Source organism: Mycobacterium parascrofulaceum ATCC BAA-614, assembly GCF_000164135.1.
Lineage (GTDB): Bacteria > Actinomycetota > Actinomycetes > Mycobacteriales > Mycobacteriaceae > Mycobacterium > Mycobacterium parascrofulaceum.
This window is the reverse complement of sequence record NZ_GG770553.1, coordinates 2,051,628-2,107,029: the sequence shown is the minus strand read 5'-3', so window position 1 is coordinate 2,107,029 and position 55,402 is coordinate 2,051,628. Positions and strand designations below refer to the sequence as shown.

The 55,402-nt window shown below is 68.8% G+C and carries 59 protein-coding genes, 1 other RNA gene and 2 pseudogenes (1 of these 62 running past the window's edge); 36 read left to right on the top strand and 26 right to left on the bottom strand.

The annotated features are described in order from the left end of the window. The coding region annotated (locus tag HMPREF0591_RS09925) for an HNH endonuclease (protein ID WP_007168369.1) crosses the window boundary (this coding region is incomplete at its 5' end): on the top strand, positions 1-213 show 213 of its 1,078 nt. Its footprint begins 865 nt before the window's first position. Positions 214-220: 7 nt separating this feature from the next. Here the strand turns inward: HMPREF0591_RS09925 and HMPREF0591_RS09920 are convergent. From HMPREF0591_RS09920 to HMPREF0591_RS09910, 3 genes are all read right to left on the bottom strand, one after another. Continuing rightward, a complete protein-coding gene (locus HMPREF0591_RS09920; RefSeq protein ID WP_007168368.1) occupies positions 221-916 on the bottom strand; it encodes a mycothiol-dependent nitroreductase Rv2466c family protein in 696 nt (231 codons plus the stop codon). Positions 917-938: 22 nt separating this feature from the next. Beyond that, entirely contained in the window at positions 939-1,862 is a 924-nt protein-coding gene (locus HMPREF0591_RS09915; protein WP_007168367.1) for an HpcH/HpaI aldolase/citrate lyase family protein, read from the bottom strand. Between the two features lie 151 nt (positions 1,863-2,013). Beyond that, positions 2,014-2,976, bottom strand: coding sequence for a hypothetical protein (locus HMPREF0591_RS09910; protein ID WP_007168366.1), 963 nt, complete (start codon positions 2,974-2,976; stop codon positions 2,014-2,016). A 324-nt stretch (positions 2,977-3,300) separates the two neighbouring features. Between HMPREF0591_RS09910 and HMPREF0591_RS09905 the strand changes: the two genes are divergently transcribed. Together HMPREF0591_RS09905 and HMPREF0591_RS09900 are read left to right on the top strand one after the other, a co-directional pair. After that, positions 3,301-3,870 (top strand): hemerythrin domain-containing protein, encoded by a 570-nt coding sequence (locus HMPREF0591_RS09905; protein ID WP_007168365.1) that lies wholly within the window; start codon positions 3,301-3,303, stop codon positions 3,868-3,870. A gap of 21 nt (positions 3,871-3,891) precedes the next feature. After that, positions 3,892-5,355: a protein adenylyltransferase SelO gene (locus tag HMPREF0591_RS09900; RefSeq protein ID WP_007168364.1), complete on the top strand. Its 1,464-nt coding sequence runs from the start codon at positions 3,892-3,894 to the stop codon at positions 5,353-5,355. Positions 5,356-5,357: 2 nt separating this feature from the next. Here HMPREF0591_RS09900 and HMPREF0591_RS09895 read toward each other — a convergent pair whose 3' ends face one another. The 5 genes from HMPREF0591_RS09895 to HMPREF0591_RS09875 are packed head-to-tail and all read right to left on the bottom strand — an operon-like array spanning position 5,358 to position 7,772. Continuing rightward, the gene (locus HMPREF0591_RS09895; protein WP_007168363.1) at positions 5,358-6,185 is read right to left on the bottom strand and encodes an LLM class F420-dependent oxidoreductase; all 828 of its coding nucleotides are present in this window, start codon (positions 6,183-6,185) and stop codon (positions 5,358-5,360) included. Positions 6,186-6,190: 5 nt separating this feature from the next. Continuing rightward, on the bottom strand, positions 6,191-6,595 hold the full coding sequence (locus HMPREF0591_RS09890; protein ID WP_007168362.1) for a DUF4267 domain-containing protein: 405 nt from the start codon (positions 6,593-6,595) through the stop codon (positions 6,191-6,193). 57 nt (positions 6,596-6,652) lie between these two features. Continuing rightward, positions 6,653-6,883: a hypothetical protein gene (locus tag HMPREF0591_RS09885; RefSeq protein WP_050789994.1), complete on the bottom strand. Its 231-nt coding sequence runs from the start codon at positions 6,881-6,883 to the stop codon at positions 6,653-6,655. Between the two features lie 30 nt (positions 6,884-6,913). Next, complete coding sequence (locus tag HMPREF0591_RS09880; protein ID WP_244268808.1) at positions 6,914-7,357, bottom strand: YkvA family protein; 444 nt, start codon at positions 7,355-7,357, stop codon at positions 6,914-6,916. A 31-nt stretch (positions 7,358-7,388) separates the two neighbouring features. Then, a complete protein-coding gene (locus HMPREF0591_RS09875) occupies positions 7,389-7,772 on the bottom strand; it encodes a DUF732 domain-containing protein (RefSeq protein WP_050789993.1) in 384 nt (127 codons plus the stop codon). 121 nt (positions 7,773-7,893) lie between these two features. Between HMPREF0591_RS09875 and HMPREF0591_RS09870 the strand changes: the two genes are divergently transcribed. Beyond that, the gene (locus HMPREF0591_RS09870) at positions 7,894-8,757 is read left to right on the top strand and encodes a phytanoyl-CoA dioxygenase family protein (RefSeq protein ID WP_007168358.1); all 864 of its coding nucleotides are present in this window, start codon (positions 7,894-7,896) and stop codon (positions 8,755-8,757) included. Positions 8,758-8,760: 3 nt separating this feature from the next. Here HMPREF0591_RS09870 and HMPREF0591_RS09865 read toward each other — a convergent pair whose 3' ends face one another. Next, entirely contained in the window at positions 8,761-9,693 is a 933-nt protein-coding gene (locus HMPREF0591_RS09865) for a DMT family transporter (protein WP_007168357.1), read from the bottom strand. A gap of 118 nt (positions 9,694-9,811) precedes the next feature. On the opposite strand from HMPREF0591_RS09865, the gene HMPREF0591_RS09860 reads away from it, so the two are divergent. Further along, on the top strand, positions 9,812-10,027 hold the full coding sequence (locus HMPREF0591_RS09860) for a hypothetical protein (RefSeq protein ID WP_040621534.1): 216 nt from the start codon (positions 9,812-9,814) through the stop codon (positions 10,025-10,027). A gap of 28 nt (positions 10,028-10,055) precedes the next feature. Here HMPREF0591_RS09860 and HMPREF0591_RS09855 read toward each other — a convergent pair whose 3' ends face one another. Both HMPREF0591_RS09855 and HMPREF0591_RS09850 read right to left on the bottom strand, forming a co-directional pair. Further along, positions 10,056-11,486: a C45 family autoproteolytic acyltransferase/hydrolase gene (locus HMPREF0591_RS09855; RefSeq protein WP_007168355.1), complete on the bottom strand. Its 1,431-nt coding sequence runs from the start codon at positions 11,484-11,486 to the stop codon at positions 10,056-10,058. Between the two features lie 107 nt (positions 11,487-11,593). Further along, on the bottom strand, positions 11,594-11,938 hold the full coding sequence (locus HMPREF0591_RS09850) for a hypothetical protein (protein WP_007168354.1): 345 nt from the start codon (positions 11,936-11,938) through the stop codon (positions 11,594-11,596). 239 nt (positions 11,939-12,177) lie between these two features. Here HMPREF0591_RS09850 and HMPREF0591_RS09845 point away from each other — a divergent pair, with 239 nt between their 5' ends. Together HMPREF0591_RS09845 and HMPREF0591_RS09840 are read left to right on the top strand one after the other, a co-directional pair. Then, positions 12,178-13,146 carry an NAD-dependent epimerase/dehydratase family protein gene (locus HMPREF0591_RS09845; protein ID WP_007168353.1) on the top strand — a complete coding sequence of 323 codons (969 nt, stop codon included), beginning with the start codon at positions 12,178-12,180 and terminating at the stop codon, positions 13,144-13,146. Positions 13,147-13,180: 34 nt separating this feature from the next. Further along, positions 13,181-14,351: pseudogene (locus HMPREF0591_RS09840) on the top strand (glycosyltransferase). Here the strand turns inward: HMPREF0591_RS09840 and HMPREF0591_RS09835 are convergent. Further along, positions 14,348-15,073, bottom strand: coding sequence for a class I SAM-dependent methyltransferase (locus HMPREF0591_RS09835; protein ID WP_007168349.1), 726 nt, complete (start codon positions 15,071-15,073; stop codon positions 14,348-14,350). The pseudogene HMPREF0591_RS09840 and the gene HMPREF0591_RS09835 sit on opposite strands and share 4 nt — an antisense overlap. 260 nt (positions 15,074-15,333) lie before the next feature. Between HMPREF0591_RS09835 and HMPREF0591_RS09830 the strand changes: the two genes are divergently transcribed. Further along, the gene (locus HMPREF0591_RS09830; RefSeq protein WP_007168348.1) at positions 15,334-16,251 is read left to right on the top strand and encodes a universal stress protein; all 918 of its coding nucleotides are present in this window, start codon (positions 15,334-15,336) and stop codon (positions 16,249-16,251) included. 124 nt (positions 16,252-16,375) lie between these two features. Next, positions 16,376-17,050 carry a M15 family metallopeptidase gene (locus HMPREF0591_RS09825; RefSeq protein WP_083212268.1) on the top strand — a complete coding sequence of 225 codons (675 nt, stop codon included), beginning with the start codon at positions 16,376-16,378 and terminating at the stop codon, positions 17,048-17,050. Here the strand turns inward: HMPREF0591_RS09825 and HMPREF0591_RS09820 are convergent. From HMPREF0591_RS09820 to prfB, 11 genes are all read right to left on the bottom strand, one after another. Then, entirely contained in the window at positions 17,047-18,450 is a 1,404-nt protein-coding gene (locus HMPREF0591_RS09820) for a serine hydrolase domain-containing protein (protein ID WP_085981536.1), read from the bottom strand. The genes HMPREF0591_RS09825 and HMPREF0591_RS09820 overlap by 4 nt on opposite strands. A gap of 169 nt (positions 18,451-18,619) precedes the next feature. Next, positions 18,620-19,063: a hypothetical protein gene (locus HMPREF0591_RS33775; protein ID WP_007168344.1), complete on the bottom strand. Its 444-nt coding sequence runs from the start codon at positions 19,061-19,063 to the stop codon at positions 18,620-18,622. A gap of 197 nt (positions 19,064-19,260) precedes the next feature. Then, positions 19,261-19,628, bottom strand: a transfer-messenger RNA (tmRNA) gene (gene ssrA / locus HMPREF0591_RS30810). A gap of 90 nt (positions 19,629-19,718) precedes the next feature. After that, positions 19,719-20,564 (bottom strand): maleylpyruvate isomerase family mycothiol-dependent enzyme, encoded by an 846-nt coding sequence (locus HMPREF0591_RS09810; protein WP_007168343.1) that lies wholly within the window; start codon positions 20,562-20,564, stop codon positions 19,719-19,721. 46 nt (positions 20,565-20,610) lie between these two features. Next, positions 20,611-21,456 (bottom strand): EamA family transporter, encoded by an 846-nt coding sequence (locus HMPREF0591_RS09805; protein WP_007168342.1) that lies wholly within the window; start codon positions 21,454-21,456, stop codon positions 20,611-20,613. A 1-nt stretch (position 21,457) separates the two neighbouring features. Next, the gene (smpB, locus tag HMPREF0591_RS09800; protein ID WP_007168341.1) at positions 21,458-21,967 is read right to left on the bottom strand and encodes an SsrA-binding protein SmpB; all 510 of its coding nucleotides are present in this window, start codon (positions 21,965-21,967) and stop codon (positions 21,458-21,460) included. A 2-nt stretch (positions 21,968-21,969) separates the two neighbouring features. Next, positions 21,970-22,863, bottom strand: coding sequence for a permease-like cell division protein FtsX (gene ftsX, locus HMPREF0591_RS09795; RefSeq protein WP_007168340.1), 894 nt, complete (start codon positions 22,861-22,863; stop codon positions 21,970-21,972). Continuing rightward, a complete protein-coding gene (gene ftsE, locus HMPREF0591_RS09790) occupies positions 22,864-23,553 on the bottom strand; it encodes a cell division ATP-binding protein FtsE (protein ID WP_040621527.1) in 690 nt (229 codons plus the stop codon). A gap of 43 nt (positions 23,554-23,596) precedes the next feature. Then, positions 23,597-24,079 (bottom strand): Rv3103c family proline-rich protein, encoded by a 483-nt coding sequence (locus HMPREF0591_RS09785; protein WP_007168338.1) that lies wholly within the window; start codon positions 24,077-24,079, stop codon positions 23,597-23,599. After that, on the bottom strand, positions 24,076-25,071 hold the full coding sequence (locus HMPREF0591_RS09780) for a mechanosensitive ion channel family protein (protein WP_007168337.1): 996 nt from the start codon (positions 25,069-25,071) through the stop codon (positions 24,076-24,078). Before HMPREF0591_RS09780 ends, HMPREF0591_RS09785 begins: the two co-directional genes overlap by 4 nt. Then, entirely contained in the window at positions 25,061-26,167 is a 1,107-nt protein-coding gene (gene prfB / locus HMPREF0591_RS09775) for a peptide chain release factor 2 (RefSeq protein WP_007168336.1), read from the bottom strand. Before prfB ends, HMPREF0591_RS09780 begins: the two co-directional genes overlap by 11 nt. Before the next feature lie 171 nt (positions 26,168-26,338). Here prfB and HMPREF0591_RS09770 point away from each other — a divergent pair, with 171 nt between their 5' ends. After that, entirely contained in the window at positions 26,339-27,703 is a 1,365-nt protein-coding gene (locus tag HMPREF0591_RS09770; RefSeq protein WP_007168335.1) for an FAD-dependent oxidoreductase, read from the top strand. Positions 27,704-27,744: 41 nt separating this feature from the next. Here the strand turns inward: HMPREF0591_RS09770 and HMPREF0591_RS09765 are convergent, their stop codons facing one another. Beyond that, complete coding sequence (locus HMPREF0591_RS09765) at positions 27,745-28,542, bottom strand: universal stress protein (RefSeq protein WP_040621525.1); 798 nt, start codon at positions 28,540-28,542, stop codon at positions 27,745-27,747. A gap of 232 nt (positions 28,543-28,774) precedes the next feature. Here HMPREF0591_RS09765 and HMPREF0591_RS09760 point away from each other — a divergent pair, with 232 nt between their 5' ends. Genes HMPREF0591_RS09760 through HMPREF0591_RS09750 form a run of 3 tightly spaced genes read left to right on the top strand, consistent with a single transcriptional unit; the run spans position 28,775 to position 32,523 of the window. Beyond that, entirely contained in the window at positions 28,775-31,099 is a 2,325-nt protein-coding gene (locus HMPREF0591_RS09760; protein ID WP_007168333.1) for a nitric-oxide reductase large subunit, read from the top strand. Between the two features lie 3 nt (positions 31,100-31,102). Next, positions 31,103-31,729, top strand: coding sequence for a hypothetical protein (locus tag HMPREF0591_RS09755; RefSeq protein WP_007168332.1), 627 nt, complete (start codon positions 31,103-31,105; stop codon positions 31,727-31,729). After that, the gene (locus tag HMPREF0591_RS09750) at positions 31,726-32,523 is read left to right on the top strand and encodes a slipin family protein (RefSeq protein ID WP_007168331.1); all 798 of its coding nucleotides are present in this window, start codon (positions 31,726-31,728) and stop codon (positions 32,521-32,523) included. The genes HMPREF0591_RS09755 and HMPREF0591_RS09750 overlap by 4 nt, the downstream gene beginning before the upstream one ends. A gap of 15 nt (positions 32,524-32,538) precedes the next feature. Here HMPREF0591_RS09750 and HMPREF0591_RS09745 read toward each other — a convergent pair whose 3' ends face one another. Beyond that, positions 32,539-32,868 carry a hypothetical protein gene (locus tag HMPREF0591_RS09745; RefSeq protein ID WP_040622203.1) on the bottom strand — a complete coding sequence of 110 codons (330 nt, stop codon included), beginning with the start codon at positions 32,866-32,868 and terminating at the stop codon, positions 32,539-32,541. A gap of 22 nt (positions 32,869-32,890) precedes the next feature. On the opposite strand from HMPREF0591_RS09745, the gene hisN reads away from it, so the two are divergent. The 3 genes from hisN (at position 32,891) to HMPREF0591_RS09730 (ending at position 36,402) form a co-directional block, all read left to right on the top strand. Continuing rightward, a complete protein-coding gene (gene hisN, locus HMPREF0591_RS09740) occupies positions 32,891-33,670 on the top strand; it encodes a histidinol-phosphatase (protein WP_007168329.1) in 780 nt (259 codons plus the stop codon). 84 nt (positions 33,671-33,754) lie between these two features. Beyond that, positions 33,755-35,164: an acyl-CoA dehydrogenase family protein gene (locus HMPREF0591_RS09735; protein ID WP_007168328.1), complete on the top strand. Its 1,410-nt coding sequence runs from the start codon at positions 33,755-33,757 to the stop codon at positions 35,162-35,164. Between the two features lie 32 nt (positions 35,165-35,196). Beyond that, positions 35,197-36,402, top strand: a complete 1,206-nt coding sequence (locus tag HMPREF0591_RS09730) for an acyl-CoA dehydrogenase family protein (RefSeq protein WP_007168327.1) — start codon at positions 35,197-35,199, stop codon at positions 36,400-36,402. Here HMPREF0591_RS09730 and HMPREF0591_RS09725 read toward each other — a convergent pair. Further along, positions 36,395-37,252 carry an oxidoreductase gene (locus tag HMPREF0591_RS09725; RefSeq protein WP_007168326.1) on the bottom strand — a complete coding sequence of 286 codons (858 nt, stop codon included), beginning with the start codon at positions 37,250-37,252 and terminating at the stop codon, positions 36,395-36,397. The two genes, HMPREF0591_RS09730 and HMPREF0591_RS09725, sit on opposite strands and share 8 nt — an antisense overlap. Before the next feature lie 22 nt (positions 37,253-37,274). Between HMPREF0591_RS09725 and HMPREF0591_RS30805 the strand changes: the two are divergent. From HMPREF0591_RS30805 to HMPREF0591_RS09630, 20 genes and pseudogenes are all read left to right on the top strand, one after another. After that, a pseudogene (locus tag HMPREF0591_RS30805) lies at positions 37,275-38,272 on the top strand (acrylyl-CoA reductase family protein). Between the two features lie 22 nt (positions 38,273-38,294). Beyond that, positions 38,295-39,266: an NADPH:quinone oxidoreductase family protein gene (locus tag HMPREF0591_RS09720; RefSeq protein WP_040622202.1), complete on the top strand. Its 972-nt coding sequence runs from the start codon at positions 38,295-38,297 to the stop codon at positions 39,264-39,266. A 180-nt stretch (positions 39,267-39,446) separates the two neighbouring features. Continuing rightward, positions 39,447-40,550, top strand: coding sequence for a homogentisate 1,2-dioxygenase (locus HMPREF0591_RS09715; RefSeq protein WP_007168324.1), 1,104 nt, complete (start codon positions 39,447-39,449; stop codon positions 40,548-40,550). A 2-nt stretch (positions 40,551-40,552) separates the two neighbouring features. Then, the gene (locus HMPREF0591_RS09710; protein WP_007168323.1) at positions 40,553-41,743 is read left to right on the top strand and encodes an alpha/beta hydrolase; all 1,191 of its coding nucleotides are present in this window, start codon (positions 40,553-40,555) and stop codon (positions 41,741-41,743) included. After that, positions 41,740-42,948, top strand: coding sequence for a CaiB/BaiF CoA transferase family protein (locus HMPREF0591_RS09705; RefSeq protein WP_007168322.1), 1,209 nt, complete (start codon positions 41,740-41,742; stop codon positions 42,946-42,948). Before HMPREF0591_RS09710 ends, HMPREF0591_RS09705 begins: the two co-directional genes overlap by 4 nt. Continuing rightward, positions 42,945-43,850 carry a hydroxymethylglutaryl-CoA lyase gene (locus tag HMPREF0591_RS09700; protein ID WP_007168321.1) on the top strand — a complete coding sequence of 302 codons (906 nt, stop codon included), beginning with the start codon at positions 42,945-42,947 and terminating at the stop codon, positions 43,848-43,850. Before HMPREF0591_RS09705 ends, HMPREF0591_RS09700 begins: the two co-directional genes overlap by 4 nt. Further along, on the top strand, positions 43,850-44,464 hold the full coding sequence (locus HMPREF0591_RS09695) for a TetR/AcrR family transcriptional regulator (protein WP_007168320.1): 615 nt from the start codon (positions 43,850-43,852) through the stop codon (positions 44,462-44,464). The genes HMPREF0591_RS09700 and HMPREF0591_RS09695 overlap by 1 nt, the downstream gene beginning before the upstream one ends. Positions 44,465-44,485: 21 nt before the next feature. After that, a complete protein-coding gene (locus HMPREF0591_RS09690) occupies positions 44,486-45,721 on the top strand; it encodes an acyl-CoA dehydrogenase family protein (protein ID WP_007168319.1) in 1,236 nt (411 codons plus the stop codon). Beyond that, complete coding sequence (locus HMPREF0591_RS09685) at positions 45,718-46,767, top strand: phosphotransferase family protein (protein WP_007168318.1); 1,050 nt, start codon at positions 45,718-45,720, stop codon at positions 46,765-46,767. The genes HMPREF0591_RS09690 and HMPREF0591_RS09685 overlap by 4 nt, the downstream gene beginning before the upstream one ends. Next, on the top strand, positions 46,764-47,111 hold the full coding sequence (locus tag HMPREF0591_RS33770) for a DUF6285 domain-containing protein (protein WP_007168317.1): 348 nt from the start codon (positions 46,764-46,766) through the stop codon (positions 47,109-47,111). The genes HMPREF0591_RS09685 and HMPREF0591_RS33770 overlap by 4 nt, the downstream gene beginning before the upstream one ends. Before the next feature lie 32 nt (positions 47,112-47,143). Then, positions 47,144-47,533, top strand: a complete 390-nt coding sequence (locus HMPREF0591_RS09675) for a nuclear transport factor 2 family protein (protein WP_007168316.1) — start codon at positions 47,144-47,146, stop codon at positions 47,531-47,533. 69 nt (positions 47,534-47,602) lie between these two features. Then, complete coding sequence (locus HMPREF0591_RS09670; protein ID WP_040622200.1) at positions 47,603-48,151, top strand: YceI family protein; 549 nt, start codon at positions 47,603-47,605, stop codon at positions 48,149-48,151. A 30-nt stretch (positions 48,152-48,181) separates the two neighbouring features. Beyond that, on the top strand, positions 48,182-48,595 hold the full coding sequence (locus HMPREF0591_RS09665; protein ID WP_007168314.1) for an Rv3143 family two-component system response regulator: 414 nt from the start codon (positions 48,182-48,184) through the stop codon (positions 48,593-48,595). A 237-nt stretch (positions 48,596-48,832) separates the two neighbouring features. Further along, positions 48,833-49,210 (top strand): NADH-quinone oxidoreductase subunit A, encoded by a 378-nt coding sequence (locus HMPREF0591_RS09660; protein WP_007168313.1) that lies wholly within the window; start codon positions 48,833-48,835, stop codon positions 49,208-49,210. A gap of 7 nt (positions 49,211-49,217) precedes the next feature. Then, positions 49,218-49,772 (top strand): NuoB/complex I 20 kDa subunit family protein, encoded by a 555-nt coding sequence (locus tag HMPREF0591_RS09655; RefSeq protein WP_003874821.1) that lies wholly within the window; start codon positions 49,218-49,220, stop codon positions 49,770-49,772. Then, positions 49,769-50,476 (top strand): NADH-quinone oxidoreductase subunit C, encoded by a 708-nt coding sequence (locus HMPREF0591_RS09650; protein ID WP_007168312.1) that lies wholly within the window; start codon positions 49,769-49,771, stop codon positions 50,474-50,476. Before HMPREF0591_RS09655 ends, HMPREF0591_RS09650 begins: the two co-directional genes overlap by 4 nt. Further along, positions 50,476-51,813 (top strand): NADH dehydrogenase (quinone) subunit D, encoded by a 1,338-nt coding sequence (nuoD, locus tag HMPREF0591_RS09645; protein ID WP_007168311.1) that lies wholly within the window; start codon positions 50,476-50,478, stop codon positions 51,811-51,813. The genes HMPREF0591_RS09650 and nuoD overlap by 1 nt, the downstream gene beginning before the upstream one ends. Further along, entirely contained in the window at positions 51,810-52,568 is a 759-nt protein-coding gene (nuoE, locus tag HMPREF0591_RS09640; protein ID WP_007168310.1) for an NADH-quinone oxidoreductase subunit NuoE, read from the top strand. The genes nuoD and nuoE overlap by 4 nt, the downstream gene beginning before the upstream one ends. Continuing rightward, on the top strand, positions 52,565-53,887 hold the full coding sequence (nuoF, locus tag HMPREF0591_RS09635) for an NADH-quinone oxidoreductase subunit NuoF (protein ID WP_007168309.1): 1,323 nt from the start codon (positions 52,565-52,567) through the stop codon (positions 53,885-53,887). Before nuoE ends, nuoF begins: the two co-directional genes overlap by 4 nt. 79 nt (positions 53,888-53,966) lie before the next feature. Beyond that, positions 53,967-55,402: NADH-quinone oxidoreductase subunit G (locus tag HMPREF0591_RS09630; RefSeq protein ID WP_157137493.1), on the top strand; the 1,436-nt coding region annotated here is incomplete at its 3' end.

Here is a 55,402-nt window from a genome sequence, read left to right as displayed (position 1 = left end):
GGTCTGGGCCTGTGCGAGAACTGCAATTACGTCAAGGAAAGCGCGGGGTGGCGGGTCACGACGACGGTCGACGAAAACCGCACCCACACAGCGCTATTCACGACACCAACGGGCAAGAGCTACCGGTCGGCCGCTCCGCCGCGCGCCCCGACGATCACTGTCAGCGAGCTGGAAATCCGGGTGGGGGTGTCGCTCGCGCGACATGCGGCCTAGGGGGCCGTCAAGCCTGGCCGGTGAGGCGCTCGACGTCGATGACCTCGCCACGATTGATGCTGACCCAGTCGCGGCCATCGAGGTAGGGGCGCAGCGTGCGGCCGATCAGCTCGGAATCGGCGGGCGACTTGGGCCGCTGCAGCTCGTACACGTGGGGCAGCTCCGCCATGCCGGTGACGACGTTCCACAGCGTCAGGGCCTTGGGCCCGGTCGGCGGGTCCACTAAGACCGGGCCAAACAGGCACTGACCCAACAGAAACAGGGTCGGCACCCCATAGCCGCCGGCGTCGATGACCCGTTGGTGCTCACGGCGGATCTCGTCGTGGGTCGTCGGATCGTCCAGCGCCGCGTCGAAAACCGCTGCCTCGACGCCGATGTCGCTCAGCAGGCGGCGGGCGACCGCCGGGTCGTGCGGCTTGCCGCCCAGCGTGTGCAGTTCATGCCCGATCGCTGCGTACCACCGATCGAGCAGCGACATGTCCGTGCGGCGCAGCAGCGCGCCGATGCGCATCAGCGACCAGCCATAGGACCACTCCCGCTCCCACGGGTGCTTCTGGCCCTCCGACCGGTTGACCTCCTCGAGGCTGAAGAATCGCCAGTCGACCGTGATGCCGAGTTGCTGGCGAACCTCGCGGATCCACAACGACGTCTGGTAGGCGAACGGGCACATCGGGTCGAAGTGAAAATCCACCACAACGCTCATTTCGGACCCCGCGTTCCGCCGCTCAGTAGTGATAGGTGTCCGACGGCGCGGGCGAATGGTCCCGTTCCTCGTCGTCGAAGTCCGACGATTCTATGTCGTAGGCGCGGGCCAACTCGAGGATCTTCGTGGCCCGCGCGATCCGGGGCAGGTCCGAGCCGTTGCGGATCTCTCCCCCGTCACGCTCAAACTCGGCGAAAAACTCTTTGGCCCAGGATATTTCGTCTTGCGATGGCGACAGGCCCTCGTTCACCACGGCGCACTGGTCCGGGGTCAGGCAGATCTTGCCGGTCATCCCGAATTCGACCGAGACCGCCGTGGCCTCGATCAGTTTCAGCGCGTTGGAGCCGATCGTGGGCCCGTCGATGGCGCTGGGCAGGCTGGCCGCCTTGGCGGCGATCGTGAAGCGCGACCGGGCGTAGGCCAGCGTGCCCGGGTCCTCGCCGAACCCGGTATCGCGGCGGAAGTCCCCGATGCCGAAGGCGAGCCGGAATGTGCCCTTCGCCGCGGCGATCTCGGTGATGCGCTCGAGGCCGCGGGCCGTTTCGACCAGCGCGACGATCGGCACGTTGGGCAGCCGTTGCGCGGTCTCGGTGACGTGGTCCACCGACTCGACCATCGCCAGCATCACCCCGCCGACCGGCGTGCCGGCCAGGGCGGCGAGGTCGTCCGCCCACCACGGGGTGCCGAAGCCGTTGACGCGGACCCAGTCGGTGTTGCCGGCGCCCAGCCAACTCACCACGTTGTCCCGGGCCGTGTGCTTGTCCTTGGGCGCGACGGCGTCCTCGATGTCGAATACGACGATGTCGGCCCGGGAGTGCACCGCGGACTGGAACCGGTCGGCGTGCGCACCATTGACCAGTAGCCAACTCCGCGCCAGAACGGGATCGATGCGATACCCGATGACGTCGTCGGGATCCGTCGCGCTGGTGTTGACCTGGTCGTACATTCGTCTCTCACGGTTGTCGCTGTCGGGCTGGTGCCTTAACCGTAGCGATGCCCCGAAGCAGGCGGTTCGGCGTGCCCCCTGGACACGAAAACGACTAGGCCGCCCGGGCGGATCGAGACCTCGCCCGGGCGGCCTGGCGTTTGATCTTCGGCTAGTTGATCCCGACGACCTCCTGCGCGATCGCGGCGACGCGCGTCTGCGCGGCCGACACGACCCGCTGGCGGTTCTTGTTCGCCTCTTCGTAGGCGATGATCGCCCGCACGTCGCTCGGGTTGGCCAGTTCCTTCACCTCGGCCACGGCCTCGCTGACGTTCAGCTCGTCGTAGTTGGCGATGGGCAGCTCGTCGGCGTCCAGCACTCCGACGGCGGCGCGGGCCGCGTGCAGCGCGTCGGCGGTCTGCCGGGCACCTTCGTTGCGGGTGACCTTTTCGGCCGCCTCGAGAGCGGCGTTGCGCGACGCGGCGAGCGCCCGGGTGGCCACGTCACCGGCGTGGGTGCTGCGGCTCACCAGCTCGTTGAACGTCGGCCGGGCGGAGCGCAGCGCGTCCGCGGCCCGGTCGACCCCCCGGACCGACCATTCGACCGGCAGGTTCACCAGTTTCACCGCGGTGCCGGCCGCCGCCTGCAGTGGCGTGCGACGCAGCGCCGCCGGGCCGCCGAGCGCGTCCTCGGCCAGCACGGTCGTCAGCCAATCGACGGTCGCCGAGTGAGCGGTGATCAGCCGGTTGGCCAGGCTCTCGACGTCGGGAAGTTCGGCGGCGACGGCCAGGGCCTTGAGGTAGCGGGCCCGGTCGAGCAGCTGGTCTTCCAGCGCGAGGTCACCGAGCAGTGCCTCGTCGAACGGTTGCGCCTGTTCCGTCAGGGCCTTGACCGCCGCGGCGGCGCGACCCAGGAAGGGGCCGACGATGTCCGGGACACCGCCGAGGCCGCGGATCGCCTTCTCGATCGCCTCGGAGCGATCGCGCGCATTCGACGCGTTCTGCGTCAGCTCACGCTGGACGGCCTCGGTGCGCGCCTGCGCGATGCGGGTCTCGGCCACCTGGATCTCGGTATTGGTCAGCTGGTGAAGCGCGCGCAACTGCGCCAGCACCGTCGTCTTGTCCGATGAAGTCATCGAAGAATTCGCCTCCTGCGTTGATTGTTTGGATCGGCACGAAAGCGCCTCTCTCACGGCTACCCGTTCGCCCGCCCGTAGATAACATCGCTGCCCGCCCTGTGACGCAGATCGCTTTCACTGGGCCGCGGAACGCAAATGACGTTGGCGGACAACGATAATGCGCCCGGCGCCGCAGGCAAGAACCGAGTTGTGCCCCAAACAAAGTCCCGGCCCGCGCGGGCACCCCGGCCCGTCGTTTAGGCGTCTGCGCAGGGGGTATGCCTCGGCAAGCCGCACACAGCCCGCAGTGCGTGCTTTCCCCGAAAACTGGAGGTATCGGCGATGGCCGACATGATTGTCCAATCGCCCGACGAAGTCGTCGCATTTTTGAAAGCACAGCACAACCTCATCGAGGACATGTTCGACGAGGTGCTGCACGCGACGGACCCCGAGGCGCGCGAAAAGCCGTTCGCAACGCTGCGCCAGCTGCTGGCCGTGCACGAGACGGCCGAAGAAATGGTGGTGCACCCCCGCGTGCGCCGCGAGGCCGACGCCGGCGACGCGATCGTCGACGCCCGGCTCAACGAGGAGCATGAGGCCAAGGAGCTGCTGTCGAGCATCGAAAAGCTCGACATCACCTCGCAGGAGTTCATCGACGAGGTCGCCAAACTGCGGCAAGCCGTGCTCGACCACGCCCACCAGGAGGAGAGCGAGGAGTTCCCGATCCTGCAGCGGGAGGTCGACGACGCCGACCTCAAGCGAATGGGCGCGGCGGTGCGGGCGGCTCAGGCCATCGCGCCCACGCACCCACATCCCGGCGTGGAATCGGCGAAGTTGAACTTCGCCCTCGGACCGTTCGCGTCGATGCTCGACCGCGCCCGCGACCTCATCGGGCAGGCGCTCGGCTCGTAACGCTTCCGTAGGCTTGTCGAGGTGAGTGTCGCCCCGGATAAGACCGTTGTGCTGCAAGACCGCTTCTTCCGGGCAGTGCCGGAAATGGCGGTCCGCTGGCGCGCGGAAGCGCCGGCGGACTTGCGGCTGCTCGCCCTCAACGAGCAACTCGCGGCCGAACTCGGGCTGGACGCCGGCTGGCTGCGCGGCCCCGACGGGCTGCGCTTTCTGGTGGGCGACTTGGTCCCCGACACCGCCGTACCGGTGGCGCAGGCCTACGCCGGGCATCAGTTCGGCGGCTTCGTGCCCCGGTTGGGCGACGGCCGCGCGTTGCTGCTCGGCGAGCTCGTCGGCGACGACGGGGGCCTGCGCGACATCCACCTGAAAGGCTCCGGGCCGACGCCGTTCGCGCGCGGCGGCGACGGGCTGGCCGCGGTGGGGCCGATGCTGCGCGAGTACATCGTCAGCGAGGCCATGCATGCGCTCGGCGTGCCGACGACCCGGTCATTGGCCGTCGTGGGTAACGGCCGGCCGGTGTTGCGCGAGGCGGAACTGCCGGGGGCCGTGCTGGCCCGCGTGGCCAGCAGCCACCTGCGGGTGGGCAGCTTCCAGTTCGCCGCGTCCACCGGCGACGTCGGCCTGCTGCGGCGGTTGGCGGACCACGCGATCGCGCGCCATCACCCCGCCGCCGCGGACGCCGAACGCCCCTACCTCGCGTTGTTCGAGGGGGTGGTGGCCGTCCAGGCGGCGCTGGTGGCGCGGTGGATGCTGATCGGGTTCATCCACGGGGTGATGAACACGGACAACGTGACGATCTCCGGCGAGACGATCGACTACGGACCGTGCGCCTTCATGGAGGCCTACGACCCCGAGACCGTCTTCAGTTCGATCGACTTCTGGGGCCGCTACGCGTACGGCAACCAGCCCGTCGTCGCCGGCTGGAACCTGGCGCGTTTCGCCGAGACGCTGCTTCCGCTGCTGTCCGACGACGTCGAGGAGGCGGTCGCGCTCGCGGAGCGATCGTTCGGGGTCTTCCAGCGCGAGTACGACGCGGTGTGGTCGTCCGGTATGCGCGCCAAACTGGGGCTGTCCGCGGACGTCGACGCCCAAAGCGTCAAGGCGCTCAGCGACGAGTTGCTCGCCCTGCTGAAGGACAGCCACGTCGACTACACCTCGTTCTTCCGCGGCCTGAGCCGAGCGGCGCGAGGCGACGCCGAACCCGCGCGCGGGCTGTTCGTCGACCTCGCCGGCTTCGACGCGTGGCTGTCGCGCTGGCGCGCGCTGCGCCCCGACGCCGACGTGATGGACCGGGCCAACCCCGTCTACATCCCGCGCAACCACCTGGTCGAGGAGGCCCTGGCGGCGGCCACGGCGGGCGATCTCGGCCCGCTTGAACAGCTCCTCGCCGCGGTGACCTCGCCCTATGACGAACGGCCGGGCCTGGAACGCTACGCCGACCCGGCCCCGGAGGACTTCGGCAACTACCAAACGTTCTGCGGCACTTAGCGTTACGTTAGCTTCGCGGACTCGGTGCGAAACTCGTCGAGGCGGCGCAGCGTCTCATCCCGCGGCTCCGTCGGCAGTTCCACCAACAGATGTTCCACCCCGAGGGCGAGGTAGCCCTGCAACTGTTGGGCCGTCGGCGCGCCACCATGGAAGCTGATCACCGGCACGTCGGGGCCGGCCACATCGCGCAGCTGCTCGAGTTGGGGAGCCAGCACCTTCGCCGAGGGCGTCATCGACAACCAGCCGGCATGCAACCGGGCGATGCGCGGGAAAGCCGCGGGGCCGCCGCCGAAATACATTGGCGGATAGGGTTTCTGCACCGGCTTGGGCCAGCTGTAGATGGGGTCGAAGTTCACGAACTCGCCGTGGAATTCGGCTTCTTCGCGCGTCCAGATCTGAACCATCGCGTCCAGCCGCTCGTCGGCCACCCGACCGCGGACCCTGGGGTCGACACCGTGGTTGGCGATCTCTTCGCGCAGCCAGCCCACCCCCACGCCGAACCGAAATCGCCCCTGCGACAGCAGGTCCAGCGACGCCACTTCCTTCGCCAAGTGGATGGGGTCGCGCTGCGGGACCAGCGCGATCCCGGTGCCCAGGACGAGCCGTTCGGTGACGGCGGCGGCGGCCGTCAGCGCGACGAACGGATCCAGGGTGCGGTAGTACTTCGGCGGGATCGGACCGCCCGCCGGATAGGGGGTTACGTCGCCGGCCGGAATGTGGGTGTGCTCAGCGAGAAACAGCGACTCGAAACCACGCTGCTCGAGCGCCCGCCCCAGGTCCGCCGGGCCGATGCCCTCGTCGGTTACAAACGTCAGTACGCCCAGGCCCATGGTGCTCAGTCAACCGCATCCGCCGTGTCCCGGCCACCGCTTCGCCGCGGTCGGGCCGCGCCCCAGAGCCCGACGCCGATGCCGACGACGGCGCCGCCCAGGCCGATGATCCGCTGCGACGGCTTCAGCTCGTTGTGGACGCTGATGCCGCCGAGCAGGTCGGCCGCGTCGGCGCCGCCCGACGCCAGGAACCAGCCGCGGGTGTTCTTGCCGCGCAACGCCGACGCCGCGAGCATCCCCCCGATCAACGCGTCGCGATATCCCATCGAGCGCAACAACAGTCGCGCCGTCGGGGTCGGCTCCCCCGGGTCGCCCCAGAATCGGTTCGCGGTCAGGGGGTCGACGAGAAACCAGACGCCGGAGGTGAGTCGGATGGTGCCCGCCAGTAGTGCCGCTCGGTCGATTGACATGCTCGGCAGCCTAGGAGCTCACCGCGCTCTCGCGCACGGCTTCACCCCAACAACCGGTCACGGGGCGGGGCACGCATGCGCGATCGGTATGGACGCCGGCCACAGGGCGGTGGTCAGGCCGAAGGCCACGGCATCGGCTGCCACCGGGAACACGGCTGCCACCCGCTCCTGAATTCGCGCGGCCTCTTCCGCGTGGAAAACCGTCCACACGAACCCGATGCACAAATAGGGAATCGCCAGCCACAGCGCCGACTCGACCAGGGCCCCGACCCTGACCCGGTATCGCATGGCGCGCCGAAGTAGGTCCACGACCGCGGCTCAGTCCAGTGCCGGATCGGGCAGGCCGCACAGCTTGCACAGGGTGGCGAGTCCCTCCGGCGTGCCGGGCCAGTGCTTGGCCAGCGGACCCGGTCCGGCCGTGCGGCTGATCCAGCGCAGCACCAGGCCGACGACGATCACGTCGTCGGCGAACCCGATCACCGGAATCGCGTCGGGTATCAAGTCGATGGGCGACACCACGAAGGCGATCAGCGCGACCAACGCGACCCGGATCCGCCGCGGCAGCTCCGGATCGGCGGCGAGGCGTTTCAGCAGCCGCAGCACGTCGGGAAGCAGGCGCACCAGGTCCTGCATGCTGGCCGTGGGCCTCATCAGCCATAACGTCGCGGCGAGGATCAGCCAGATCACGGCGAACGCGCTGACGATCCCGATCGGGATCATCCACCAGTCGGACCACATCCCGTCCATCTTGGCGGTCGGCACCGAAGCATGCCAGGGCCGGCGGGGTTTCTCCCTAGGCGGCGGGCGGCGCGGGCCACGGAAACTCGGGGCCGACCCAGGTGTTCGACGAAGGCGGCGGCGGCTCCGTCGTCGGTTCGCCGATGTGCTGGGGGCAGTAGACGCTGACCGCGCTGGTCGTGAACTTGGTCGCGTCCGAGACCGTGAAACCCGCATTCTCCGACGACACGCTCTGGATGACGTCGGCTTCGGAGTGGCCCTGGTCCATCAGTTGGCAGGCCTTCTTGCCGACCCGGATGGCGACAGCGGCGTTCTTGTAGGGAACGCCGGACCGGTCGAGCGCCGCCAGGAAGTCCGCGTCCGGGTTCCCGGACGGATCGGCGTGTGCGGGCGTGGCCGCGCCAATGATGGCGGCGAAGCTCGCGAGCACGAGAAACATCCGCACCGCTCCATCCTGGTACAGATCGTGTGCGCTGTCCTGTCGGCCGATGTCGCGGCGATTCGGTGGGAGACTGCGCGAACTCGGCTTAGTGTGGGAGCCGGACGAAAGACGAGTGCCAATGAACATCGACGACGAGTCCGTCACGACGCTGGAAGACCTCCGGGGCGACCTGGCGCAGCGGTACAAGCGCACCCCGAGCGGCGGAAGCGCGGTCGACGGCGCGATCGTCGAGGCCGACATGGCGGCCCTCGACCGCGACGGCTACGTCATCTGGGAGGGCCTGCTCACCCCCGAGGAGTGCGACCAGATCCGTGAGGTCGTGCGCCCGTGGCTCGGCCACACCGGCCGGAACTCGTTCGAGGGTCTGCGCACGCAGCGCATCTACAGCCTGTTGAGCAGGACGCGGGTGTGCGACGGGATCGTCGACAATCCCCGGGTGCTGGCGGTGCTCGATCGGCTGCTGATGCCCAACTACCTGCTCTCGGCGCTGCAGGCCATCAACATCCAGCCCGGCGAGGCCGCGCAGCTGGCCCACCATGACGACGGGTTCTACCCGGTTCCCCGCCCGCGAGACCCGTTGGCGGCGGCCACGATCTGGGCCATCGACGACTTCACCGCCGACAACGGCGCCACCGTCCTCTACCCCGGCAGCCACCGTTGGGGCAAGCGCCGCCCCGGCCCGGGCGATCAGGCCATGCCCGTCGTCATGCCGGCCGGCTCGTGCGTTTTCTTCGTGGGCACCCTGTGGCACGGTGGGGGCGCCAACAGCACCGACCGCGACCGCCTCGCGATCACCGCGCAGTACTGCCAGCCCTGGCTGCGGCCGATGGAAGCCTTCACGCTGTCGATTGCGCGCGACACCGCCCGCGCCGTCTCCGACGACATCCGCCGGATGCTCGGCTACAGCATCCACCCGCCGTTCGTCGGCGCGGTGGACGGTCTGCACCCGCTGCGGCTGTTGGAGACCACGCAGGATTCGTAGGCGCTAGTTCGGTTTGCCGCCGACGGCCACGAGGCCGGCCGCGTCGGCGGCCACGGCCTGTCGCTGGTTGCCCACCTCGATCGCCTGACTGCGGCTCAGCGCGACGGCGGCGGCCGCCATCGCGGCGACGGCGACGGCCAACTCCAGGGTCGTCGAGCCCCGCACCGCCAGGTGTTCGCCGAGCACCGCGACGCCCAGCGCGACCGCGACGACCGGCTCCCCGACCAACATGATCGGCACCGACGCCTGCAACGCCCCGGCGTGAAACGCCGAGTTCTGCACCAGCGTCGCCGCCACGGCCAGGGCGACAAGCAGGTACGGGGCGGGCACGGTCAGGACCGCGTGCCAACCGCCGACGGCATACCGGTGCGTGCAGATCTTCGTCAGCACGGCGATCATGCCGAGCAGGACCGCCACGGCGACGCCCAGCAGCATCGCCCGCGCACGACCGCCGGCGCGGCGGGCCGCGGCGACGCACCCGATCAGCAACGGCACCGATACCACCAACGCCAGCGTCCACGCGGGTACGGGAGGGCGGTGATGGCCCTCGCGGGGCTGGCCGACGAGCACGAACACCGCCAACGCCGCCGTCAACAGCGTGGCCCAGCCCCACTGGGAGGCGCTGATGCGCTGGTGGCAAAGCCTGGCGCTCAGCGGCAACGCGAACAGTAGCGAGGACACGAGCAGCGGCTGGATCAGCAGCAGCGACCCGTGCGCCAGCGCCACGGCCTGGAACACGTAACCGGCCACGGCGGCGATGGTGCCCGCCCACCACACGGGTCGGCGGGCCAGCGTCGTCACCATCGTTCCCGACATGCCCTCGCCGGCGGGGACCTCCTGAGCGGCTCGCTGCCGAACGACGATCCCGACCGCCGCCCACAGGGCGGACAGCAGCGCCGACACGATTGCGACCGCGTGCGATGCCACCCACCCCATGCCCGTCCGGGTACCCGGGGCTCCCGTGCGGACAACATCGCCGGCGTCGGGCTGGCTTGTGACGCACCGCACATTTATGCTGATCATGTATCGCAGGTCACAACTCGTAGGAGCGTGCATGGCCGCACCCCACGGATCGGGCAAACGCGTCGTTGTCGTGCCGCGTTCCGGCGGAGCGATCAACTCGCACCGGATGCTGCTGGCCGTGGCGGTGGTCATCGCCTTCATCGCCGCCGTCACGGGCATCGTCGTGGCCGCGTCGACGGGGCACACCACCGCCGCGCTCGCCATCGCCATCGTGGCCGGCGGGTGGTTTTCCGCCGCCCTCTGCTAGACCCCGCAGCCGCCCGATCGCGCGGGGCTCAGTCGTCGGGCGTGGCAGCGGGGCGGATGTGCGTCCACGGCTGCCGGGGCCGATCCTGCAGACAGTCGCGCTGCCAATTCCACTGCGGGTGCGTGCCGAGAAAGTCCCCGACGACGAACTCGACACCGTCGGCACGACCGAACCTTGCCCATAGGCTCATCGACTCGACATCGGCGGACGTGACGACCTTCCCGTCCACGGATCCGTGGGGACTGAACGCGGTGACGTCGTTGAACTGACAGGGATCGGCGTCGTAATGCGCGCAGATCGTCCGCGCCGACGGCTGGTCGCGGCCCAGGTACGGGTCGAACGTGTCAGCGAGCATCCGCCGGGCGGAATCGGTGTCGATGTGGCCGTCGTGCTCGGCGAGCAGTTGTTGCCAACGGACCTCCCGCGCTCCATTGGGCGACCGGACGTCGTCGAACCCCGTCGGCCCACACTCCAGGTTGCGGATCCTGGGATCCCTCGGGGCATTGTCGCCCCAGAAGTAGCCGTCGGTCTTCCGGGAAAGGCTCTGATACAGCAAACCCTGCTCGTGGCAAGCGATTTCGCCGGTCTTGATGTCCCCGATCAACCATGAGCAGGCGTAGCCGCCGTTGTTGTCGGTGTTGAGGATCTCGACCCAGTCGTCGATATCGCGGGCGTACTGAGCGGCCCTGCGGGCGCGAACGAACTCCGGTACCCGATTCTCGTCATAGCCCTTGGACCCGTCGTAGCCGCTGATGGTCGTCTCGCTGATGGCCAGGCCCGCGCCGGTGAGCCAGAAGTCGGTCATGCTGGCGATCCAGCCGGGTGTGGTCTGCATGACCATCCGATGGCCCTCGTCGGGCGTGACGTCCAAGATGACGTTTTCGAACTGGCCCTGCCAGAAGTCCGTGAAGCTGGTGTGCGCCATCACGATCGAGCCGTCCGCGGTCGCGTCGCCGGTCGCGACGAAGGCGCTGCAGTGGCTGCCTTGGCTGGCCGGCGACGCCAACGCGGCATACCGCCCGGCGTGTTTCGGCCACCAATAGCCGGTGAGTTCCATCCAGTCGTTCATGCCGAGCACGTCCTGAAACGTCGCCGGCGCTCCCGCGGCGGTCAGTCCCGCGGCGACGCCTTCCATCTCCTCGCGCAGCTCGTCAGGGACCTTGTCGGCATGCAGTTCGTTGGCCCTGTCGACGAAGAAGCCGTAGTCCATGCCGATCTTCTGGTAGGTCATCTGCTCGTAGGCGCGGACCGCCGCCGCATACTCGTCGGCGACGAGGTAGCCGTACTGGAACCCCCGCGCCATCGGCGGCCCCTTGACCGCGACGTGGATCCATCCGTCGACGTCGCGCCGCGACGCCTGGTCGAGCCACGCTCGTTGTTCGGGGCCGAGCTCGGCCCTCGACGACGGCTGGAGGTCCGGATTCCGTGCTGCACGCGCGCGCTCGTGTTTCCCGTTCATCGACTCTCTCACTGGGCTCGTCTGACAGAGCCAGGCTTACCCACCGGAGCCCGAGATTCACAGGCCGGACGGAATTGAGCCGATCGGCACAGCCCACCGCGCGCCGGTCAGCTGGCGACGGCGCCCGGGCAGTACTTGATTCGGCCCAGGTCGACCCACATGTTGGCACGCTTGGCGGCCTGATCCGGATTCAAACCGGTCACACCCTGGTTGTTCGCCTGTTGCATCGCGCCGACGATCTGCGCGCGCGACCAGCCCTCCGCCATGGCCCTGCACATGGTCTGTTCGGTTTGCATCTCGTAGAAGGGCCAGTCCGGCGGGAACCCGATCGGGTCGGCGTGGGCGGCCGCGAGCGTGGGCGGGACCAAGGCGGAAGCAGCAAACGCGATCACAAACGACAGGGCAAAAAGCAGCCTTCTCGTGACCGACAGGGGTGAAAGCGACTGGTGCACGGATACCTCTCCTCGATTCGGCGCCTCGACGACCTGGAGGGGTCCACCATCGACGGCCCCCGACCGTCAATGTTAGGGCCTTGGCCACCCCCGCTGTCCCGAGAACCGGGAGTCCACGTGCGACTTCGGCCGAACGCGCCTATAACCGCCCGGTGGGCACGAGCGTCTGTCATCCTGAGCGCCGGTGGGCCGCGGTCCTCGAGTGCCCCGGCGTGGACCCGAATTAAGGAGAACGAAAGGTGAGAGCGCTTGTCGCGGGCGCCGCCGGGTTCTTGGGGCTTCACCTCTGCGATCGGCTTCGCCGCGACGGCTTCGAGGTCGTCGGGCTGGACAACCTCTGTACGGGTAGGCGCGAGAACATCGCGCGCCTCGAGAGGGACCCCGGCTTTCGTTTCGTCGAACACGACGTCACTCGACCGGTGGGCGCGGCCGTGGCGGGGCCGCTGGACGTCATCTTCAATCTGGCCTGCCCCGGGGCGCCGCGCGCCTACCAGCGGGACCCCCTGTTCACACTCGACACGAACTACGTCGGCTGCAGGAACTTGCTGGACTTGGCACGCGATACGAAGGCGACCATCCTGCAGGCGTCCACCAGCGAGGTCTACGGCGATCCGACGGTCCATCCGCAGGCCGAGAGCTACTGGGGCAACGTCAACTGTTTCGGTCCCCGCGCCTGCTACGAGGAAGGCAAGCGAGTCGCCGAGACGCTGATGCTCGAGTACGCGCGGCGCTACGGCGTGCCGGTCAAAATCGTCCGCATCTTCAACACCTACGGTCCCGGCATGGACCCGGAGGACGGCCGGATCATCCCCACGTTCATCGCCCAGGCGCTGCGGGGGGAACCCATCACCGTCTTCGGGGACGGCAGTCAGACCCGATCCTTCTGTTACGTCGACGACCTCATCGACGGGCTGGTGCGGATGGCGGCGAGCGAGGCCTCGTTCACGGGACCGGTCAATCTCGGGGCCTCGGCCGAAGTCACCGTGCTCGAAACCGCGGGCACCATCAAAGAATTGACCCGCTCGAGCTCGGCGATCGTCTTCGCCCCGCTGCCGCCCGACGACCCGAGGCGGCGCAGGCCCGACATCGGCCTCGCCGAGTCCGGGCTCGGCTGGCACCCCCTTGTCCCCTTCGCGGACGGGGCCGCGCGGACGATCGAATATTTCCGCGGCGTCATCGGATCCCGGTTTCCGAAGGGGGCACAGTGATCGTCGACGCCTTATCGCGAGTTAGGTTGCGGCGATGAGGTTTGCGCTGGCGACCCTGGGAACAAGGGGCGATGTCGAGCCGTGCGCCGCCATCGCTCGGGAGCTGCAGCGCCGAGGCCACGATGTGCGCATGGCGGTCCCGCCCAATTATGTCGGCTTCATCGAGGCGGCGGGCCTGACCGCGATCCCCCACGGCCGGGACCAGGTTCAGCAGAACGCGGAAATCGCCCGCAAGTACGGGGCGACGCCGAACCCCGCCGTCATGGCGTGGGAGATAGTCCGGGATATCACCGAGCTCTGGCCGGCGCTGGGGTAGCGCGCTGACGTCGCTGGCCGATGGGGCCGACCTGATCCTGACGGATGCCAGCGAGCAAGGGCTGGCCGCGAATGTCGCCGAGTATTACGGCATTTCGCAGGCCGCGGTGCACATCTACCCGATCGCACCCGAGGACGCGCAGTCGTCCCTCACGCAAGACGCCGAAATCGCCCAGCGCCGTACGCTCGGCCTGGCGGTCGAGCCGGGACCCTCGGCGCCGCAACCGCTCGAGATCCAGGCCTACGACGAACTCTTCTTCCCGGGGCTGGCGGCCGAATGGGAGAAATGCGGTGTCCGAAGGCCTTTCGTCGGCGGGCTGACGCTGGAGTTGCCGACCCAGGTGGACGAGGAGGTCGCGTCGTGGATCGCCGCCGGGCCGCCGCCGATCTACTTCGGCTTCGGCAGCAGCGCGCGGGTCGCGTCTCCCGCCGACGTGATCGCGATGAGCGCGGCGTGCGCGGAACTCGGTGAGCGGGCGCTGATTTGCAGCGGCGTCAGCGACCTCACCGACCTCCCGCAATTCGAGCACGTCAAGGTCGTCGACTCGGTCAACCATGCCGCCGTGTTTCCCGCCTGCCGGGCGGTCGTCCACCACGGCGGTCCCGGCACCACGTTCGCGGGAATCCGGGCCGGGGTCCCCACGTTGGCGCTGGCCGTCTCCGTCGATCAGCCGATGTGGGCCGGGGCGGTCAACGAACTGGGCGTCGGCATCGGCCGGCGATTCGTCGAATGCACCCCGGATTCCCTGCTCGCGGACCTGCGAACGATCCTGACTCCCCCCTACGTCGCTCGAACCCGTGAGGTCGCTGCTTTGATGGCCACCCCGGCGCAAAGCGCTGCTCTCGCCGCCGATCTGCTGGAAGACGCGGTCCGTCGCAACGCCGGTTAACCGGCCGATCGCCGGATCTGTTCGGCCGAGACGTCCCGATACGACGGCAGCGCGAAGTCGGGCAGGGCGCAGATGTCGGCGGAGTCCCGGACCCGCTCCTGCCAGTAACGTTGATCCGCGGCCGACGTGCCGGCATAGAGCTTCATGTACGTCGCCGCGAAGGGGAACAGGACGCCGTTGCCGACGGCCTGCCAGACCGCCGCCGACACTCCCGGGGTTTCCACACCGCGGTAATCGTCCAACGCGATCACGCCCCGCTCGCCCGTGTGGGTGGCGGCGAGGTTGATGTCCTTGGCGACGCACTCGTAGCTGTGACATCCGTCGACGTGGGCGAAACGGAGCACCTTGTCGCCGAGGTCGAGGTCCGCGGATTCGCGGACCTCGAGGGTCGGCCGGCGGGTGTGGAAACGGTCCCAGTTGGCCAGGAACTGCTGCTGGTCCAGGCCCGAGTACTGCTGGCGGGGGATCGGCGACATGTGGGTGTGATCGAACACGGCATCGAACAGATCGCAGATCACCAGTTCCTCGTCGTCGCGCAGCCCGTAACCCATCAAGATGGCGGACTTGCCCTGATACGTGCCGATCTCCAGCATGTCGCCCGTGATCCGCTCGGCCGTCTGGCACGCGAGGATCTTGCTGAAGAGCGCGACGTCGGCCTCGAAGAACCAGCCGTCGACGTTGTCCATCTGCTCGGCGTAGAGGGTCCAGGCGGCGTCGGTCATCGCGCACTCCTGCGCATGAACCCCTCCAGGCGGTCGCGAGACCGCCGCGATCTTCGCGGCGGGCAGGCAGAGTCGGGTCGTTTGACGCCGGCACCATCAGATGTCGGCTGCAGGTTGCAGGCTATCAATTCTCCGCGTGCCGGCAACACGCTTGACCCGGTGCCTTTGGTCCTTCGGCTTGCATCTCTTCGGCCCTGACATTCTCGGTCGCGCTGAATGATTCTGCCGAAGGGTACGTCGCCGAGCAGAAGCGAGCCGAGATGTGGCAGCCACCGCGCAACGCGGTCCTGGTGGGCGTCGACGGCTCGAAAGCCGCGCTGGGTGCCGTCCGGTGGGCGGCCCGTAATGCGGCGCTGCGCAATGCGCCACTGGCCCTGGTCCATGTCGTCGACGCCCCGATGCCCGGTTGGTTTCAGGTGACCGCGCTGGCCGAGTTCAGCGAATGGCAGGACAGGCGGGCCCGCGAATTCGTCGAGTTGGCGGTCAGGGTCGCCGAAGAGAGCGCCGGCGAGGGCGGTCCGGGGCATATCGAAGGTGAGGTCGTCTATTCGGCGACCGTCCCGACGCTTGTCGACCTTTCCAAAGAGGTGGAGCTGGTCGTGGTGGGCCATCGCGGGCATGGCGGCGTGTCGGCCCGCGGCGTGCTCGGCTCGGTCAGTTCGGCATTGGTCTACCACGCGCATTGCCCGGTCGCCGTGATCCGGGACGGCCAAGAGCCGGCACGAAACGCGGCACGGGCGCCCGTGCTGGTGGGCATCGACGGGTCGCCGGCTTCGGAGTTGGCGACGGCCATCGCATTCGACGAGGCGTCGCGGCGAGGCGTCGGTGTGGTCGCCCTGCACGCCTGGATGGATTTGCGGGTGGCTGATGTGAAAGAGCCGTTCCAAGACGGCAATTGGGACGCTCAGCTGTCCGAGGAAGAGGAGACGCTTGCCGAGCGGCTGGCGGGTTGGCAGGGACGCTATCGCGACGTCGACATCCACCGCAGAATCGAAATCGGTGACCCGGCGCGGTGGCTGGTCGAGGCGTCCGAACGGGCGCAACTGGTGGTGGTCGGCAACCACGGCCGCGGCAGGCTCGCCGGCAGGTTGCTCGGGTCGGTCGGGGCGGCCGTGGTCAACAGGGCCGAGGTGCCGGTGATCGTGGCGCGTCCGTCACCCTCGCGCCACTCGGGGTAGCGTGACAGCGGGGCCCGTCCGGCGAAACCGCTTGTCGCAGCGGTCTTATACCGATGGAAGAGGCAAGGGTGAGGAGTCATCGCAGTTGACGCCCTTCGGTCGGCGGGGTGCGGCGGTGGCCGGGATGCTGACGGCGTGTCTCGTGCTGGTGCAGTGCGCCGCCGCGCCCCCACCCCGCGCGACGGGACCGGCACGGTCGACGACATCGTCGCCGCCGTCAGCCGCCCCGCCGTCGGCGCCGGCCGGTGCGGCCGTGGAACCGGTCACCGCCGCCGAACTCGGTGCGAGCTGGCGGCCGGGTTGCCCGGTCGAGCCGGGGCAGCTGCGGCGGGTCTACGTCGGCTACATCGGTTTGGACGGCCGGCCGCATCGCGGCGCGCTGATCGTCAATGAAGACCTGGCGCCGGAGGTCATCGCGATCTTCGAGCGGCTCGACCGACTTGGCTACCCGATCGAGAAAATCCGCACGGTCGACCACTACCCGGACGCCGACGACGAGTTGTCCATGGAGGACAACAACACGTCGGCGTTCAACTGCCGGCGCATCCCCGGAACCGACGAATGGTCCCCGCACGCGTACGGCCGGGCGATCGACCTCAATCCGCTTGTGAACCCGTGCCTTTACGCCAGCGGGTATTTCGAACCGCGGAACGCGGCGGCCTACTTGGACCGCAACCGCACCGATCCGGGACTCTTACACGTCGGCGACCCGGCGGTGCACGCGTTCACCGATCGCGGCTGGCGGTGGGGTGGGGAATGGACGGCGCCACTGGACTATCAACATTTCGAGCGGCCCTAAAGGCCCAGGGCCCGGGCGGCCGCCGTGGCGACCTCACCCCGCAGATCCGATATCGGTCTACTGCCGCGGACGTGGATCGAGTTCGAGAGCAGAACGACGTAGGTGTCGGAGCGGGGGTCCAGCCACACCGATGTTCCGGTAAAGCCGGTGTGTCCGAAGCTGCCGATCGGAAAGACCGCTCCGCGCGGTGCGGACTGGACCGTGTCGATATCCCAGCCGAGGCCGCGCAGGTTCTGCCCCGCGATCGCCGGATAGCGCGCGGCGAGCAGCGGATCGGGGCGATTCGGCCACTTTGCGGCGGCGGCCCGGGTGGCTTCGTTGGCGGCCCGGAGTTGCGCCGGCGTATGCCCCGGCTGCTGCGGACTGGTCATCAACTCGAGAGTTGTTTGCGCCAGCGGGAATTCGCTCGGACGTCCCGCGAGCCGGTCAAGCAGGGCCTGCGCGAAGATGCCGACATCGTGGGCCGTCGAGAACACGCCCGCGTGCCCGGCCACCCCGCCCATGCGCCGCGCCGTCGTGTCCTGCACGGTGCCCCGGAGCAGGCGGTCGAGGTCGGGATTCTTGCCCGGGTCGGCCCGGCCCTCTTCGTCTCGTGCGGTCGGGGCGATGCGCGGCAACAGGCCGGTGCTCCACGTGCCCGCGGGGCAGGTATCCGGTGCCCGGTCGGGCGGTGCGGGGGCCCAGGCGATCGCCGCCCCCAGCGTCGTATGCGGGCCACAGGCTGCGGCCGGCGGCAGGTAGTGGGTGTCTTGCAGGCCGAGCGGATCGAACACGTGCCGCTGAACGTAGGCGTCCAGGGCCTCGCCGGTGACCTTCTCGATCAGCGCGCCGAGGAGGATGAAGTTGATATCGGAGTAGCGGAAGCCCCCGGGGCCCGACTCCAGCGGCGTGGTGAGCGCGCGGTGGATCCCCTCTTCCTTGTCGGCTTTGTCCAGCCCCCACGGGTCACCCAGGTTGACGTCCCCCGTTTCGCCGGAGGTGTGGGTGAGGAGCATGCGAACGGTCACCGTCGCGCGGCGCGGATCGTTCGCGGTGTTGAAGCCGGGCAGGTACCGCTGCACGGTGTCGTCCAGCACGACCGCGCCCCGTTCGTAGAGCTGCATGACCGCCGTCGCCGTTCCAAGGCTCTTCGTCAACGACGCCAAGTCGAAGATCGTGTCCTCGGTCATCGGCTCCGCGGGCGCCGGTGACCCATCCAGCCCGGGTTCACCGGCGAGCTTGCGGGAGCCGTAGGCCTGGTGGAAGGCGACCTTGCCGCCTTGGCCGACGACCAGCACCGCGCCCGGCAGCCGGTGTGCCGCGACCGCGTCGTCGAGGAGCTTGGAGACCTTCGCGAACCGCGCCGCGGTCGCGGCGTCCGGCGGCTCGGGGCGCACCGCGGGCGCGGGAACCGCGGCCATCGGCCGCGGCGCCGCAGGGCTGTAGCTCGATTCCGGGTGCGCCGCGTTACTACGCGAGCACCCGGCGACCAGCGCGAGGGCGACGGCTCCCACGGCAGCGGCCCGGCGCGTCGGCCTGCCGGATGCGCGGCCCCTCGGCGAGCTGTCGTGGCTCACGTGGTTCCCCGCGTCACCGTGGATGGCCCGGGGCCGACGGGGTGGTCGGCGTGGTCGGGGTGGTCGGGCTCGTCGGGCTGGTCGGAGTGGTCGGGCTTGTGGGGCTCGTCGGTGTTGTCGCGCTCGTGGTGCTTGTCGTGCTCGTCGCGCTGGTGGGACTCGTCTGGCTCGTCGAGTTAGTCGGGCTGGTCGGACTCGCGGGCGTGGTGGTCGCCAGGCCCCGGCCTTCGCCACACCACTCGGCCACATCTTTCGGGTACTGCTCGATCGGTGGAGGACACCGCTGCCCCGGCGGGAAATTGGCGCCGGCGTTGAGCAGGTCGCAGGGCACGTAGACCTGCTTGCCCTTGGGGGTGTTGGTCAGGCACTTCGTCGGCGGCGCGCCGTGGGCCGTGGCGGGAATGACGGTCGCCGCCACCATCGCGCCGAGCGCCCAGGCAAGACGGCGATAGGTCACGGAAGCTCCTCGTTCTGGCCGCAAAGTTCAGCACCCAAGTTCACCGGTAATGATCCCGGCAACGCGACTCGTGATGCGGTGTCGGGCGTGCACAACGTGACATCGATTAAAGCCGCTCACCCCAGGAGTGATCCACCCACGGGTCTCGCGACGCGGTCGCGGCTCATGCCCAATAACCGCTTTGAACAGCACATTCTCTGTGGAGCTGCCGGGAATCGAACCCGGGTCCAACGGCATTCCCTCAAGACTTCTCCGTGCGCAGTCCGCTATGCCTCTGCTCGGATCTCCTGGTCACGCGGACTAGCCAGGATGACGATCCCAGTCGCTGTTGGTGTCCCGATGAGTCCCGCGACCGAACTCATCGGTTGATCCCTCTAGCTGACGCCAGGCTCCGGGTCGAGGGCTTTCCCGGTCTGACGGACTAGCTGTCGCTTAGGCAGCGAGAGCGTAGTCGCGCTGATGTGAATCGGCGCTTAATTGGTTGCAACGACGCTTACGGTGGTCTCTTGCCTGCACCGGCACGCTTCCCTTGATTCGATGCGCGATGTCGAAACCTTTCAGCCCCTCGCGCCCCCGCCGATTTTCGGCAGGACAATCAATGGTACGCCGCTATCAACGCCGGGCCACGCGGTTATGTTCCGGTTCGGGGCCGCGATCAGATCACGAAGTTCAGGTTCTCGACGATCCGCCCGGCGACGTCCCCGTCGCCGCCCAGGTCGACGTCCTGCGACCGCCTCGGGCACATCGGCCGCCCGCCGGCGAGCCGGGTGAACTGCAGCCCGTCCAACCGGATCGTCACCGTCGGGTCCAGCCCGCCGAAGTCCTCGACCAGCTGGGCCCGGCCGTCGACGCTGATGCGGATGCTGCGGCTGAGCGGGCCGGTCAGGTCGAACAAGACCCGCGACCCCTCGGGCGCCTTGGCCCGCTTGCCCACCACGTAGCCCATGGTGCCGGCGATCTCGTCGAGGGAGAGTTCCGACGGGGGCCCGGCCAGCTGGTCGTCGGCCGACGGGCGCCCCAGCGCAACGCGGATGTCCTGCTCGTGCATCCAGCAGTCGAACACCCGGACCCGCATGAACCGCCCGTAGCTCTCGGGGCCCACCGGCGTCATCGTCACGGCGTCCCACTCCTCGGCGGGCATCTGTGTGAGCGCCTTGCGCCGGTCGTCGGTGATGTCCCTGAACCGTTTGAGCACGTCGGCGCCGGATTCGGCGGCCAGGTAGCGCACCCAGCACTCGTTCATCACGCCGATGTCGTTGCGGACATGCTCGAGCGTCGAGACGTCGATGTCGGGCTGGGGAGCGGGGACCCCGGCGAGAAAGGATTCGGTGCCGATCATGTGCGCCACCAGCGCCTTGACGTCCCAGCCGGGCAGCGGGCTGGCCGCCTGCCACTCGGGCTCCGGCAACCCATCCAGCAGCGCGGCGATGTCGTCCCACACCGCGAACAGACCAGTGAGGACCTCGGACTTATCCAGCTTGGTTACGGGGCGATCGGCCATCTTCGGATAGTAGGCCGGTCACTTTTCCGCTCGGCAAGCACAGCCGTCAACTGGCGGCGATCATCGCCACGGATCCCATGGCCATCACCATGCCGAATCCCTGCCAGCGGGTCAGCCGCTCGCGCAGCACGACCATCGCCAGGACGACGGTGGCCGCGGGGTAGAGCGAGATCAGGATGCTGGCCAGCGAGAGCAGCCACGTGTGCAGCGCCAGGAGCATGGTGACGTTGGCGCAGATGTCCAGCACCGCCACAGCCCACGCCAGCTTCAGCGGCTTCCCGCGCGGCGCCCGCAGGTTGTTGCTGGCCGCCGCCATCACGAAGATCACCACGGTGGCCGCGAGGCGGGCGAAGACCAGCGGCCACAGCTTGCAGGCGTGCGGGGCCTGGTGCAGGAACACCAGGTTCAGCCCCATCGCCGAGCCCGCCAGCAGCGTCAGCCACGCCACCTTCGGCGTGAATCGGTAGGGCGTGACGCCTTGGGCGGTGGCCTCCCGGCTCACCAGCATGACCGCGATCAGGGCCAGCACGACGCCCACCGAGGCGCCCGGCCCCGGCCGCTCCCCCAGCGTCACGCCGACGGCCACCGGCACCGCCGCGTTGAGCACCGCCGCCAACGGCGAGACGACCGAGATCGGCCCGGCCCCCAGCGCGGCGAAGAACGCCCACATGCCGACCGCCATCCCGACGCCGTACAGGCAGCCCCAGAAGATCGCGCCCCGCGAGATGGGCCCGCCGACGGCGAGCGCCAGCCCGCCCAGCAAGAATGTCTCGATCGGATAGACCACCAGCATCACGCGCAGCGCGGCCACCCGTCGGGCGGCTACACCGCCGACAAAATCGCTGACTCCGTACGTGACGGCAGACAGCTGGGCGTAAGCGGCCCCGATCAAATCAGCTCATGCCCTTGGCTCGGCGACCCAATTCACGGACCACCTCACGCTGGGCATCGCGGCGGGCCATGTCCTGACGCTTGTCGTGCGCTCGCTTGCCGCGCGCTAATGCGAGCTCCACCTTGACCTTCCCCTCCGAGAAATACAGAGACATCGGCACGAGCGCGAGGTTACCATCTCGTATCTTGCCGACCAGGCGGTCGATTTGCTGCCTATGTAACAACAACTTTCGGTTGCGACGGGGTTCATGGTTGGTCCAGCTACCGTGCCGGTACTCGGGGATGTACAGGTTACGCAACCACACTTCGCCGTCGTCGACGGTTGCGAACGCGTCCGTCAGGGACGCGTGCCCCGCACGCAGGCTTTTGACCTCCGTGCCCTGTAGAGCCACTCCGGCCTCGAACTCCTCGAGGATCGAATAGTTGTGCCGCGCTTTGCGATTGGTGGCCACAATCTGTTTGCTGCCACGTTTGCCGCCCGCCCCCTTGGCCCGGCCGGGATCTTTCGCCACAGCTACCGCCGGATGTAGAGGCGCAACGTCGCGTAGGCGGTCAGGCCGGCCATCGACACACCGAGCAAAAACAGCCACGGCGAGATGTAGAGGATGTCGGCATAGTCGACCTTCGCGATCAGATGAGCTTGGTAGAACTGGCTCAGCGCGTTGTCCAGGAACCACGCGCGCACCAGGATCAGGCCGACGACGGCGATGGCCACTCCGATGGCCGCGGCCAGCATCGCCTCCACCAGGAACGGCAGCTGGGTGTACCAGCGGCTGGCGCCGACCAGCCGCATGATCCCGATTTCGGTGCGGCGCGTGTACGCCGCGACTTGGACCATGTTGGCGATCAGCAGGATGGCCCCCACCGCCTGCACCAGCGCGACCGCGAACGCGGCGTCCCGCAAACCGTCCAGCACGGCGAACAGCCGGTCGATCAAATCCTTTTCGTTGAGGATGCTGCGCACGCCGGGCTGGCCCTGCATCGCGGCGTCGAAGTCCGCGTGCTGTTCGGGATTGTTCAACTTGACGATGAACGACGCGGGAAACGATTCCTTGCCGGCCACGTCCTTGAACTCGGGGAACTTCTTGATCGCGTCGCTGTAGGCGTCCTGCCGGTTGACGAAGCGCACCGATTTGACGTCTTGGCGCGCATCGATCTTGTCCCGCAGCGCTTTACACGGGGCGGATGCGCACGTCGCGTCGTTCGCCGAGATGTCGTCGGTGAGGAACACCTGCGTCTCGACGCGGTCGAGATAGATCTCCCGCGAGTTGTCGGCCAACCGGACCACCAGCAAACCGCCACCGAAGAGGCCGATGGAGATGGCCGTGGTGAGGATCATCGCGGCCGTCATCGTGACGTTGCGGCGAAGACCGGTCAGGACCTCGTTGAACAGGAAGCCAAAGCGCACTTAGCGGTCCATCCCATAGATGCCGCGCTGCTCGTCGCGCACCAGCCGCCCCAACGACAGCTCCACCACGCGCTGACGCATCGAGTCGACGATGTGGTGGTCGTGCGTCGCCATCAACACCGTCGTGCCCGTGCGGTTGATCCGCTCCAACAAATCCATGATGTCCTTACTGGTATCCGGGTCGAGATTGCCAGTCGGCTCGTCGGCCAGCAGAACCAGGGGCCGGTTGACGTACGCGCGCGCGATCGCCACGCGTTGCTGCTCGCCGCCGGACAACTCGTGCGGCAGGCGGTTGGCTTTGCCGGACAGGCCGACGGTCTCGAGCACCTCGGGCACCACCCGGTTGATCGCGTCGGTCCGTTTGCCGATCACTTCCAGGGCGAAGGCGACGTTCTCGTACACCGTCTTTTGCTGCAGCAGGCGAAAGTCCTGGAACACCGTCCCGATCACCTGCCTCAGCTTCGGCACGTGCCGGCCGCGCAACTTGTTGACGTGGAACTTCGACACCCGGATGTCGCCGGTGGTCGGGTTCTCCTCGCCGAGCAGCAGCCGCATGAACGTCGACTTGCCGGAGCCCGACGGGCCGATCAGGAAGACGAACTCACCCTTGTCGATTTTGACGTTGACGTCGTCCAACGCCGGGCGCGCCGACGCTTTGTACTTCTTGCTGACATGGTCAAGGGTGATCATCACGGCACGCCAGTGTAGCCGTGAATTTCGCTGGCAAGCCAAGTCAACTGGCCGGCGGGGGCGAACTGGGCGCCGGTCCGGGCCCCGGCTGCGGTAGCTGGGGCGGCGGTGTGGCCGGGGTGGTGCTGGACGGGCAGAAGGGCGGCGGCAGCAGGCACGGCAGCTGCGGCAGCTGGCCCGGTGGCGGCGTCGTGGTCGTCGTCACCGGAGGTGGGGGCGGTGGCGGCGGCGTGCTCGTCGGGGTCGGCGTGTAGGTGGCGGTGGGCGGCGGCAGCTGCACGCGGCTGCGCGGCACCCACGTGTAGTTCGGGTCGGGTACGAAGCCCGGCGGCACGACTTGCTGCGCCGGGGGCTTGGGCGCCGGTTCCGGCCGGTAGGTGTCATAGACCCACCACACGGCGAAGAAGGCGACGATCAGCACGAGGGTCGACGTGCGGACCCGCCCGCCGAACATGTAGTGGGGCCAGCGACGGTCGGCGGCCGAGTCATCGCTGCGCTTCTCGAAGAGGCTCAGGGTGAACTTCAACGCTGCTGCACCGCGCCCTTGACGTCATCGTCGGTCCGCCCTTCGGCGGCCTGCGCGGCGGGCACGGCCGGGTCCTCCACCAGGCCCACCGTCGCGTCCGCCGAGGTCACGATGCCGACGCGGGCCAGCGCGCGGATGACCAGGACGCGCAACTGCCGGCCGGCCTCGAACTGCTTGCCGGGCAGGGTCCGGGCCACCAGGCGCAGCGTGACGGTGTCGAGCTCGATGCTCTCCACGCCCATGACGGTGGGGGCGTCCAGCAGCAGGTCCCCGAGCAGCGGGTTGTCCATGGCGCGGTCGCATTCCTGGTGCAAGACCTCGTTGACCCGGTTCAGGTCGGCGCTGGTGGACACGGGGATGTCGACCACCGCGCGCGCCCAGTCCTTGGACAGGTTGACCACCTTGACGATCTGGCCGTTGGGGATGGTCAGCACCTCGCCGTCCGCTGAGCGCAGCCGCGTCACCCGCAACGTGACGTTCTCGACGGTGCCGCTGGCCTCGGTGGCCGCCACGACGGTCAGGGTGACCAGGTCGCCGAAGCCGTACTGCCGCTCCGCGAGGATGAAGAAGCCGGACAGCAGGTCCTTCACCAGCTGCTGCGCGCCGAAACCCAGCGCGGCGCCGACGACGGTGGCCGGCGCGACCAGCCCCCCGACCGAGAACTGCAGCACGTCGGCAATCTGCATCATGACCCAGATTCCGATGATGACCACCGACACCCAGGAGATCACCGAGGCCAGGGCCTGGCGGTGCTTGGACGCTTCGGAGGGGACCAGCGCGTCGCTCGCGGCGAAGCCCAGGCTGACCCGACGGGTCACCTGCTGCGCCACCCAGTTGACGAACCGGGCCGCCAGCACCGCCGCGATCAGCACCATCGCGATCCGCAGACCGCGGGTGATGATCCACTGCCCGATTTCGCCACGCCAAAAGGCGTGCCAGCCCAGGGCGTTTATCGTGGCGGGCGAGGCGAGAAGAGTTGTGTTAGCTGTCATCTTTTCGATTGCGCCACCGGATTCCCGCTTCCAGGAACCCGTCGATGTCTCCGTCCAGGACGGCCGCCGGATTGCCGACTTCGTACTCGGTCCGCAGGTCCTTGACCATCTGGTACGGGTGCAGGACGTAGGAGCGCATTTGGTTGCCCCATGAACTGCCGCCTTCACCCTTGAGGGCGTCCAGCTCCGCGCGTTCTTCGGAACGCTTGCGCTCCAACAACTTTGCCTGAAGCACCCGCATCGCCGAAATCTTGTTCTGCAGTTGCGATTTTTCGTTCTGGCAAGTCACGACGATACCCGTTGGGATGTGGGTTAAACGAACCGCCGAGTCGGTGGTGTTCACCGACTGGCCGCCGGGTCCGCTGGAGCGGTAAACATCAACGCGGACATCGCCTTCCGGGATGTCGATGTGATCGGTGGTGTCCACCACCGGCAGTACCTCGACTTCGGCGAACGACGTCTGCCGTCGACTTTGGTTGTCGAACGGACTGATCCGCACCAGCCGATGGGTGCCCTGCTCGACGGACAATGTGCCGTAGGCGAACGGGGCGTGCACCGCGAACGTCGCGCTCTTGATGCCCGCCTCCTCGGCGTAGGAGGTGTCGAACACCTCGACGGGATACTTGTGCTGCTCGGCCCACCGCAGGTACATCCGCATCAGCATCTCGGCCCAGTCGGCGGCGTCCACCCCGCCCGCGCCCGAGCGGATGGTGACCAGCGCCTCACGCTCGTCGTACTCGCCCGAGAGCAGGGTGCGCACCTCGGTGGCCTCGATATCGGCCCGCAGCGCCTTGAGCTCGGCGTCCGCCTCGGCGAGCGCGTCGGCCGCGTCCTCTTCGGCCGCGAGCTCGTAAAGCACCGGGAGATCGTCGAGCCGCTGCCTGAGCTCTTCGATGCGACGCAGTTCCCCCTGGGCGTGGGATAACTGGCTGGTCACCCGCTGCGCGTTGCTCTGGTCATCCCACAACTGGGGATCGGACGCCTCGTGTTCGAGCTTTTCGATGCGGCTGCGCAGACCGTCCACATCGAGCACCCGCTCCACCGTGGTCAGGGTGGAGTCAAGGGCGGCGATGTCGGCTTGACGGTCGGGTTCCACAGCGGACAACGTTACCGGGGCCCGCCAAGCGCCCCGGCTCCCGGCGAGTGCTCGGGCCACGACCAGCGGTCATGCGTTTAGCATCGAGTCACGATCATGTGCACCCCGCGTTGCGCGCCGGCCTGTTTCGGGAGCCCCCGGCGCCAACCGGGCACGAATAGAAGGTCGAGTATGCGCCCATACCACGTTGCCATCGTCGGCTCCGGACCGTCGGGATTCTTCGCCGCGTCATCCCTGCTCAAGGCGGCCGACGCCGCCGAGGACATCGATGTCGCGGTCGACATGCTGGAGATGTTGCCGACCCCGTGGGGGCTGGTGCGCTCGGGCGTCGCGCCCGACCACCCGAAGATCAAGTCGATCAGCAAGCAGTTCGAGAAGACCGCCGAGGATCCCCGCTTCCGGTTCTTCGGCAACGTGGTGGTGGGGGAACACGTGCAGACCGCCGAGCTGGCGGAACGCTACGACGCCGTCGTCTACGCGATCGGGGCGCAGTCCGACCGCGCGCTCAACATTCCCGGTGAGGAGCTGCAGGGCAGCGTCGCCGCCGTCGACTTCGTCGGCTGGTACAACGCGCACCCCAACTTCGAGGAGGCGACGCCCGACCTCTCGGGCGCCCGGGCCGTGGTCGTCGGCAACGGCAACGTGGCCCTCGACGTGGCACGCATCCTGGTCACCGATCCCGACGTGCTCGGGGCCACCGACATCGCCGACCACGCGCTGGAGTCGCTGCGGCCCTGCGGCGTCGAGGAGGTGGTGATCCTCGGCCGGCGGGGGCCGCTGCAGACCGCCTTCACCACGCTGGAGTTGCGCGAGCTGGCAGACCTAGACGGGGTCGACGTGATCGTCGATCCGGCGCAGCTGGAGGGCATCACCGAGGAGGACGAGGCCGCCGCGGACAAGACGACGAAGCTGAACATCAAGGTGCTGCGCGATTACGCCGCACGCGCGCCACGGCCCGGCCATCGTCGAATCGTGTTCCGGTTCATGACTTCACCGATCGAGATCAAGGGCGACGGCAGGGTGCAGAGCATCGTGCTGGGCCGCAACGAACTGGTCACCGACGCGAACGGGCGGGTGTCGGCCAAGGACACCGGCGAGCGCGAGGAGCTGCCGGTTCAACTGGTGGTGCGGTCCGTCGGTTACCGCGGCGTGCCCACTCCGGGGCTGCCGTTCGACGACAGGACCGCGACCATCCCCAACGCCGTTGGCCGGGTGGAGGGCAGCCGCAACGAATACGTCGTGGGCTGGATCAAGCGGGGACCGACCGGTGTCATCGGCACCAACAAGAAGGACTCCCAGGAGACCGTCGACACCCTGCTGGCCGACCTGGACCGCGCGAAAGACGGGCTGGCGGATTTCCCCGACGACCACGCCGACAAGCTGGCCGACTGGCTGGCGTCACGCCAGCCCAAGCTGGTGACCTCCGCGCATTGGCAGATCATCGACCGTCACGAGCGTGCCGCCGGTGAGCCGCACGGGCGACCCCGCGTCAAGCTGCCCAACCTCGCCGAGTTGCTGCGGATCAGCCACGGCTGATCACGACGCGCCGGTGGCGGGCAGCTCGGGCGCGTCCAGATTCACAGGTTGCTCGACCGGATCGCCAGCACGGAATGCCCGCCGTTGCACAGATCGTCGTTGGCATGAGGGTCGGTGACCAGCAACAAGCCCGCTTCCGGGTGGGCGCGCAGGTACTGCTGCACACTGCCGCGCACGATGACCGGCTCCGCCCGCACGTCGGGATACAACCGCGTCCACCGCGCCAGCCGTCGACTCAATTGCGCGCGGGCCGAGCTCGTCCCCTCGTCGGCGTCACGCTGGTCCTCGCCCCGGCATACCCAGAGGGCCCGCAGACCGGCTCCGCGCAGCCTCGCCTCCTCGAACGCGTGCCGCAGCACCACGCCGTTGTCGACCTCGGCCAGGACGCTGTCGACCTTCGGGGCCGCCGACCGCCTGGCCGGCTGATGGATCACCGCGACCGGGCACCCCGCGGAGCGGGCCAACGCGGTCGCGACGGAGGTTGCGCCATGACGGGCGTGCTTGAGTCCGATCGAACCGATGCACATCATGGCCGCCGACCTCGACTCCTCCAGCAGCTTGGTGAGCGGCCGCCCGCACACGATGTCGGTTTCGACCTTGACGGGGGCGCCGGCGGCGTCCACGGCCCGGTGGGCGTCGGCCAGCGCCGTCCGTGCGGCGGCAAGCCGCGCCTCGCAGGCACTGGGGGTGGCCGCGTCCCGCGGATCGACGACGTAGACCAGTCGCATCGGGATGTCTCGGCTGACCGCCTCGTCGATCGCCCACAGGGCCGCCTGCTCGGCCGCCTTCGATCCGTCCACGCCCACGACGACACCTGGAGCCGGATGGCTATTGCTCATCGCTGTCTCCTCTGCTGAGCTGTAGGCGGGCAACTTCACGTCGCTCAGCCATCACGTTAGGGCCGGGAAACGCCTCTCCCCCAGGGGCATTGGTCCCGAAATTGCTGCCATTGGCCCTCAGGCACCGGCGACGGCGAAATCGCCTTTCGCCGCGACGACAACCGAATACAAGCTGTTCGCGCAGTTGGACAACGGGACCACGACCCATCGTTTCAGGACGGGAGACTCGTCTATGGCCGCTCAACAGACCGCTCAACAGGCGTCCTCGCAGCCCCTGGTCGGCAAGGGCTGGATCCAGGGCGTCGCCCTGGTCATGATCTTCGGCTTCCTGGTCATGGGCATCCTGGCCTATCGCACGTACACGGCGTCGATGCCGATGCCGGACAAGGTGGTCAACGAGTCGGGGCAGGTGCTGTTCACCGGTGACGACATCACCCGGGGACAGGAGCTGTACCAGGCCCGGGGCCTGATGGAGTACGGCTCGGTGCTCGGGCACGGCGCATACCTGGGGCCCGACTACACCGCCGAATACCTGCGGATGGCGACGCAGGACGTCGCGGCGCAGCTGCGGGCCCGGGGGATGGCCGATCCGCGCGACCGGGTCGTCACCGAGTTCCGCACCAACCGCTACAACCCCGAAACCAAGACGTTGGTGTTCACCGACCGGCAAGCCGCGGCGTTCGACCACATCCAAGGCCACTACGCCGCCTACTTCGGCGAGAACTCGACGAAATACGGACTGCTGCCGCACAGCATCACCGACAAGGCGCAGATCCACGACCTGACGGCGTTCTTCGCCTGGACTGCCTGGGCGGGCGCGGCCGAACGCCCGGGCCACAAGTACAGCTACACCAACAACTGGCCGGCCGAGCCACGCGTCGACAACGGCCCGACCGCGCCCGTGATCGTGTGGTCGGCGCTGTCGCTCATCGCGTTGCTCGGCGGCATCGGCGTCATGTTCGCCGTGTACGGGCGCTGGAGCCAGAAGGTCGGCTGGCACGGCGCCGAGGGATCCACGCTGTCCTTCCGCCAGCCGGGCGAGGTGAGCCTGACGCCGGCGCAACGGGCCACCATCTGGTTCTTCGCCATCGTGTCGGTGTTGTTCCTGGCGCAGACGCTGCTGGGTGCGGCGGCCGAGCACTACCGGGCCGACCTGTCGAACTTCTTCGGACTGGACCTGGCCCGTGTCCTGCCGTACAACTTGGCCCGCACGTGGCATGTGCAACTGGCATTGTTCTGGACCGCGGCGGCATTTCTGGCCGGTGGCATCTTCCTGGTGCCGTTCATCGCCCGCCGCGAGCCGCGCCGTCAGGGCCTGCTGGCCTACGTGCTGCTGGGCGCGGTCGCGGTGGTGGTGTTCGGTTCGCTGATCTGCGAGGCGCTTTCGATCTACGGCGTGATCCCGCACGGGTTTTTCTCCCAGCAGTGGGAGTATCTCGACCTGCCGCGGCTGTTTCAGATCCTGCTGATCATCGGCATGTTCGTGTGGATCGCGATCATCTTCCGGGGCATGCGTGCCCGGCTCAAAGGCGAATCGAAGATGAACATGCCCTGGTTGTTCTTCTTCTCCGGACTGGCGATTCCGGCGTTCTACACCGTCGGGCTATTGGCCAGCAGCGGCACGCATTACACCGTCGCCGAATTCTGGCGGTTCTGGGTGGTGCACCTGTGGGTGGAGGACTTCCTCGAGCTGTTCACCACCGTGATGGTGGCCTACATGTTCGTGTTGCTGGGGGTGGTGCGCGAACGGATCGCGCTGGGCGTGATCTTCCTCGACGTCATCCTGTACTCCGCGGGCGGCGTCATCGGGACCATGCACCACCTGTACTTCTCGGGCACCCCGGTGGAACACATGGCGCTGGGCGCGTTCTTCTCGGCGGCCGAGGTCATTCCGTTGACCTTCCTCACCGTCGAGGCGTGGGCGTTCCTGCAGTTGGGTTCGCGCCAGCAGTCGGGCGACGCCAACCCCTTCCCGCATCGCTGGGCGGTGATGTTTTTGGTCGCCGTCGGATTCTGGAATTTTTTGGGGGCCGGCATCTTCGGCTTCCTGATCAACCTGCCGATCGTGTCCTACTACCAAATCGGCACCGCGCTGACCGCCAACCACGCCCACGGCGCGATGATGGGGGTCTACGGCATGCTCGCCGTCGGCCTGGCCATGTTCGCTTTCCGCTACGTGATCCCGGCCGACAAATGGCCGGAAAAGTTGGCTCGAACCTCGTTCTGGTGCATGAACATTGGGCTCGCATGGATGGTGTTCGTCACCCTGTTGCCGCTGGGCGTCCTGCAGCTCTACCACTCGGTCAGTGACGGCTACTTCGAGGCTCGTTCGCTGGGCTACATCACCAGACCCGGCAACGCGGTGATCGAATGGCTGCGGATGCCGGGCGACATCATCCTGATCGTCGGCGGTGTGCTGCCGTTCGTCTGGATCGCCTGGACCGCGTTGCGGCACTTCCGCACGGGCTCCACGGTGCAAGAGTTGCCCGAGCACCCGCTGTACGTCGAAGCGCCGGCCGAGCCGGAGAGCGGCGCCACGGTGTCGGCGAAGGACTGACGGGTGTCCCAACCGGCCGCCACCGTATGGCTCATCGCGGGGTATTCGCTTGCCCTGCTGGCCATCGGGTGGAGCTTCGACTCGATGGCCCGACGGGCGTCGGCCCGCGCGGCACGGTGGCGCACGGGCCAATTCACCTACCGGCCCGACCATGACGCCTGGGTGTGCCCGCAGGACCACTGGCTCTGGCCGACCTCGTTCGACCCGCGGCACCGGGTCATGCGCTATCGCGCCCTGCCGGTGGTGTGCAACAGCTGCCCCGTCAAATCCGGCTGCACCACATCCGAACACGGCCGGGAGATCAGCCGCGAGGTGGACCCGTGGCCGCACTCGGACGCCGGCCGATTCCACCGCGGGATCGCCTGTTGCGTGGCCGGTTTCGGCATCGTGCTGCCCCTGGCCACGATGGTGGCCAACCACTCGGGCGCCGACGTGCTGGTTCTGGCGGGCACCGTCCTGGTGGTGGCGCTGCTCGGGCTTCCGCTGGTCCGCCACCTCTGGAACACCCCGGCCAACGCGCCGGCACACCTGCCGCACCGCACGGCCCTCGAGGACCGGGCGGCCGCGGCGGTAGACAGGTACTCCACGCGCTGGGGCAGCTGGGAAGGCAAGGAGGGCAAGACAACATGACTGCCGCTGTGATCGTCGTCGTCATCGCCGCGATCGTCACGTCTGCCGTGCTCGCGATGTGGTCGCTGGCCGTGCTGCGCGAGTACGAACGCGGCGTCGTCTTCCGGATGGGGCATGCGCGCCCGCTGTACGGTCCCGGGCTACGGTTTCTGATCCCCTTCGTGGACAAGATGATTCGAGTGGACCAGCGGTTGGTGACGCTGACCATTCCGCCGCAGGAGGTGATCACCCGCGACAACGTGCCGGCCCGGGTCAACGCCGTCGTCATGTTCCAAGTCATGGAGCCGCTGAAGGCGATCCTGGCGGTGGAGAACTACGCGGTGGCCACCTCGCAGATCGCCCAGACGACGCTGCGTTCGCTGCTCGGCCGCGCGGACCTGGACACCCTGCTGGCCCACCGCGAGGACCTCAACAGCGACCTGCGCACGATCATCGAAAAACAGACCGAACCGTGGGGCGTCCAGGTCCGCGTCGTGGAAATCAAGGACGTGGAGATCCCCGAGTCGATGCAGCGGGCGATGGCCCGCGAGGCCGAGGCCGAACGCGAACGCCGCGCGAAGGTGATCAACGCCCGCGGGGAACTGCAGGCCTCCGAGGAGCTGCGTGAAGCGGCGGAGACGCTGTCCAAGAGCCCCGCCTCGCTGCAATTGCGTTACCTGCAAACGCTGTTGGAACTGGGAGCGGATCAGAATTCGACCGTCGTCTTCCCGCTGCCGGTGGACATCATCACGCCGTTCCTGCGGCATCCGGAGGTGCTACAGGGCGTGGTCGACAACCTCAATCACCGAGGCTGATCACGGCCGTCGCGGTCATCCCGGGGGCGGCTCGGGCGGCGCGAACCTCCAATTGTCGGGATTCTTCGGCGAATACACCACGGGAAACAACTGACCCATGGTCGGCCAGTGGTCGACGTCGACCGCCATGCGCTGATACACCGGGTGCTCGCTGACGGTGGGTCCGTTGATCACCCCCGAGACGGTGACGAACTGTTCACCGGTGGCCTCCGGCCGCGGGCTCACCCCGGTCACCAGCAGCGTGCCGTTCAGCACCTCGCCGCGGGGGCCGCGGGGCAGGAACCGCTGGGCGAGGAAGACCGCCAACACGGCCACCAGCACGAGCAGCACACCGAATTCCCACACCAGGCCATGGTAGGACTGCGTCATGAGCCGAGACGATCTGACGCTGGCACTGGCGCTTGCCGACCGCGCGGACGCGCTCACCTCGGCCCGGTTCGGGGCGCTCGACCTGCGCGTCGACACCAAACCGGACCTGACCCCGGTCACCGACGCCGACCGCGCGGTGGAGACCGACCTGCGCGAGGCGCTGGGACGCGAGCGGCCGGGTGAGAGCATCGTCGGCGAGGAGTTCGGCGGAACCACCACCTTCGCCGGACGGCAGTGGATCATCGACCCCATCGACGGCACCAAGAACTTCGTGCGCGGCGTGCCGGTGTGGGCCAGCCTGATCGCGTTGCTCGACGACGGGGTGCCCACGGTCGGCGTCGTCAGCGCGCCCGCGCTGCAGCGTCGTTGGTGGGCTGCGCGCGGCCGCGGCGCGTTCGTCTCCGTGAACGGCGCACCGCCGCGCCCCCTGTCGGTTTCCTCGGTGGCGCAATTGGATTCGGCCAGCCTGTCCTTCTCCAGCCTGTCCGGCTGGGCGCAGCGGGGCCTGCGCGAGCGCTTCATCGCCCTGACCGACGCCGTGTGGCGGGTGCGCGCCTTCGGCGACTTCCTGTCCTATTGCCTGGTGGCCGAGGGGGCCGTCGACATCGCCGCCGAACCCGAGGTCTCCGTGTGGGACCTCGCCGCGCTGGACATCCTGGTGCGCGAGGCGGGCGGGACGATGACCGGCCTGGACGGCGTCGCCGGACCCCACCGCGGCAGCGCCGTGGCGACCAACGGTCCGCTGCACGACCGCGTGCTCGAGTCGCTGGTCCTGTGAATTAGTTAACAAGTGTTCTCTGTGATCTTACTCCGGAGTAAGATCGGGTCATCCGCACTGCCCCAACTACTACAGGCTGCCGACATGACCGACACGCGTTCCGGTTCACCGAAGACTTCGAAATCCGCCCGCGCCCGCCAGAAGCGCAAAGACCATCCCAGTGGGGTCGGGCTGCAACCGCACAAGCGCACGGGCGTCGACATCGCCATCGCGCTGCTCACCCCGCTGATGGGTCAGGAGTTCCTGGACAAGTACCGGCTGCGTGACCCGGTCAACCGGGGCCTGCAGTACGGCACCAAGACCGTCTTCTCCACCGCCGCCGCCGCCTCCCGGCAGTTCAAGCGGCTGCAAAACGTGCGCAGCGGACCCACCCGGCTCAAGTCGAGCGGCAAGGACTATTTCGACCTGACGCCCGACGACGACCAGAAGATGATCGTCGAGACGCTCAACGAGTTCGCCGAGGAGGTGCTGCGGCCCGCGGCACCCGATGCCGACGAGGCGGCGACCTACCCGGCCGATCTGATCGCCAAGGCCGCCGAGCTGGGCATCACGGCGATCAACATCCCCGAGGACTTCGAGGGCATCGCCGCCCACCGCTCCAGCGTGACCAACGTGCTGGTGGCCGAGGCGCTCGCCTACGGCGACATGGGTCTCGCGCTGCCGATCCTGGCCCCCGGCGGCGTCGCCTCCGCGCTGACCCACTGGGGCAGCGCGGACCAACAGGCCACCTATCTGCCCGAGTTCGCCGGCGAGAACGTCCCGCAGGCCTGCGTCGCGATCGCCGAGCCGCAACCGCTGTTCGACCCCACCCGCCTGGCGACCACCGCGGTGCGCACCCCCAGCGGCTACCGCCTCGACGGCGTGAAGTCGTTGGTCCCGGCGGCCGCCGACGCGGAGCTGTTCGTCGTCGGCGCCCAGCTGGAGGGCAAGCCGGCCCTGTTCATCGTCGAGTCGTCGACGAAAGGCCTCACCGTCAAGCCGGATCCGAGCATGGGCGTCCGCGCGGCGGCCCTGGGGCACGTGGAGCTCTCCGGCGTCACGGTCCCCCTGAGCGCGCGGCTCGGCGAAGACGAGGCAACGGACCAGGACTACTCCGAGGCGATCGCGCTGTCCCGGCTCGGCTGGGCGGCGCTGGCGGTGGGCACCTCGCACGCGGTGCTCGACTACGTGGTGCCCTACGTCAAGGAGCGCGAGGCTTTCGGCGAGCCGATCGCCCATCGCCAGGCCGTGGCGTTCATGTGCGCCAACATCGCCATCGAGCTGGACGGGCTGCGGCTGATCACCTGGCGCGGCGCCGCGCGTGCCGAACAGGGCCTGCCCTTCGTTCGCGAGGCGGCGCTGGCCAAGCGGCTGGGCGCCGACAAGGGCATGCAGATCGGCCTGGACGGCGTGCAGCTGCTCGGCGGCCACGGCTTCACCAAAGAACACCCGGTCGAGCGCTGGTATCGCGACCTGCGGGCCATCGGCGTGGCCGAGGGCGTCGTCGTCATCTAGACCGCTAGTCCACTCGAACTGAAAGACCAATCATGGCAATCAATCTGGAACTGCCCCGCAAGCTGCAAGCGGTAGCCGTGAAGACCCATCAGGGCGCGGCGGAGCTGATGCGGCCGATCGCCCGCAAGTACGACCTCAAGGAACACGCCTACCCCGTCGAGCTGGACACGCTGTACAACCTGTTCGCGGGCGCCTCGGAATCGATCGAATTCGCCGGGGCCGACAAGCTCGGCGACGAGAACAAGGACAGGGACCAAAACCACAACGGCGCCAACATGGCGGCGCTCCTGCAGACGCTGGAGGCCTGCTGGGGCGACGTCGCGATGATGTTGTCGGTCCCCTACCAGGGGCTGGGCAACGCGGCCATCTCCGCCGTCGCCACCGAAGAACAGCTGGAACGCCTGGGCAAGGTTTGGGCGGCGATGGCCATCACCGAGCCGGGCTTCGGATCGGACTCGGCGGCCGTGTCCACCACCGCCAAGCTGGACGGCGACGAATACGTGATCAACGGCGAAAAGATCTACGTCACCGCCGGTTCGCGCGCCACCCACATCGTGGTGTGGGCCACTCTGGACAAGTCGAAGGGCCGCGCGGCCATCAAGTCGTTCATCGTCCCGCGCGAGCATCCCGGCGTCACCGTCGAGCGCCTCGAGCGCAAGCTGGGCATCAAGGGCTCCGACACCGCGGCGATCCGGTTCGACAACGTCCGCATCCCCAGGGAGAACCTACTCGGCAACCCGGAAATCGAGGAGGGCAAGGGATTTTCGGGGGTGATGGAGACCTTCGACAACACCCGCCCGATCGTGGCGGCCATGGCCATCGGCGTCGGCCGCGCCGCGCTCGAGGAGATCCGCAAGATCCTCACCGAGGCCGGCGTGGAGATCTCGTATGACAAGCCGTCGCACGTCCAGAGCGCGGCGGCGGCCGAGTTCCTGCGGATGGAGGCCGACTGGGAGGCCGCCTACCTGCTCGCGTTGCGCGCGGCCTGGCAGGCCGACAACAAGATCCCCAACTCCAAAGAGGCGTCGATGAGCAAGGCGAAGGCCGGCCGGATGGCCAGCGACGTCACCCTCAAGTCCGTCGAATTGGCCGGTACTGCGGGCTATTCCGAGCAGTCAATGCTGGAGAAGTGGGCCCGCGACTCCAAGATCCTGGACATCTTCGAGGGCACCCAACAGATCCAGCAGCTGGTGGTCGCGCGCCGCCTGCTTGGGCTGTCGTCGGCCGAACTCAAGTAGCCAGCGCGTTCAGCCTTCCGCGGGTGTCCTCGTCCAGCTCGATCGACGCGACGTCCAGGTTCTCCTCCAGGTGCCGCACCGACGAGGTGCCGGGGATCAGCAGCACGTTGGGCGCCACGCTCAGCGTCCACGCGAGCGCGACCTGCGCCGGCGTGCACCCGATCCGCTCGGCGGTGTCGACCACCGACCGGTGAGTGAGCACCGGGTTCGGCTGCACGAAGGCGGCCCCCAGCGGGAAGAACGGAACGAAGGCGATGCCGCGCGCCGTGCACTCACGCAGCACGGGCTCCGACGACCGGTCCAACAGGTTGTAAGCGTTTTGCACACAGGCAATTTCGGTGCGGTCCAGGGCATGCAGCAGGTGTTCGCGGTTGACGTTGCTCAGCCCGATGCCGCCGATCAGGCCGTCGTCGCGGGCCTCGATCATGGCCGAAAGCTGGTCGTCGAAGAGCTGATCCGGCCCGTCGCTTTCGAACAGGCGCAGGTTGACCGCGGCCAGTTGGTCGACGCCGAGCGCGCGCAGGTTGGTCTCGATGTCGCGGCGCAGGTCGGCCGGTGCGTCGACCGGCAGCCAGCCGCCGCTGTCGTCGCGACGCCCACCGACCTTGCTCACCAGGGCCAGGTTCTCGGGGTAGGGATGCAGCGCCTCGCGGATGAGCGCGTTGGCCACGTCGGGGCCGTAGAACTGGGCGGTGTCGATGTGGTCGACGCCGAGTTCGACCGCCCGCCGCAGCACGGCCAGCGCCTCGTCGCGGTCCCGCGGCGGGCCGAACACGTTCGGGCCGGGCAACTGCATGGCGCCGAACCCGATCCGGGAGACCGAAAACCGACCGAGTGGAAAGGAATCCATACGGTGAGGTTAGCGTCGAGGCATGGACACGTTTCAAGCGCTCGTCGCCCGCGAAGATGGTGACCGGATAACCGCGTCGGTCGAGACGCTGAACCAGTCGGACCTGCCGCCCGGTGAGGTGACGATCCGGGTGCTGTATTCGAGCGTGAACTACAAGGACGCCCTGGCGTTGACCCCACGCGGTGGCGTGGTGCGCAGCTACCCCGTGGTGCCCGGCATCGACCTGACGGGCGAGGTCGTGGAGTCGCGATCACCCGACTTCGCCGTCGGCGAGCAGGTGCTGGCCCACGGGTATGCGATCGGCACCGGCCACCACGGCGGCTACGCCGAATACGCGCGGCTGCCGGCCGACCAGGTCGTCGCGCTCGGCGCGTTGAGCCCGCGCGAGGGCGCGGCGATCGGGACCGCCGGCTTCACCGCCGCGATGAGCGTGCAGGCGTTGATCGACTGGGGCCTGCAACCCGGGTCCGGGTCGGTCGTGGTCACCGGCGCGTCCGGCGGCGTGGGCTCCGTCAGCGTCGACCTGTTGGCCGCCAACGGCTACCGGGTGGTCGCCTCCACCGGCAAGGAGAGCGCGGCCGGACTGCTGAAAGAGCTTGGCGCCGCCGAGGTTATCGGCCGGCTGCCGGAGGATCCCGACGCCAAGCCGCGGCCGCTGGCCAAGGCGCGCTGGGCGGGCGCGGTGGATTGCGTCGGCGGCGCGACGCTGGCCGACGTGCTCAGCGCCGTGGACTACGGCGGGGCGGTGGCCTGCAGCGGCCTCACCGGCGGGCCGGCGCTGCACACCACCGTGATGCCGTTCATCCTGCGCGGCATCGCCCTGCTCGGGATGGACTCGTGCAGATGCCGATCGGGCCGCGCCGCAAACTGTGGGCGCTGCTGGGTGATTCGCTGCGCCCGCGTCACCTCGAGGCACTCAGCCGCGACGTCGACGTCCGGGACGTCGTCGAGGTGCTGGATCAGGTGCGCGCCGGCAAGTTCACCGGGCGCGCGGTGGTGCGGGTCGCCGACGGCTTCTGAGCCGGCAGTAGGCTGTCCGACCATGCGCGCTGCACGGGTGACTCGGCTGGACGGTCCGGACGCGATCGAGGTGGCGGAGGTCGACGAGCCGTCGGGTGACGGCGTGGTCGTCGAGGTGCACGCCGCCGGCGCCGCCTTCCCCGACGCCCTGCTGACCCGGGGCCTCTACCAGTACCGCCCCGAGCCGCCGTTCGTGCTGGGCGCCGAGATCGCCGGCGTGGTTCGCTCGGCGCCGGACGGCGCGCACGTGCAGGCCGGCGACCGGGTCGTCGGACTCACGATGCTGTCCGGCGGCATGGCGGAAGTCGCGATCCTGCAGCCCGACCGGGTGTTCAAGCTCCCCGACAACGTGAGCTTCGAGGCGGGCGCCGGTCTGCTGTTCAACGACCTGACCGTGTACTTCGCGCTGACCGTGCGCGGCCGGCTGGCCGAGGGCGAAACGGTGCTCGTGCACGGCGCCGCCGGCGGCATCGGGACCTCGACGCTCCGGCTGGCTTCGCTGCTGGGGGCGTCGCGCACCATCGCGGTCGTCAGCACCGAGGAGAAGGCGGACGTCGCGACGGCCGCCGGGGCCACCGACGTGGTGCTGGCCGACGGCTTCAAGGACGCCGTCAAGGAGCTCACCGGCGGCCGCGGCGTCGACGTCGTGCTCGACCCGGTCGGCGGCGACCGGTTCACCGATTCGCTCCGCTCGCTGGCCCCGGGCGGGCGGCTGCTGGTCGTCGGCTTCACCGGCGGGGACATCCCGACGGTGAAGGTAAACCGGTTGCTGCTCAACAACATCGACGTGGTCGGCGTGGGCTGGGGCGCCTGGACGGCGACGCACCCGAACGCGCTGGCCGAGCAGTGGGCGGGGCTGGAGGAGCTGCTCAGCTCGGGCCGGCTGGCCGCCCCCAACCCCGAGGTCTATCCCCTCGACCGGGCGGCCGCCGCGGTCGCGTCGTTGGAGAACCGCACGGCCAGGGGCAAGGTCGTGGTGCGCGTCCGCGACTGACGGTCGTTGGGCCCCGGCTGACCGGCGACACATAAACGTCTGCGAGGACACGCCGGCGCGGTTCGCAAAGGATGATGTCTCGTGGGCGGGAAACCGGGCCCCTTGTGTGACCGTGAAACAAAAAGTAATGTCACTTTCAGTTTCGTAGCCGCACTGTAGCCGCCGAGCCGGGGGTCACCCATGGAATCCTTCGTCCACTTGCGAAAAGGCAAGACACCGCGCCGCCTGCATGCCGACCTCGACGGCCTCAAGGACGACGAGCTGGGGCGGGGCGGGTTCACCGGTCGCACCGCGAACCTCTACCGCCGCCACGACCCCACCGCCTATCGGTCGGTCGGCCCGCTGCGCCCGGTCGACGTGCTTTCCAGCGAGCTGAAGCCCAGTGACGCCACCGACGCCAACGGCGGTCCCCTGCTGATGTTCAGCAACGCCGACTGCCGAATCCTGTTGAGCCGGCGCCACGAGTCGATGCCGTTCTACGCGCGCCACGTCGACGGCGACCTGCTGTGCTTCGTGCATCAGGGCGACGGCCTGTTGGAGACCGAGTTCGGGCCGTTGCGCTATTCCGCCGGCGACTGGGTCTACCTGCCGAAGGCGTGCACCTGGCGGCAGGTCCCCGACGGTCCGACGACGATGCTGATGGTCGAGGCCACCGACGAATTCCGGGTGCCGCCGCCCGGGCCGCTGGGCCGGCACTTCCCGTTCGACCCGTCGCAGGCCACCATCCCCGACCCGGCGCCGATCGACGACGACGGGCGGGACGAATACGAGGTCCGGCTCGTCCACCGGGATATTTTGCAAGGCGGGCCGACGACGCTGTTCTACCAACACAACCCGCTCGACGTCGAGGGCTGGCGCGGGGACAACTTCCCGTTCACGTTCAACATCGCCGACTACAACGTCGTCACCTCCGACAGCGTCCACCTGCCGCCGACCGTGCACCTGTTCATGCAGGCGACCGGCGTCTATGTGATGAATTTCCTGCCGAAGCCGGCCGAAGGTGTCCAGGGCACCGAGCGCACGCCGTGGTATCACCGCAACGTCGACTACGACGAGATCGCCTTCTTCCACGGCGGCTCGCTCTACGGCATCCCGATGCCGCCGGGCCTGATTTCCCATGCGCCGCAAGGCGTTCACCACGGCGCACCGGAGAAGGCGCGGGAGCGGGCGCGCCGCAAGTTCGACGAGTATTCCCGCGTCGATTGGCAAGTGATCGCCGTCGACACCCGCCGGCGCCTGACCCCGTCGGCCGAGGTGCTGGCGCACGACCTAGGACAACACTGACCATGACACCCCGCCACGAATACGAACGCATCCCCTATCTCGTTGCCTTCCAGAACAATTCCGGCGTCCGCGACGTCTACGGCGGCCTGGCCGAGATCACCGTCCTGGAGAGCTACCTGCTCCGGCCGAAAGACAAGGCGTCGGACACCGTGCTGGTGTTCATGCACCCGATCGGCGGCGGCGCCTACCTGCCGATGATCAACGCGCTGGCCCGGGCCGGCCACCACGTCATCTACTGCAACAGCCGGTTCCGCGGGACCGACTCCGCGCTGCTGATGGAGAAGGTGGTCGAGGACCTCGGCGAGTGCATCAAGGACGCCAAGAAGCGGCTGGGGTATCAGAAGGTCGTGCTCGCCGGGTGGAGCGGCGGCGGCTCGCTGTCGGTGTTCTACCAGCAGCAGGCCCAGCACCCGACCATCACGTCGAGCCCGTCGGGCGACGGCCCCGACCTGACCGCCCTGGACCTGACGCCCGCCGACGGCATCATGCTGTTGGCCGCGCACATCAGCCGGCACGGCACGCTCACCGAATGGCTCGACGCGTCGATCCTCGACGAATCCGACCCCACCAAGCGCGATCCCGAGCTGGACCTGTACAACCCGGACAACCCCAACCAGCCGCCCTACAGCCAGGAATTCCTGGCGCGCTACCGGCAGGCGCAGATCGACCGCAACCGGCGCATCACCGCGTGGGTCAGGGACAAGCTCGCCGAGCTGAAATCATCGGGGCGCCCCGACGCTGATGTCGCAGAGTTCTGCTTCGTCGTGCACGGCACCATGGCCGATCCCCGCTGGCTGGACCCGACCGTCGATCCCAACGAACGCACCCCGGGAACCTGCTACCTGGGGGATCCTCAACTGGTGAACATGAGCCCGGTGGGGCTGGCCCGCTTTTCCACGCTGCGGGGCTGGCTCTCGCAGTGGAGCTACGACGACGCCCGCGGCGACGGGGTGGCCTGCGGCGCCGACATCGCGGTCCCGGCCCTGGTCATCGGCAACCTGGCCGACGACGCGTGCACCCCCAGCCACACCCGGCGGCTCTTCCACGCGATCGGGCATCACGACAAGGAGATGCACGAAATCCCCGGCGCCACCCACTATTACGCGGGCCCCGACCAGCGGGACAAGCTGCGCGCGGCCGTCGACGTCGTCACCGACTGGCTGGTCCGCCACGACTTCGCGGGCAAAGAATGACGGCACCGGCGGGGGCGCTGGACGGCGTCCGGGTGCTCGAGCTGGGCACGTTGATCGCGGGCCCCTTCGCCGGGCGGCTGCTGGGCGACCTGGGTGCCGACGTCATCAAGGTGGAACCCCCCGGCGCCCCGGACCCGTTGCGCACCTGGGGCCAGGCCGAGGTGGACGGCCAGCACGTCTTCTGGACGGTGCACGCGCGCAACAAGAGGGCGATCACCCTCGACCTGCGAAAGCCCCGCGGCCGCGAGCTGTTCTGCGACCTCGTCGAGAAGTCCGACATCGTCGTGGAGAACTTCCGCCCGGGGACGCTGGAGAAATGGGGCCTGGGTTACGACGTGCTCAGCGCCCGCAACCCGGGCATCATCCTGGTCCGGGTGTCCGGCTACGGGCAGACCGGCCCCGATGCGCGCAAGGCCGGCTACGCCTCGGTGGCCGAGGCGGCCAGCGGGCTGCGCCACCTCAACGGCTTTCCCGGCGGTCCCCCGCCGCGGCTCGCGCTCTCGCTCGGCGACACCCTGGCCGGCATGTTCGGCGCCCAGGGCGCGCTGGCGGCGCTGTACCGCCGCGGCATCACCGGGCGCGGCCAGGTGGTGGACGTCGCGCTGACCGAATCCTGTTTGGCGGTCCAGGAATCCACCATCCCCGACTACGACGTGGGCGGCGTGGTGCGCGGGCCGTCGGGTACCCGGCTCGAGGGCATCGCGCCGAGCAACATCTACCGCAGCGCCGACGGGTCGTGGGTGGTGATCGCCGCCAACCAGGACACCGTCTTCGCCCGGCTGTGCAAGGCGATGGGCCGCCCCGAGCTGGCCACCGACGACCGGTTCGCCACGCACGGCGCCCGCGGCCGCAACCAGGACGAACTCGACGAGCTCATCGGCGCGTGGGCCGCCGAACGCCAACCCGGCGACATCATCGAAACCCTCAGTGCCGCAGGGGTGATCGCCGGCCCGATCAACACCGTCGCGGAGGTCGTCAAGGACCCACAGCTGCGCGCCCGCGGCATGCTGGTCGACCACTTCGACGAACGGCTGGGGCGCAACGTGCTGGGGCCGGGCGTCGTGCCGGTGCTCTCGGAATCGCCGGGCCGGGTCCGCAACGCCGGGCCGGCGCGCCCCGGCCAGCACAACGACGACGTCTACGCCGGGCTGCTCGGCATCACCGCCGACGAGCTCGAGGAGCTGCGCGCCGAGGAGGTGCTGTGACGCACGTCGTCATTCGCGAGGTCGCCCTGCGCGACGGCCTGCAGATCGAAGCGCCGATCCCGTTGTCGGCCAAGCTGGAACTGCTGGCCGCGATCGCCGCGACCGGGGTCCGCGAGGTCGAGGCCACGGCGTTCGTCTCGCCGACGAAGGTGCCGTCGATGGCCGACGCCGCCGAGCTCGCCGCCCACCTGCGCGACTACCCCGACATCGAGTTCTCCGCCCTGGTCGCGAGCCCGAACGGGGCCAAGCGGGCCGTGGCCGCCGGCCTGCGCTCGATCGAGTACGTCGTGGCGGCCGACGACACGTTCAGCCAGGCCAACGTCGGGCGCACCAGCGCGCAGGCCACCGAGGCGATCGACGAGATCGTCGCGATCGCGCACGGCGGCCCCTCCAGCTTTCCGGTCACCGTCGAGGTGGTGATCGCCACCGCGTGGGACTCGCCGTTCGAGGGCCCCACCCCGCCCGAGCGGGTGCTGCAGATCGCCGCGGCCGCGCGTGACCGCGGCGCCGACCGCCTCTCGATCGCCGACACGATCGGCACCGCCACCCCGGGCCGGGTGAGTTCGCTGATCGCACAACTGCGTCCGGTGCTCGGCGACCTGCCCTTGGGCGGCCACTTCCACAACACCCGCGGCTCCGGGCTGGCCAGCGCCTACGCCGCGGTCACCTCGGGGGTGACCCGGCTGGACGCCTCGGTGGGCGGGCTGGGCGGCTGCCCGTTCGCGCCCGGCGCCACCGGCAACATCGCCACCGAGGACCTGGTGTACCTGCTGCGCGACAGCGGCATCGGCGTCGACGTCGACCTGCAGGCCGCGATCGCCGCGGCCGGCGTCGCCAAAGCCGCTGTCGGGCACGACTTGCCGAGCGCGCTGCTGCGCGCCGGCGACCGCAGGCGGACCTGATGGCCGCCCCGGACGCGCTGACCGCCAAGGGCCGCCAGACCAGGCAGGCGATCGAGCAGGCCGCCCGGAAGTTGTTCGCCGAGCGCGGCTTTCACGGCACCACGCTGGCCGACATCACGTCGGCCGCGGGCAAGTCGCCCGCGGTGTTCTACCGGTACTTCGACGACAAGGAAGACCTGCTCGCGGCCCTGGCGGAATCGTTCCTGCACGACGTCGTGACGCCGTCCGGGTTGAGCCTCGAGCCACCCGTATCGCCCGACGACGACGCGTTCTTCACCTCGGTGGTCACCGGGTACTGGAACATGTTCAAACAGAACATCGGCATCATGATCGCCGTGGCGCAGCTGGCCGCCACCCAGCGCCGCTTCGCGGCCGTCCAGAACGAGTTCCGCCGCTTCGGCATGGACATCGTCGCCGCCTCCGTCCGCCGCGCCCAGGAGCAGGGCTACGCGACAGAGCTCGACCCGCAACACACCGCGGCGGCGATCGCCCTGCTGTTCGAGAACTTCACCACCGTCTTCGTCGGCCCCTCCAACCTGGGGCTGAAGATCAGCGACGAGGACGCCATCGCCACCCTGGCGACGATCTGGAAGAAAACCCTGTACGGCGCGTGAGCCTTCCCAAAGGAGACGACTGTGGATTTCACCCTCCCCGAACACCTTCCGGGTCTGCTCGCCGAGATGGACGAGTTCATCGAGGCCGAGATCAAACCGCTGGAGCGCGAACACATCCAGTACTTCGACAAGCGCCGCGAACACGCCCGCACCGACTGGGACAACGACGGCGTCCCGACCCGCGAGTGGGAGGACCTGCTCGCCGAGATGCGCAGGCGCGCCGACAAGGCGGGCTGGCTGCGTTACGGGCTGCCCGCCTCGCTGGGCGGGCGGGACGGCACCAACGTCGACATGGCCGTCATCCGGGAACACCTGGCGCACAAGGGCCTCGGCCTGCACAACGACCTGCAGAACGAGTCCTCGATCGTCGGGAACTTCCCGCAGGTGATCATGATGGAGCGGTTCGGCACCGAGGAGCAACGCCGGGACTGGTCCGAGGCGCTGATCACCGGGGAGCGGTCCATGGCGTTCGGGCTGACCGAGCCGCAGCACGGCTCGGACGCGACGTGGCTCGAGACGCGTGCGCAGGCCGACGGGGACGGCTGGATCATCAACGGCTCCAAGCGGTTCAACACCGGCGTCCACCGCGCGACCCACGACCTGGTGTTCGCCCGCACCTCCGGTGAGCCGGGCCAGGCGCGGGGCATCACCGCGTTCCTGGTGCCCACGGATGCGCCCGGGTTCGACGTGCCCTACTACTGGTGGACGTTCAACATGCCGACCGATCATGGCGAGGTTGCGTTGACCGATGTCCGGGTGCCCGCCGACGCGGTGCTCGGCGAGGTGGATCGCGGCCTGGAAGTGGCGCAGACGTTCCTGCACGAGAACAGGATTCGGCAGGCGGCGAGCAGCCTGGGCGCGGCGCAGTACTGCATCGACCGCGCCGCCGAATACGCCGGCACGCGCACGGTGTTCGGCGAGCCGCTGTCGGTGAACCAGGCGGTGCAGTGGCCGCTGGCCGAATTGCAGACCGAGGCCCAGATGGTGCGGCTGCTGGTCGCCTACGCCGCCTGGCATCTGGACCGCGACCACCACATGGAGGTCTCGGACAAGGTGTCGATGGCCAACTACCGGGCCAACCGGCTCGTCTGCGACGCCGCGGACCGGGCGATGCAGATCTTCGGCGGACTGGGCTACAGCCGGCACGAGCCGTTCGAGCACATCTATCGACACCACCGTCGCTACCGGATCACCGAGGGAGCCGAGGAGATCCAGATTCGCCGGGTGGCGCAGCGGCTGTTTAAGTTCGGCAAGTGACGTCGACCGAGGAGCTGGCCGCCCGACTGGCCGGCGTGCTGGCGCCGGTCCTGGGCGCCGAAGTGGCGGTGGACAACCTGCGCGTGTTGACCGGGGGCGCCAGCCGCTCGACGTGGGCGTTCGACGCCGTCACCGCCGGCCGTCGGCAAGCGCTGATCCTGCGCACCGGCGCACCCGACGACGTGCACGCCGGCATGGAGCTGGAGGCCCGCGCCCAGGCGGCCGCCGCCGCCGCCGGCGCGCCGGTCCCCCACGTCCTGATCGCCGCGGATTCGATTGCCGCGCTGGGTAATCCGTTCCTCATCTGCGACGAGATCGCGGGCGAGACGATCGTGCGGCGCATTCAGCGTCAACTCGACGCCGCGGGCGGGCAGGCGGCCCGCACGGGGCTGCTGCGGCAATGCGCGCAGGCCCTGGCGGCGATCCACCGCGCCGACCCGGACATCCCCGGCCTGGCCCGCGAGGACCCGCTCGCGCAGTGGCGCGAGCGGCTCGACGCCATGGGTGACACCACGGCCACCTTCGAATGGGCCTTTCGCTGGCTGGAACGCAACCGGCCGGAACCGTCGGCGGACGCCCTGGTGCACGGCGACTACCGGATGGGCAACCTCATCGTCGACGGGTCGCGCCTCGCCGCCGTCCTCGACTGGGAGCTGGTGCACCGCGGCGACCCGTACGACGACCTGGCCTGGTTCTGCATCCGGGCCTGGCGGTTCGGCGCCCCGGCCGGCCTCGGCGCCGGCGGCCTCGGCAGCGTCGAGAGCTTCCTGCACGCCTACGAGGAGGCCGGCGGGACTAGCGTCGACCGGGTGGCGTTTCACTGGTGGCTGGTGCTGGCCACGCTGCGCTGGGGCGTCATCTGCCGCTACCAGGCGGAGCGGCATCTGAGCGGTCAGTTCCGCTCGGTGGAGCTGGCCACGATCGGTCGCCGCGTGTGCGAGACGGAGTGGGACCTGCTCGACCTGCTCGAAGGGGACCCGCCCGCCGACGATGCGCGCCACCATGTGGCGCGAGGAGGAGGCGGGCAATCGGGGGACCCCGCGTGATCGGCACGTACGGCCGCCCGCTGGCCGCCGAGCTGGTGGCCGCGGTGGCCGAATTCCTGGAGACCGACGTGCGGGCGGCGACCAGCGGCCAGGTGAACTTCCACGCCAGGGTGGCCGCGAACGCGCTGCGCATCGTCGAGCGCGAACTGCTCGACGAGAGCGAAGCCGAATCCCGCGAGGCGCTGGCCGGCCTCGGGTTCGGCGACGAGGAAGAGCTGGCCGCCGCGATCCGGGCCGGCGAGCTGGACGGGCGGGACCGCGAGGTCACCGCCTGCCTGCGCGCACTGGTGCGGCGGCGGGTGGCCGTCGCCCACCCCGGCTACGACAGCGAAGACGGCGAATAGCTCGGCGGATAGCTCGGCGGATAGGAATCAAAATGAGCACTGCGAGCCCCGAAGTCGTCGCCGACGCGGCCGACCGCCTGTTCGCGGCGATCGAGAAGGGCGACTTCGCGGCGGTCGACCGGATGTGGAGCGACGACATCGCCGTGTGGCGGGTCGGCGCGCGCCGCGATGACGGCAAGGCCCGCGCGCTGCGGGTCATCGACTGGTTCATCGGCGCGACCACCGAGCGCCGCTATGAAATCCTGGACCGGCGGTTCTTCGAGGGCGGTTTCGTCCAGCAGCACATCCTGCACGCCACCGGCCATGCCGGCCAGTCGATCTCGATGCGCGTCTGCATCGTGATCACGGTGGGTGGCGACGGCCGGCTCGATCGGATCGACGAGTACTTCGACCCCGCCGAGATCGCGCCGCTGCTCGGTTAGGCGTTAGATTCGCCACGAGATTCGCCACGAGATTCGCCAGAAGGTTCGCCACGACAGATGGGGGTGACGATGACGACTCTGGAAACACTTCTCAACGATCCCGAGCTGGCCGGTGTGTGGAACCTCGTCCCGGACCGCTCGGCCATCACCTTCAAGATCCCGAACTTGTGGGGCCTGCTCAAGGTCAAGGGCCGCTTCACCGAGTTCAGCGGCGACGGCCAACTGACGGGCAAGGGAGCGGTTTTCGGCCGCCTGGACATCCGCGCCGCCTCCCTGGATACCGGCATCGGCCGTCGCGACAAGCACCTGCGCTCGGCCGACTTCTTCGACGTCGAGCGCTTCGCCGAGATCAGCGTCGTCGTCACCGCGGTGCACCCCACCCAGGGCCCCCCGAGAGGCCGGGCCGCCGACCTCCGCGCCGCCTTCACCATCAAGGGCATCACCGCGCCGCTGCCCCTGTCGGCCACGATCACCGAGCTGGACGACGGCTCGATCCGGATCGCCGGGGCGGCCAAGGTCGACCGCACCCAGTTCGACCTGGGCTGGAACCGGCTCGGCATGATCGGCAAGACCGCAACGGCGGCCGCGGAAGCCGTCTTCGCGCGGGCTGCCCAGTGACGCCGCCGCGGCACCAGTAGCATCTGCACCGTGTCCGACTCGAGCCCCGAATCCAGCGTTGCCCTGCGGATCCTGGTCTACAGCGATAACGCCAGAACCCGCGAACAGGTGATCCGGGCGCTGGGCAGGCATCTGCATCCGGACCTGCCCGAGCTGACCTACGTCGAGGTGGCGACCGCGCCGATGGTGGTGCAGAAGATGGACGAGGGCGGCATCGACTTGGCCATTCTGGACGGGGAGGCCACGCCCACCGGCGGCATGGGAATCGCCAAACAACTCAAAGACGAACTGACGACGTGCCCGCCGATCCTGGTGCTCACCGGTCGCCCGGACGACGCCTGGCTGGCCAGCTGGTCGCGCGCCGAAGCCGCCGTGCCGCATCCGATCGACCCCATCCTGCTGGGGCGCACCGTGCTCGGGCTGCTTCGCACCCCCACCCGCTAGCGCCTTCACCTGCGTCGATACCCGCCGGCGTGACCGCGGTCGCGACCGGCGGCGGGCCGCCCGGTTGCGGCGACACAAAAACGAGGCGAATACCCCCACCCCGACAAAACACACTCGTCTTCGCGACGCTATGTTGTGAAGGTCACTGTGGCGTGCCGCAGCCCGCGTACGTCACAGCAGCCCGGCCCCCCGCCCGGCCGCCGCACGGCGACCCGTACGAGGAGATCTTGGAGCGAGTTGAACGTCTACATACCCATCCTGGTGCTTGGAGCCATCGCCGCGGCCTTCGCCGTGGGGTCCGTGGTCATCGCGAGCCTGGCCGGCCCGTCGCGCTACAACAAGTCGAAGATGGCGCCCTACGAATGCGGCATCGAGCCCACCGAAACGTCGGTGAGTGGCCCGCACGCGACGCCCGGCCAGCGGTTCCCGGTGAAGTATTACCTGACCGCAATGCTTTTTATCGTCTTCGACATCGAAATCGTGTTCTTGTATCCCTGGGCGGTCAGTTACGACGCGCTGGGAACGTTCGCGTTGGTCGAGATGGTGGTGTTCATGCTCACGGTTTTCGTGGCGTACGCCTATGTGTGGCGCCGCGGCGGCCTGACGTGGGATTGAGGTAGACGTGGGTCTCGAAGAACAGCTGCCCGGTGGGATTCTGCTGTCGACGGTCGAGAAGGTGGCCGGCTATGTGCGCAAGAACTCGTTGTGGCCGGCGACGTTCGGGTTGGCGTGCTGTGCCATCGAGATGATGGCAACCGCCGGGCCAAGATTCGACATCGCGCGGTTCGGCATGGAGCGGTTCTCGGCCACGCCGCGGCAGGCCGATCTGATGATCGTGGCGGGGCGGGTGAGCCAGAAGATGGCACCGGTGCTGCGTCAGATCTACGACCAGATGGCCGAGCCGAAATGGGTGCTGGCCATGGGCGTGTGCGCGTCGTCGGGCGGGATGTTCAACAACTACGCGATCGTGCAGGGCGTGGACCACGTGGTCCCGGTGGACATCTACCTGCCCGGCTGCCCGCCGCGCCCGGAGATGCTGCTGTACGCAATCCTCAAGCTGCACGAGAAGATTCAGCAGATGCCGCTGGGCGTCAACCGGGAGACGGCCATCGCCGAGGCCGAGCAGGCGGCGCTGTCGGCCCGGCCCACCATCGAGATGCGCGGGCTGCTGCGATGAGCTCGCCGGACCAGGACCCCCAAGAGGCGATCAGTCGGGCCGACGAAGAAGTGATCGATGTGCGCCGCGGCATGTTCGGCGCCAAGGGCACGGGCGACACGTCCGGCTACGGGCGCCTGGTGCGCGAGGTCATGCTCCCCGGCAGCAGCCCCCGCCCCTACGGCCGCTATTTCGACGACGTGGTCGACAAACTGGCCGAGGCGCTGAAAGGCGCCGGCGTCGAATTCTCCGACGCGATCGAGAAAGTCGTCGTCTACCGCGACGAGCTGACGCTGCACGTGCGCCGCGAGGCGCTGCCCGGGGTGGCCCAGCACCTGCGCGACGACCCGGACCTGCGTTTCGAGATGTGCCTGGGCGTCAGCGGGGTGCACTACCCCCACGAGACCGGACGCGAACTGCACGCGGTGTACCCGTTGCAGTCGATCACGCACAATCGCCGCGTCCGCCTGGAAGTGGCTGCGCCCGACGGTGATCCGCACATCCCCTCGCTGTACAAGGTCTATCCGACCACCGACTGGCACGAGCGCGAGACGTACGACTTCTTCGGCATCATCTTCGACGGACACCCGTCGCTGACCCGCATCGAGATGCCCGACGACTGGCATGGCCACCCGCAGCGCAAGGACTATCCGCTGGGCGGCATCCCGGTGGAATACAAGGGAGCGCAGATCCCCCCGCCCGACGAGCGGAGAGCGTACAACTGATGAGCACAATCACTGACTCGACCAACGGCGGAGGCGGCGCGGAAAGCCCGGAGACCGTCCTGGTCGCCGGCGGCCAGGACTGGGACCAGATCGTCGACGCCGCCCGCAACGCGGATCCCGGCGAACGGATCGTCGTCAACATGGGCCCCCAGCACCCGTCCACCCACGGGGTGCTGCGGCTGATCCTCGAGATCGAGGGCGAAACGGTCACCGAGGTCCGCTGCGGGATCGGGTACCTGCACACCGGGATCGAGAAGAACCTCGAATACCGCTACTGGACCCAGGGCGTCACGTTCGTGACCCGAATGGATTACCTGTCACCGTTTTTCAACGAGACCGCGTACTGCCTGGGCGTGGAGAAGCTGCTCGGCATCACCGAGGAGATCCCGGAGCGGGTCAACGTCATCCGGGTGATGATGATGGAACTCAACCGGATCTCCTCGCACCTGGTCGCGCTGGCCACCGGCGGCATGGAACTGGGCGCGATGACGCCGATGTTCGTCGGGTTCCGCGGGCGCGAGATCGTCCTGACCCTGTTCGAGAAGATCTCCGGGTTGCGGATGAACAGCGCCTACATCCGGCCGGGGGGCGTCGCGCAGGACCTACCGCCGGGCGCGGAGTCCGACGTCGCCGAGGCCCTCAAACCGCTGCGCCAGGTGCTGCGCGAAATGGGCGATCTGCTCAACGAGAACGCCATCTGGAAGGCCCGCACCCAGGACGTCGGCTACCTGGATCTGACCGGCTGCATGGCGCTGGGCATCACCGGGCCGATCCTGCGCGCCACCGGGTTGCCGCACGACCTGCGCAAGAGCGAACCGTACTGCGGATATGAAAACTACGAATTCGACGTGATGACCGCCGACACGTGTGATGCTTACGGGCGCTACATGATTCGCGTGAACGAGATGTGGGAGTCGATCAAGATCATCGAGCAGTGTCTGGACAAGCTGAAGCCGGGCCCGATCATGGTCGAGGACCGCAAGATCGCCTGGCCGGCGGACCTGAAGGTGGGCCCCGACGGCATGGGCAACTCCGAAGAGCACATCGCCAAGATCATGGGCAGCTCGATGGAGGCGCTGATCCACCACTTCAAGCTGGTCACCGAGGGCATCAGGGTGCCGGCGGGCCAGGTGTACACCGCGGTGGAGTCGCCCCGCGGCGAGCTGGGCGTGCACATGGTGAGCGACGGCGGCACCCGCCCCTACCGGGTGCACTACCGGGATCCCTCGTTCACCAACCTGCAGTCGGTCGCCGCGATGTGCGAGGGCGGCATGGTGGCCGACCTGATCACGGCGGTCGCCAGCATCGACCCGGTCATGGGCGGGGTGGACCGATGACCGGCCCGCAGGGACAGCCGGTGTTCGTCCGGCTCGGCCCACCGCCGGAGGAACCCAACGCGTTCGTCACCGAGGGTGCGCCGCAAACGTATTCGCCGGAGGTGCGCGCAAGGCTGGAGGTCGACGCGAAGGAGATCATCGGCCGCTACCCCGACAAGCGCTCGGCGCTGCTGCCGTTGCTGCACCTGGTGCAGGCCGAGGACTCCTACCTGACCCCGGCGGGCCTGGAGTTCTGCGGCGATCAGCTCGGGCTTTCCGGCGCCGAGGTGTCGGCGGTGGCCAGCTTCTACACGATGTACCGCCGCGGGCCCACGGGCGACTACCTGGTCGGGGTCTGCACCAACACGCTGTGCGCGATCATGGGCGGCGACGCCGTATTCGACGCCCTGAAGGAGCATTTGGGCATCGGCAACGACGAGACCACGCCCGACGGGTCGGTCACGCTGCAACACATCGAGTGCAACGCGGCGTGCGACTACGCGCCGGTGGTGATGGTCAACTGGGAGTTCTTCGACAACCAGACGCCGGAGTCGGCGCGCGAACTGGTCGACTCGCTGCGCTCGGGTGACCCCAAGCCGCCCACGCGCGGCGCGCCGCTGTGCGCCTTCCGCGAGACGTCGCGCATCCTGGCCGGCCTGCCCGACCAGCGCCCGGACCAGGGCCAGGGCGGCGCCGGTGAGGCCACGCTGGCGGGCCTGAAGGTGGCGAAGGAACACGGCATGCAGGCGCCGACCCCGCCCGGGAGCCAGTCATGACGACCTCGCAGGCCACGCCGCTCACCCCGGTCATCAGCCGGTTCTGGGACGACCCCGAGTCGTGGACGCTGGAAACCTACCGCCGCCACGACGGCTACCAGGCATTGAAGAAGGCGCTGGCCATGGCGCCCGACGACGTGATCGCCACCGTCAAGGACTCCGGGTTGCGCGGGCGCGGCGGCGCAGGCTTCTCGACCGGGACGAAGTGGTCGTTCATCCCGCAGGGCGACACCGGCGCGGCCGCCAAGCCGCACTATCTGGTGGTCAACGCCGACGAGTCGGAACCCGGTACGTGCAAAGACATTCCGCTGATGCTGGCGACGCCGCACGTGCTCGTCGAGGGCGTCATCATCGCCGCCTACGCGATCCGGGCCAGCCACGCGTTCATCTACGTGCGCGGTGAGGTGCTCCCGGTGCTGCGCCGCCTGCAGAACGCGGTGGCCGAGGCGTACGCCGCCGGATACCTGGGCCGCGACATCAACGGCTCGGGTTTCGACCTGGAGCTGGTGGTGCACGCGGGCGCCGGCGCCTACATCTGCGGCGAGGAAACCGCGCTGCTCGATTCGCTGGAGGGCCGCCGCGGCCAGCCGCGGCTGCGGCCGCCGTTCCCCGCGGTGGCGGGGCTCTACGGCTGCCCCACGGTGATCAACAACGTGGAGACGATCGCCAGCGTGCCGTCGATCATTCTCAACGGCGTCGACTGGTTCCGGTCCATGGGCAGCGAGAAATCCCCCGGCTTCACGCTGTATTCGCTGTCCGGCCACGTCGCCCGGCCCGGCCAGTACGAGGCCCCGCTGGGAATCACGCTGCGCGAGTTGCTCGCCTACGCCGGCGGGGTGCGGGCCGGGCACCGGCTCAAGTTCTGGACGCCCGGCGGCTCCTCCACCCCCCTGCTCACCGACGAGCACCTCGACGTGCCGCTGGACTACGAGGGCGTCGGCGCGGCCGGCTCCATGCTGGGCACCAAGGCGCTGGAGATCTTCGACGAGACCACCTGCGTGGTGCGCGCCGTGCAGCGCTGGACCTACTTCTACAAGCACGAATCGTGTGGGAAGTGCACACCATGCCGCGAGGGCACCTTCTGGCTGGACCAGATCTACGAGCGGCTGGAAACCGGTAAGGGCACCAACGAGGACATCGACAAGCTGCTCGACATCTCCGACACCATCCTGGGAAAGTCGTTCTGCGCGTTGGGCGACGGCGCCGCCAGCCCGGTGATGTCGTCGATCAAGTACTTCCGCGACGAATACGTGGCTCACGTCGAAGACGGTGGCTGCCCGTTCGACCCCCGAGATTCCATGCTGAACGGAAAGGCTTGACACTTTGACTAGTGCCGCCAAGACCGAGACCGGCGACCCCAAGGACGGCCCCGAGAAAGCCGGGGCGCGTCCGCCGGACATGGTGACGCTGACCATCGACGGCAACGAAATCAGCGTGCCCAAGGGCACATTGGTGATCCGCGCGGCAGAGTTGATGGGCATCCAGATTCCGCGGTTCTGCGACCACCCGCTGCTCGAGCCGGTCGGTGCGTGCCGGCAGTGCCTGGTCGAGGTCGAGGGGCAACGCAAGCCGATGGCGTCGTGCACCACCGTCGCCACCGACGACATGGTCGTGCGCACGCAGCTCACGTCGGAGGCCGCGGACAAGGCCCAGCACGGGGTGATGGAGCTGTTGCTCATCAACCACCCGCTGGATTGCCCGATGTGCGACAAGGGCGGCGAGTGCCCGCTGCAGAACCAGGCGATGTCCAACGGCCGCGCCGATTCTCGCTTCACCGACGTCAAGCGCACCTTCGCCAAGCCGATCAACATCTCCGCGCAGGTGCTGTTGGACCGCGAGCGTTGCATCCTGTGCGCCCGCTGCACGCGGTTCTCCGAGCAGATCGCCGGCGACCCCTTCATCGACATGCAGGAGCGCGGCGCGCTGCAGCAGGTCGGCATCTACGCCAACGAGCCGTTCGACTCGTACTTTTCGGGCAACACCGTGCAAATCTGTCCGGTGGGCGCGCTGACCGGCAGCGCCTACCGTTTCCGGGCCCGGCCCTTCGACCTGGTGTCCAGCCCCAGTGTCTGCGAGCACTGCGCGTCCGGGTGCGCCCAGCGCACCGACCACCGCCGCGGCAAGGTGCTGCGCCGGCTGGCCGGCGACGACCCCGAGGTCAACGAGGAGTGGAACTGCGACAAGGGCCGGTGGGCGTTCACCTATGCGACCCGGCCGGACGTGATCACCACTCCCCTCATCCGCGATGCAGACGGCGCCCTGGTGCCGGCCTCGTGGTCGCACGCGATGGCGACGGCGATCCGGGGCCTGGCGGCGGCCCGCGGGCGCACGGGCGTGCTGGTCGGTGGCCGCGCGACCCTGGAGGACGCGTACGCGTACGCCAAGTTCGCCCGAATCGTGTTGGACAGTAACGACATCGACTTCCGCGCCCGCCCGAACTCGGCCGAGGAGGCCGACTTCCTGGCGGCGCGCATCGCCGGCCGCCGCGACGTCAGCTATGCCGATCTGGAATCGGCGCCGGTGGTCGTGTTGGTCGGTTTCGAGCCGGAGGACGAGTCGCCCATCGTGTTCCTGCGGCTGCGCAAGGCCGCACGCAAGCACGGGCTGCCGGTGTACGCGGTCGCGCCGTTCGCGACCCGCGCGCTGGTGAAGATGTCCGGGCGGCTGATCCAAACCGCCCCGGGGGGCGAAGCGGCGGCGCTGGACGGGCTGGCCACCGGCGAGGTGGGCGAGCTGCTGTCCACCCCCGGCGCGGTCATCATGGTCGGGGAACGCCTGGCCACGGTGCCCGGCGGGCTGTCGGCCGCCGCCCGGCTCGCCGACGCCACCGGCGC

What these genes read in the sequence shown, in the direction of transcription:
- HMPREF0591_RS09920 (WP_007168368.1), bottom strand. Translation starts at nt 916, where the DNA reads ATGAGCGTTGTGGTGGATTTTCACTTCGACCCGATGTGCCCGTTCGCC.
- HMPREF0591_RS09915 (WP_007168367.1), bottom strand. Translation starts at nt 1,862, where the DNA reads ATGTACGACCAGGTCAACACCAGCGCGACGGATCCCGACGACGTCATC.
- HMPREF0591_RS09910 (WP_007168366.1), bottom strand. Translation starts at nt 2,976, where the DNA reads ATGACTTCATCGGACAAGACGACGGTGCTGGCGCAGTTGCGCGCGCTT.
- HMPREF0591_RS09905 (WP_007168365.1), top strand. Translation starts at nt 3,301, where the DNA reads ATGGCCGACATGATTGTCCAATCGCCCGACGAAGTCGTCGCATTTTTG.
- HMPREF0591_RS09895 (WP_007168363.1), bottom strand. Translation starts at nt 6,185, where the DNA reads ATGGGCCTGGGCGTACTGACGTTTGTAACCGACGAGGGCATCGGCCCG.
- HMPREF0591_RS09890 (WP_007168362.1), bottom strand. Translation starts at nt 6,595, where the DNA reads ATGTCAATCGACCGAGCGGCACTACTGGCGGGCACCATCCGACTCACC.
- HMPREF0591_RS09885 (WP_050789994.1), bottom strand. Translation starts at nt 6,883, where the DNA reads ATGCGATACCGGGTCAGGGTCGGGGCCCTGGTCGAGTCGGCGCTGTGG.
- HMPREF0591_RS09875 (WP_050789993.1), bottom strand. Translation starts at nt 7,772, where the DNA reads ATGTTTCTCGTGCTCGCGAGCTTCGCCGCCATCATTGGCGCGGCCACG.
- HMPREF0591_RS09870 (WP_007168358.1), top strand. Translation starts at nt 7,894, where the DNA reads ATGAACATCGACGACGAGTCCGTCACGACGCTGGAAGACCTCCGGGGC.
- HMPREF0591_RS09865 (WP_007168357.1), bottom strand. Translation starts at nt 9,693, where the DNA reads ATGGGGTGGGTGGCATCGCACGCGGTCGCAATCGTGTCGGCGCTGCTG.
- HMPREF0591_RS09860 (WP_040621534.1), top strand. Translation starts at nt 9,812, where the DNA reads ATGGCCGCACCCCACGGATCGGGCAAACGCGTCGTTGTCGTGCCGCGT.
- HMPREF0591_RS09855 (WP_007168355.1), bottom strand. Translation starts at nt 11,486, where the DNA reads ATGAACGGGAAACACGAGCGCGCGCGTGCAGCACGGAATCCGGACCTC.
- HMPREF0591_RS09835 (WP_007168349.1), bottom strand. Translation starts at nt 15,073, where the DNA reads ATGACCGACGCCGCCTGGACCCTCTACGCCGAGCAGATGGACAACGTC.
- HMPREF0591_RS09830 (WP_007168348.1), top strand. Translation starts at nt 15,334, where the DNA reads ATGTGGCAGCCACCGCGCAACGCGGTCCTGGTGGGCGTCGACGGCTCG.
- HMPREF0591_RS09825 (WP_083212268.1), top strand. Translation starts at nt 16,376, where the DNA reads ATGCTGACGGCGTGTCTCGTGCTGGTGCAGTGCGCCGCCGCGCCCCCA.
- HMPREF0591_RS09820 (WP_085981536.1), bottom strand. Translation starts at nt 18,450, where the DNA reads ATGGCCGCGGTTCCCGCGCCCGCGGTGCGCCCCGAGCCGCCGGACGCC.
- HMPREF0591_RS09810 (WP_007168343.1), bottom strand. Translation starts at nt 20,564, where the DNA reads ATGGCCGATCGCCCCGTAACCAAGCTGGATAAGTCCGAGGTCCTCACT.
- ftsE (WP_040621527.1), bottom strand. Translation starts at nt 23,553, where the DNA reads ATGATCACCCTTGACCATGTCAGCAAGAAGTACAAAGCGTCGGCGCGC.
- HMPREF0591_RS09780 (WP_007168337.1), bottom strand. Translation starts at nt 25,071, where the DNA reads ATGACAGCTAACACAACTCTTCTCGCCTCGCCCGCCACGATAAACGCC.
- HMPREF0591_RS09770 (WP_007168335.1), top strand. Translation starts at nt 26,339, where the DNA reads ATGCGCCCATACCACGTTGCCATCGTCGGCTCCGGACCGTCGGGATTC.
- HMPREF0591_RS09765 (WP_040621525.1), bottom strand. Translation starts at nt 28,542, where the DNA reads ATGAGCAATAGCCATCCGGCTCCAGGTGTCGTCGTGGGCGTGGACGGA.
- HMPREF0591_RS09760 (WP_007168333.1), top strand. Translation starts at nt 28,775, where the DNA reads ATGGCCGCTCAACAGACCGCTCAACAGGCGTCCTCGCAGCCCCTGGTC.
- HMPREF0591_RS09750 (WP_007168331.1), top strand. Translation starts at nt 31,726, where the DNA reads ATGACTGCCGCTGTGATCGTCGTCGTCATCGCCGCGATCGTCACGTCT.
- hisN (WP_007168329.1), top strand. Translation starts at nt 32,891, where the DNA reads ATGAGCCGAGACGATCTGACGCTGGCACTGGCGCTTGCCGACCGCGCG.
- HMPREF0591_RS09735 (WP_007168328.1), top strand. Translation starts at nt 33,755, where the DNA reads ATGACCGACACGCGTTCCGGTTCACCGAAGACTTCGAAATCCGCCCGC.
- HMPREF0591_RS09730 (WP_007168327.1), top strand. Translation starts at nt 35,197, where the DNA reads ATGGCAATCAATCTGGAACTGCCCCGCAAGCTGCAAGCGGTAGCCGTG.
- HMPREF0591_RS09725 (WP_007168326.1), bottom strand. Translation starts at nt 37,252, where the DNA reads ATGGATTCCTTTCCACTCGGTCGGTTTTCGGTCTCCCGGATCGGGTTC.
- HMPREF0591_RS09720 (WP_040622202.1), top strand. Translation starts at nt 38,295, where the DNA reads ATGCGCGCTGCACGGGTGACTCGGCTGGACGGTCCGGACGCGATCGAG.
- HMPREF0591_RS09715 (WP_007168324.1), top strand. Translation starts at nt 39,447, where the DNA reads ATGGAATCCTTCGTCCACTTGCGAAAAGGCAAGACACCGCGCCGCCTG.
- HMPREF0591_RS09710 (WP_007168323.1), top strand. Translation starts at nt 40,553, where the DNA reads ATGACACCCCGCCACGAATACGAACGCATCCCCTATCTCGTTGCCTTC.
- HMPREF0591_RS09705 (WP_007168322.1), top strand. Translation starts at nt 41,740, where the DNA reads ATGACGGCACCGGCGGGGGCGCTGGACGGCGTCCGGGTGCTCGAGCTG.
- HMPREF0591_RS09695 (WP_007168320.1), top strand. Translation starts at nt 43,850, where the DNA reads ATGGCCGCCCCGGACGCGCTGACCGCCAAGGGCCGCCAGACCAGGCAG.
- HMPREF0591_RS09675 (WP_007168316.1), top strand. Translation starts at nt 47,144, where the DNA reads ATGAGCACTGCGAGCCCCGAAGTCGTCGCCGACGCGGCCGACCGCCTG.
- HMPREF0591_RS09670 (WP_040622200.1), top strand. Translation starts at nt 47,603, where the DNA reads ATGACGACTCTGGAAACACTTCTCAACGATCCCGAGCTGGCCGGTGTG.
- HMPREF0591_RS09650 (WP_007168312.1), top strand. Translation starts at nt 49,769, where the DNA reads ATGAGCTCGCCGGACCAGGACCCCCAAGAGGCGATCAGTCGGGCCGAC.
- nuoD (WP_007168311.1), top strand. Translation starts at nt 50,476, where the DNA reads ATGAGCACAATCACTGACTCGACCAACGGCGGAGGCGGCGCGGAAAGC.
- nuoE (WP_007168310.1), top strand. Translation starts at nt 51,810, where the DNA reads ATGACCGGCCCGCAGGGACAGCCGGTGTTCGTCCGGCTCGGCCCACCG.
- nuoF (WP_007168309.1), top strand. Translation starts at nt 52,565, where the DNA reads ATGACGACCTCGCAGGCCACGCCGCTCACCCCGGTCATCAGCCGGTTC.